Source organism: Virgibacillus sp. AGTR (assembly GCF_016919725.2).
Lineage (GTDB): Bacteria > Bacillota > Bacilli > Bacillales > Amphibacillaceae > Virgibacillus > Virgibacillus salarius.
On record NZ_JAJERH010000004.1, the window covers coordinates 115,343 to 157,889 of the forward strand.

The window sequence follows — 42,547 nt, forward strand, 5'->3', positions numbered from 1 at the left end:
ACATCTTCATACGATGTTTAACCTCCTCTTCTTTTTGCTCACCAATTTTACTGTTGCTTGCATTCGCATTCTGAAGTAGTTCGCGAAGGTTTTCGTTTTCTCGATGTTCCCGTTCGATACGACGTTCATAATCCTCTATGACACGATCGATTTGTTCTTTGAGTTTAGATTCTACCTGGCGTAAGTTTTCCCTTGCCTGTTTATTATCCTCTTCTATCTGACGAGTTTTCGTCAGAAGCATCTGCTCATACTCGGCGCGTACACGTTCTGCTTCATGAGACTGTTTTAATTTCTCTGCTTCCGCTTTTGCTCTTAATACTTCATCCGCAAAGTGTTTACGTAGGTAAGAATCCATGTTTTTACGGAACGCATCATACATCTGCAACTCTTTTTGAGAGATTGCTTGATATTCTTCTTGTAATTGTTGCAAAAGTCCTGTCATTGCTTTGTCGAATAGGCGTTTTGCCACGGTGCGTCGATCTTTATATAACTCGCCAAGTTCCGTATCTCGATTCGTTTTCAAATCGGACTGAACATGGTCTCTAACGTTATCAATTTTTTGATTGCGTTCATCACGATAACGACTGTCATACACCGCATAGGCTTCACGTTTCGCATTCTCTGCATATTCTTCCCGGGCGTCATTGTATTCCTTATTAATCCGAGCGATTTCTCCTGCAACCTGCCGCTCCAAATCATCCATCGCTTCTTCGAATTCTGATTCAATCTCATCATGGCGACGACCGTAAGGGGTCTGCTTATCTTTGTGATCCAACGACTCAACCAATTTATTATGAATATCTCGCATGCTTGTTGTAAATTTGTTACGAAGCGACTGTATATTATCTTGATGAAAACGTTGCAGTTCAACATTTGCATCTTCACGTAATTTCGAAAGAACGTTTTGCAATTCGCTACCATCTGTACGAGATGTATCGAATCGAGCGATAGATACGGAATCAAAATAATCATCGAACTTGGACATATCAATGTTAAGATCCAATTCCGTATTGTTAAATCCATGAAAGACCAATCGATTAATCGATTCCTTAGATTCCTCAGCTGTCATGCCGTCATCCTCTGTGAAATCAGTGGCAACCGCCACATCCTCCATGTCTTCCATATCAGAATCGTAACCCTCATACATGTCGCTTTCATCAAATGTATCGTCATAACCGTTATCCAAATTCGCATCAAGCATGTCATCCAGTTCCGCATCCATATCCGTATTATCGAAATCGGTATCCGGTTCTTCATCGAATAAGTCTTCGGAATCCTCCAGCTCATTCAGGTCATTGGTACCTAACTCATCCGCTCTGTCAACAAGGGAATTATCTTCATCAAAATCCATACCATTGTCTTCCTCGAAATTATCGCCTTCGTCCAGACCATCTGTCACTGGTGCGTATGTCTCCGCGTTTGTTTCTCCGTATCCCTCATCCACTTCAGCTTCCACAATCTCACCGTTTTTAATATCGAGCTGTATGTTCGGATCGTTAGCCATTTCTACCAACCGCTCAATGTGTACGGTCGATTCCAAAACTGTCAATCGATCGTCGTCACTCAGATCAAATGGAACGAGCGCCCAACAAAACGCTAGATCATGAACAAAATCAAATTCATCCAGGGAAATCAGCGTTTCCTGTGATGGAATAATACCAATCACACCAGTGGCTAAATCGTCTGCAAGCGTAATCGATTCAATCGTCTCTGAACGCAACGCCTGGGCGAAAGAACCAAATTCCTCGCCGGTATGGTCCAGACCTGCTTCTTCGAGCATCTCGTTTGTGACCGCGACAATCAAAAGACCGTCATCCAACTCCCTAACCGCCGAATTACCTATCTCCGCTAATTCCTGAACGACATCCAAGGACGCTGCAGCAACGGATTCTTCGAGCTGCATACGCTCTAATAATGTCAATTCTTTCTTCTTACCAGAAAATAGGGATTTCTTCTCTTTTGACTTCTTATCCTTTTTTGTGGGTTTAACGTCCGACGGTTTGTTTTTTTTGGACTTATTACTGCCATGTTTGGTGAACAATCCCATAAATGGAGCCCTCCCTTTCCTTTACCCTTACACCTGAAATTTATAAATTGTGTTATCTGAATAACCAAAATATTCCAGTTGACTAACGTTATTCTATCACAAAAAAACACCATATACAATATTTAAATAGCTGAGTGTTCAGTGTTTTTATCGTGTTTTAAATTAAATTACGAATAAAATGAGACGATGTATAAAGCACCGACCCTTCTATTTAAAATTCTTATTTCGTAACAAAATTTGTATTACATATTACATAATATTTATGGTATTACTTTCGGCGTGCTCGTTTCGCATCCACCGTTCCCACTTCGATGTGAGCATCGGATTCTCGGATGTTTTTATTTTGGCATGCCATCTCACCTTTAACATGAATCCCAATATGCTTCGCATCTGGATGTTTATTGATATACCGAGACAATGGGGAAATAACCTCAGTATCCATACGGGCAACAAGACCACGCGCACCCCCGGTATTGGTATCAATGTCATTGTCCTCATAGACGAGATATACGACAACCTCTGGCTGAATCAAAACTTGCACACCATGAATCCGGTACACATCCTTCTGTAATTGCTTTAACTTGTTCAGGATGATTCTCTCATAAGTTTTATATCCGAGTGGCTGAAACGGGATAATGGCGTTCATCCGGTTGATAAGTTCCGGAACGAACGCGTCATTTGAAATTAACGAGCGCCGGATGACTTTTTGATACTTAGCCAATCCGTCCGCTCCATCATCATCCTGGGAATAATGCGCGATGCTTTCATAAACTTCCGAGCCTGCATTCGTCGTCAAAACAATGTAGGTATTCAAAAAGCTTACCTCACGCCCCTGGGCGTTAGAAAGACGGCCGTCATCCAACATTTGGAGCATAAGACGAGTGATAACCCGATGTGCCTTCTCAACCTCGTCGAACAACAGGACACAGTGAGATTTGTTCCACACCTTCATCGTCAGTTCCTCACGGAAGCGATCTAGAGAGCTCTCCAGTGCGAATTCGGACATATCGAAACGAATCATCGCACGTTCATCTCCGAATAAGAGCTCAGCTAATCCTTTCACGGTTTCCGTTTTACCTGTCCCAGTTGGTCCGGAGAACAAAAAGCTCGAAATCGGACGGGATTTATCGTGTAAATCCGCCACGGCAATTTGCAGGCGTTGTTCCAGTGTTTTCATGGCGAACGTCTGGGAATACACCCGCTCGTTCATCTTTTGCTCGATGTACCGACCATCGATTTCAAACGTGACTTGCACACCTGTACTGTCATGAATGACTTCGGCAAGTAAATGACGGTTCATCTTGTAATCGGCGGGATACGTGCGATACCAACCGATCATCGAATCAAGCAGCAATATACTTTTGCGTGGCTGGGAATCAGCCGGTACGTAACGGTTGCTATAATCATAAATTAACTCGAACAACTGGGAATCATAGATGTCATCATAAGCACCGTGGGCTTTCGCGATGGATTTTAGAATCGACACCACCGTTGCTTTATCCGGCTCTCTAATGTTAATACGCTGCAAACGCTGCATGAGCGCTTGGTCCTTCTCGACATATTCATGGAACTCAGCAAACGTGGTCGCCGCGATAATCTTGATTCCACGGCGTCCACTCTCTGCTAGGATCGGTTTAATCGATTGCGACGCCGCTTGGGATAACTGAACAAGCAGATGGAATTCATCGATGAACAAAACTAGCTCTGGTGCCGATTCCTGTTTCTTGCGGCACTTAGTCTCCGACTCTAATTCCAAGAGTAACTGCGCATCTTGAGCATCTTTCATGTCCTGTTTGAAACGGAGCACATCCTCGAACAACCCTTTCACGCGGGACGCCATCTGTACAGCTCCGTCCTCTCCGTTCTCACTCGCCGCCATCTTCGCAAGATCCACCTCAACATACACACGACCTTTATCCTTTTCGGACGTGCCCTGTACGAGCATCGTTTTACCTGAACCCGCATCCCCTAAAAGAAATGCATTTGATAATTCCGCGCGGTTCAATGAAGCGAGCAGGCGCCGCATCTCCCGTTCTCTGCCAATAACTGGACGACTCGGAGGGGGCATGAATACAGCGTACTCCGCTAAAAACGGATATTTTTCTTTATCGAATACCCAAGTATCTATTTGCTTCTTTCTAAGTGATTCCGGTCGCTCTATCGTTGTAATACTCATCACCATCGCACTCCTTTTCTATCTCATTTCTCAACATTTTCTTCTGTGACTTTTATTAGCACTTTCGCTATTTTATTGATCTGATAAATTAAACGTCACTTTCCGATAAAACCGTCTCTTTTGCATGCAGCTCTTTGATGTCATCACTGATCAAATTATTTACAACGGACGACTCAGATTGATACATGAAACTGGATACGTCAATATCTGTCCCCTGACGAGCAGTTTCCCCATACCGTTCAACCGCTGTCTCTACTCCAGCAATTTGCGTCGGATCATTATCTACACGAACATTATCAACCGTGTGATCTAAGTAATTATAATCAGTAGCCGAAATTTCTTCATCTGACGATTCATCTTCGTTTTCCTGTTCTCCATTATATATATCGTCAGACGGAAGCACATTTACTGGACTGTCGTCTTCGGGTAAATACGAAGCGATATCCCGCTCCGATGTTTCGTTGTACTCGTCTAAGGCTTGTCCAGCTCGATGTCTTGACATGGCATCATTCACACCCAAGGACAAATCATCAGAGGACTGTGCATATTCGGCTTCCTTATCGGTAAGCCATGTATCATACGTCTCATAGCCTTCGGTTTTCCATGCAGGCTCTTCTGGTTCATCTAATTCATCTGTTTCATCCTGAGTGAATTTATATGTAACGTCTTCCTCACTTTCGTCTACTACCCCAATATCACGCAATACTTCCGTTTCCTCTGCCGATGATCCCTCCGCCGAGTTAATAACATAGCGTGAGAACAATTGCGAAGACGGACTGTCGATGAGGCTTGCAAACAGATCATTCAGTGTATCAACTAATTCGTTGTAGTGACTTACTTTTTTTTCGAACAATGAAAACGAAATTCGATTATTTTCCGCCATCTTATTTAGAATATAATCTTCCCGCGATAAATGATTTTCCAGGCGTCGTACCGCGTTCAACATGGCAAAATGTTTGGACATATGGTATGTCATCCTTTCCCCTTTTTTTTGAGTAAGATAACGGCGATTTTTCTTATAAAACACTCACCGTACAGCGTTATCATAATTTTATTATACCATATTTTTCCATAATAAAGGAATTATTACCAATAATTTTTATCGAACCGTAGCATTCGTGAAAACTGGAAGGACTGGGGTTACTCCAGTTCCTCCTCGATCTGTTCAACCGCTTCGATATGTTCAAGTGTATTTCTCACCTGCTTAGTCATATCCATCGAGTGGTCAACCGGAATTGTATAAAGCTGGCGGCGGTCGCCTTCATGAAGTGGCGTCAAATCGTCGATGGTAACCGTCTGAATAAGTCCTTCTTTCACGGCTTTATCCACGACCATCTCCATAGAGGCAATATCTGCCTCGGAACGATCCAAAGCCGGAAGCCCTTGTCCGGTCGCTGTAACATACATTCGGGCAGCGTCAACCCGTTGCTTGCGTCCTTGCCACGCATTGGCGAACGCTTTTGCGTTGGTAGCATCAATTCTCGCATCGGGGTGATTGTAATAATCAAGCCCCAAATGATGTACATCCCACGCCTTGACCTGACGAAAATGATCGTCCTTCAGGTTTTCCTGCCGGGTTTTCGGACGTACTGGCAGGACGAACCGAGTATTTATCGATCCTAATTCCGTGTCGTAATCTGTGATAGCATCCCATTCTTTAAGTGAGGCAACCCCATGCTCAAAACAATGGAACGTATAAGCACGTAAATCCCGTTTGTACGCATCCCGATCTTCATGGAGCGTGAGCCCTGTTTCAGTCTCGTCACTTTGAATCGTCTGATAACGCTGGGTAAGATCCTCATACATGGGACGTAGGGCTTGCACGTATTCCCGTTCCTTTGGGTGATGGAACGATAAAAACTTTCGGTACTTGTCTGCAAGGCCCATATGATACCGCTGCTCCTCCTCATAATAGAGACGCATGACGTGTGCAGTATCATCAACGAGCCCCTGATCGTTTGCCGTATCGTACTCGCTAGCCATCTCAAAATGGTCTCGGGCACTCTTTGTGTGAAGCTCTTGACGCTTGTTATACCCACGTACCCGAAGCGTGAATGCAGCCGCATCAAATTCCTCTGCATCTTGTGACTTTAAGGCATTAGCCAGTTCTTCATCAGAACTCGATTGAATATCGGTCATCGTCGTCCGAACACGAAGTGCAGACGAGCCAAACTCTTTGAGCGACTTATACAGACCATTCACACTCCTTTCAACAATACGCTCACGTCCTTCATCCACCAATTCTTGCCGTTCTTCCGATGTGAGTTTGTTCTTTACCATCGATTCTTCAGCGTAATCATGCACCGCCTGTATGGCATCGGCATAACCGCTCTGTTCTGGTTCGGTTTCAAATACATGCGCGACAATTCCTTTAGCGATGGTGTTCGGGTGTTTCATCGACGTGCGGTTCGTCCTGTAGCGCCAACTGCTCCGGTCTTTCGGTAGAGCGGCCATGAGCAGTTGTATAGATGTATTTTCACTCAAGGTGTTGTATGCGTAATCTTTGACGAACGCCACAACATTCTGTCTTTCAAGCGACGCCTGCTTGTGAAACGACTTCAAATCTTTCATGTCCTCCAGGCTGAAATGTACCCCTTTACGAAACATCTTCTTTTCACGTTCATTGATTTTACCCCTGTCAGCACCATCGTCCCTCATACGGAATGTCGAGAATTCCTTATCAACAAGCGCAATGTGTGCATGAACATGACTGGTATCAAGCTGAATAGTTCCTACCCATTCAGGATTGGAAAACCGACCGGCTTTTGTCATGTGATCTACTCCATCAGTGATTGCCTGGCGTAGTTTCAACTGGTCAATGTGCCCTTTGTACGAACCGCGACCTTTATGTTTAAATCGTGGGTTCAGCACACCTGTGTCACGCAGGTAATCCTCGGTGAAGCTCACGATAATTTTCTGTACGGAATGTCCAACATCGAATGCATCCTGAATAACTTTAGAGGTGTATTCTAACTCTTTATGTGACAGACTAATTCCACGCGTCCCGAACGCCCGTCCGGACTGTTTATCTATCCTTTTGAACTTGTGCTTCAATACAAACGGGGAACCGTATGCATCAGCATCTTGCAAGTCTTCATCCTGCTTCGATTTCAACTGTTCCGTGGCATCGCTACGCGTGATATAACGCATAAATCCCGCACCGTCATACCCATCACTTGTTTGAGTTGTGGTGATAGGTATTTCCGCACTCGCCACCTGTCTCACCGGAGCCAATACTTCGGTAGCATCTTCCCTCGCCATGTACCGCATGACATACTGCCCCGGGCTTGATCCACGAGATCCCTTACCGGGAGCGCTCCGGGCATTGTTCGTGTATTCGCTTCTGACCACAATGTCCTGTTTCAATCCCATAGACCTCACTCCTTTTATAAAGAAAAACGATAAGGCTAGGAACCCTTATCGCTCTTACTAACATTATAGTTCCGGACCGTCGTCCTCAGTTTCGTATTTGTAATCGTCCAGACCCTTATCAAAAATACCCGAATCTAGCACCTTTGACGCTTCCGTTGTCTTCGAGGACGGCGCTGGTTCTGCCCCCGGTTGTTCATGCAGGTATTCCTCACCGATTTCCGGTTCGCCATTAAGTTCCGCTTCGAACTCCGATTCCGGATCAGAATCATGAGAAGATTCGTAGCGATCACGTTCTTTTAAATCGCGAATACGGTCATCCTCGCTCGTATGGTCAAAGGACAGACTACCTTTCAATTCTTTCGTCACGTCAATTTCCTCATCCAAAAACTCCGAAGAAGCAGTGAACGATTCATCTACAACCTTGGTCTGTTCTTCTTCTTTTTGTGCAACCACGTCACGGAAATTATCCGACAAGAAAACTTCGCGGTCCTGATCGGTGTCCGTTGTGCGTACTAGCTCCTCAGTCTTGACGCCTTCCTTTTGCAATTCCATAGCAAGGCGAGCCGAGCGTTTAACCAGGTTCGCAATCGTCGTCTGCTCAGACGAATCATGATTCTCATGAACGACTGTCACTGGGTCCACCAATAGAACAGGTACGCTCTCTTTTGAGCCTTCCTGTACGGCGTCCAGGTATGTGACCCTCATTTCTGCTTCAGCATCGAATTCTTCATCGGCCATGAGCTTATTCATGAGCGCCTCGAATCGTTCCTCCCTGTAAAAACCAGCGTCAATCAACATCTTGAGTGCATCATCTTCTAACGGCTGCACATACGAAAGGGGTAGCTCCTGGTTATCATGAGTAAAATCTAGCGATGTAATCCCCTCTGCAAAATCCCCCCAAGCCATCTCTACGTCGGAATCAACTCGAATTTGCGGACGTTTCACCCCAGATAAATTGCTTGAAAACAGGAAACTAATTTTGTTCACACGACACTGGGTTACAGACGGAACGCCGTAAGATTCAAATGTCTTAGATCGATTTACGGCATTGATTGACCCTTTGTTAAATTGAGCATCCAACAGTCGGAACAATCGTCGCCCTTCAGTGCTTGTCCGGTTATATGGATAGGTCTTCATAACGCTATCATCCTTTCTAATTTTCTGCGATTCTATGATTTTTGTTTGTCATGCTCTGCTATAAAAATGGAAATTTCTTCCTTGATTATAGCACGTTTGTTTCATGGATAACAAGCAAAAATAAAACAAAAACACTGAACACACAGATGTTTAACACGTATCTATTTAACGGTATAAATTCACATATACAAAAAAGGTGCTGATTTTCAGCACCTTTTCGAATAAAAATCAATTTTTTACGCCTCAAGAACCGCTTCTTGTTGATTTTGCTGTTCCTGACGAGCTGCTTTTTTCGCTTCGCGGGCGGCCACTGTATTTTCACGGTGTTTAGCCGAGTCAAACGGCACTTCCGGTGTTTTAAGGGTATTCGTATTCACAACCAACCCTTTGCCCCGGGTGTTTGGGAACAAATCCGCTTCCAACACCATTGCGTCGCCCTCTTTGTTTGCCGCTTTTTCGATGGCGTCCCACTGCTTCGCCGAATAACTTGCAGTGTAGGTATCCTTTTCATTCCCCTTTTTATCTTTGTACTTATCGTATACAAGCATCGGGTTCGTAATAACGTCCTCAGGCTCGCGAGTATCATTTGAAATACTAAACGCCACGTTCTTCCCTGTCATCCCTGAGCCTTTCTGATCGAAAACCCCGCTCACATGTACACGCTGACCTTTGAAGCTTTGTCCTTTTTTGAATGTAGCCATTCTCATCCATCCCCTTTTCCATATTTTGTTAATCTAGCTTATACTCCCATTATACGGTAAATCGCCTGAACAGCAAGCGTTTCTATGTAACAATGACCGTTTGTTGTTAAACAATCATACACATAAAAAACACGCCCATTACGAGGCGTGTTTCTCTTTTCTTTTGAATGAAAACAAGGTTTTTGGATTCGTGATAAATATGCGCCACAGATATTTCATCCATGCGAGAAATGCGTATACAGCAAGGATCATCATGGTAACACTTGTAAGAAGCCACACCATTGTGTCCATTTCTCCTACCGTGGCGTCCGTCGGTATACCCAAATACGCACCGATAAATACGAACATGAGAGGGATACCCTGGGCAAACACCGACACACTCATGGTCAGGAATATTACACCAAGTATCCGCGTCGCGAGTTTATGTTTAGGCTTGGTCATTGGTAGAGTATTAGTTACAGGTGATTTATGGGCTTGCACTTTCTTCATCTTCATCTTGCAGCCAACTCCTTTATGGGTTATTGTGTCAATCTATTAATTTCAGTCAATTCATTATTTATGGTTCCAGACTCGATTGGAAGCCTGCACGGGCGTTCACTTCCGTCACCCGACGCTCGCCTTTTTCCACATCGCCTGCCGCCGTGAATTCGATGATTGCTTCGCTTTCCTCAAGTGCTTCCGGGTTGACCATGTCACTTTCGTCCTTGTGCATGAAATACTGAACAAAAGCCACGTACCGGATACGATTACCTTCGGCGCTCATTGGTACGATATGTATGTCACCCATCGTCACTTGAAGACCTTTAAAGTCAATATAGGAGAGCGGGCCGTCATCCGTATCAATTTTCGTATCCGGTGGCAGGTAAGTTGCTGTGAATGTATTATCTTTCCCAAGAGACTCGATGTAATCATTTCTGGTCTTGTCATAATCTCCACCGGACTTCCAGTTAAACGCCGGTTTAAAGTACGACTTCGCTGCTGTGGTGTCTGTTTTGATCAGTGACGGATCAATCCCTGTCGCCTCCTTGATCGAAGCGGATTTCTTCGCATCGATCTCCGCCTGGCGTTTCGCGATGTTTTTCTCCACGGTATTCATCTTGCTTATTAAAGAAGCATGTTCATCTTCTAGTGCTTTTTTTTCGGCAATTTGGCTCCACAGGGACACGCCGACGAAGATAAAAAGGACGATTCCACCTATCACCAGGAACAAAAGCGTGCGGTTGTTTTTGATGTGATGCATAACCTACATCCCTCCTACGTCAATTTCATCCTGCAGACCGTGGGTTGTATAATGATGACTAATGTTATTGAGCGAGTGGTCATTCACGTCATAAATGGCATATATCAGACCAGCAGCCTTTCCGTCTTTCGTCTTCATCGAAAACACAACCGGAACATGGTTGGTATCCTGATACGTGACGACGGATTCGAGCGTGAGCGTCCATTCTGGATTTAACTGCCAAGTCTTAATGTGGTCTGACTCTTTCGCACCAGTAAGCTCCGTATTTTTTGCTTTTGCTTCTTCTAATTTCGCAAACAGTGCTTCTTTCTCCTCTTTGTTCTCCGGAAGCGGTTCGTTTGTCTTATAAAAAGCAGTGAGGATGTTATCTACCGCAATGATCTCTTTTCCAACCTCCTTTGCAGACACCGTTCGTTCTTTAATTGCAGTACGATGCGCTTTCGCATCGAATTCCTTATCTAAATCGGATCGTGTCTTCTTGGCATCGGCCACTAATTCGTTGGTTGTTTTGATATCTGCTTCCAGCTCTATTATCGCTTTGTTCTGGTTTGACATATACAAAACCATTCCCATTACTACCGCACCAATTATAACGACAATCCAGTACGTCTTTATCACATGCAATAATCTCGCCAGCATTTTCTCATCCCCTTCTGTTTTAAGACCAGGGCGCAATGGCCATATACTTTTCTTTTTATGGTATGTTTTACTTTATTTACCAATTTTAAATAAAAAAAAGAGGTGTTCCAATTATTTAGTACCACTTCCTTTTTTATTTCAAAGCATGACAACACTCTAAGTTTCTCATATCTTCCATTGAGAATTATCCCCTTCATATCATCCCTTGGGGAGTTCACTTATCGATACTTCCTCCAAGACATCTAATGTTTTCTTAAAAATAGGGACCTTAGCTCTTTTTTGTTTCAACAAAACAAAATTAGGCGTTTCTATTAAATTATTAACCATTAACAAACACTACCTTTCCCTATCATTTTCCTACTAAGAAAGAAGGTACCGCGTGAAGCAATACCATCTCCTTTCACCACCTTTATTATACTGTGTGCACAGCGTTTTATCAAGAAAATTTTTAAACTCTGGGTGTTGTCCATTGGGGTTCAGCGTCTGATGGTTTAAAGAATTCCCAGGACGCTTGTTCGTAGCGATTCTTCTTAATCACACGCCAGCTCCATGAATAATCTAAACCCGCTCCCTCACCGGAAACACCACGTATATTCTGTTCGATAATCAAGATATCACCATTGGCAAACACATGCTGCACGATTCCAGTGTGACCATATTGACTCGTCGTTGCATCACTGAATACCGCACCGGCAGAAGGATAGTCCACCGTACTTTCCCCGTAATGAGCCGCCCATTTGTTAGCCACATCCTTCCCATCCCCAAATGGACGTGTTGTCGCACGCCCGTCCTTGTTCCAACCCGGGTAAAGTTGGATGAAGTAACTATGTGAAAGTGCAGCGCACTGGTCAGGGATGACTCCGTTTGCCCAACCAGAGGCGTCTCCCCAAGCGAGACCTGCATCTTCGGGATTTTTGGCATATTCCTTCAATGATGACGGAAGCGTATCCCTCGACCACGGAACGAGCGTTAAATTTGATGGTACTTCTCCCGTACCATCTACTGCCTGATTGCCGTAATGAGATTTAATCGGGTTCCCGCATCCGTCATCCTGGTAATACGCCCCCGCCGCGCTGTTCCCTTCAGAACGGTTGACGTTAACTCCGCTCAGAATACTATCTGCGTAATCCGTATCTGCTGTCGCACGCTCCAGAATGAACATGTAGTCCGTTGCATTTGACTGACGGTTGTCAAGGGACGGATTTGGAGAGGAAAGACCTATCCATGTGTTCATAAACCGCTCCGTCTCAGCCCCGACATTCCCGGGCTCCGTATTCAAGAAGTCCATCAACTGGTCCTGACGCCCAGGCGAATCCCCGTCAATCATGAAACGTACCTGCGTATCGAATTCATACCAATTCACACCTTTTTCCTTCGCGTAATCAATGAGTAGGCGGTTCCTACCATTCGTCCACTGGGCAAGACCAATACCGACGTAATTAATCGCTGGGAACCGGTCCGCATAGGACGGGTCAATCAATTCAACTTGAAAATCATTTGCTATTGCATCCTGCTTAGAAATACCGATGAAAAACGGTTCGTTGTAAATCGTCTCAATTGCTGTCGGGTCAAGTGAACTTTCCGCTTCCAAGTTTCCAAGCACCGCCGCAGTCTGCGCCTTCGAACCGCCGATCTCGGAGTAGACCGACCAGAGCTTCACGGCATGATCTTCACGGATGGCTCCGATTTCCCCGCTTCCGATGTAGGACTGTGATGAATCAGATACTTTTGTGTGGGTCGGTGTACATGCCACTACTGAGTCGTCTTTTTTGAATTCTTGTACGACACCAAATCCAAGTATGCTCGTTCCAGCAACGAGCAAAGCCATAAAACCTGCGGCAATGGTCTGGCCGACAGCAGTCGCCACGCCGAGAAGACCCGAAAAGAATGAACTCACCGCACTAAATATCGAACCGAAGAACCCGGCGATTTTCCCGAGAACAGCGAACATCATTCCTTTGAGCATCATAAGCGTCTTCATAAACAATAGACCGGCCATACCAATCATACCCACACCATTCGCTACCCCCGCACCCGCAGCGACCTTCACACCTTTGATTCCTTTATCGACGGCATCGTCCATCTTTTCCTCGGCTTTATCCGTAATCCCGTCATCCCCGCCACCCGCACTTTTTTTGGTTTTGTTAAAATTTTTGAGTGCTTTGCGGGCACTGTTAAACTGACTAAGCCCCGGTGTGGTATCCATCGCTACATCCGCAGCCTGATGTTCAAGCTGGTCTTTCGTACTCTTTTTGCCGTAATCGCCCCCCGTGGTATTAGATGAAGCGTCTTTCACCTTTTTTGCAGGGTTTCCCACCGCTTCATTTGATTGTCCTGTATCATCGCTCTGATTATTACCAGAAGCGTATGTATCCTTTTGGGGATTCGATTGTTTACTCTTTCTATCTTCCATACCGTCTTTGCCTTTTCTATTTCTTTTTTCTCCAGCATCCGATGAACCGGAAATCTGGTTCGTATTCGAAGGTTTCGATGTCGCCCCAGTTTTTCCGGTTGATCCAGACGGTGTATTCGGTTTTGGTGTATGTGATGAATTCGACGATCTGAAACGATTCCGCACCCCATCAGCCAAACGGGATTTCGCTCCGTTATCTCCCGCGACACCACCAGACGGATCACCCAGCTTTTGCGCTCTTGTCGAACGTCTAGGTCTGCCGTATTGTTCGTCGTTCATTTGCATACCCTCCTTCGCTATGTGGTTGTGTAGATTAAATGTATAAATCTGTGAAAGATGAAAGGGTCCCGTCACAGTATATGTAAGGGACACCTTACATCACTAGATTAATAGAATGTCACTGCATCTTTATTCGATTGTACGGAATAAGAGGATCTCTGAGATTGCACGTCGGCATCCAAAATGAGTAATTCTCGCATCAAATTCCGCTGTAATTCCGATTTGATGTTAAGATACGAGCGCCAAGTCGCCTGCAGGGACTCTACGGAATCCTTCGCCGCTACCTGAGCAGAAGGGCTCGAACCTGTCACGACGGTATTTAAATCTAGCACCTCTCCGCTTTTACTCTTGATCGTTTCAACAAGCTCCACCTGTTCCTGTCTGGACGAATCTCTATCATTTGTCGTATCGTGTTCGGAATGTTTCCTCATGTATTCGTCAAACGAGGACAGGTTATCCATGACCTGAATAATATAACCGTCCCTGATTGTTTTAGTGGAATAATCGAAGGCGAATGCTCCCTCCAAATTCTGCGCTGCTACAAACACTCCGTCATCATTAACGTAATCCCCTTTTACAAACCACGGCGTCTCCGGAGGTTCGTACCCGGCGGAAACAAGACGGTTCGTATATTCCTTCTCACGGTTCAAGAGTATGTCGAGCTCATCGGTCTGTTCCTGAATTTTAGTGTGAATTTCCTCATCCAGTGTATCGGCGACTAAAGCAGTATACAGCTTCGTAGGATCTTTCTCCCCTGTGTTCAGCCAATCAAGCGTTTCAACATCATCCGCGCCAGGATTTACGTAGAAACGTCCTTGGTCGTACTTCTCGAAAGACCCATCCGAACTTTCATCATCCCCGGAAGAACCAGAACCCTCTTGTTGAGATAAATCGGCCTTTGCACGAATCGTAATGGACACAACTTCCTTCGGTATTGGTTCGTCATCCTGGAAGCGGATGGTGCCATATCCCGTGGCACCGAACAACGATAACGACACATCTGGTTCATACGACAGGCTTTCCTTCTCACTCGTAATGAACAGCTCATAGTTGCTCGCATCAGTACTCATGGTTTCTGGGTTCTGCAATCGAAGCAAGATCATCACATCCGTCTTGTCCTTGTTTCCATAAACTCCTTCGACATACATCTTTTGATCCGACAACGAAAAATTGAAATCCTCGGTATAGACGGCCTTAGCGGATACGCTCTGAGCAACACCGTCCCTGTAGGCTACAAAGGAAAAAACTGAGAGTAGTAACAGAATGGACAGCGTTGCCCCGAGCATGATCGTAAAACGCTCCATCTTGTAATGAGAACCAAGTTTTAGTTTGTCACGCAGGGTTTCGAGCCATTTGAAAAACGATGATTTCTCCTGCTCATCCGTTCCCTTGTCCTCCTCTGCGACTTTATGATTTTTGAGACCCTTCATGTCATGTTTTGTCATATTTTGTCTCCCCTCTCTTCCTGTGAAAAATTATGTTTATAACGCTGTATGTACAGTGTTTTGTCGTATAACTATATTTAATTATAGCATAGGGTAATTGGAAAAAATAGTAAATTATACGAAGTTGCTCGACGATTAAAGCTTCGAAAGCGACACATTTGTGCACAAAAAAGAAGACGCGTTGGCGTCTTCTTTTTCTTCTCTTTTCTCAGACACTGCGATTACGGCAGGAATGTCTTTGCAAAATGGAACATCGTAATGGTTTGTCCACCTAGGTCCTCGATCGTCTTACGACCACCGCTTGCAATGTTCTGTACAAACTGGAAACCTGTCGTCATGGCCAATGTACCCCCAACAAGAAGCAAAATGATTGCTACAGCCCAGTTGGTCTGCTTTTTCCCATGGGACATCAACCCAGAGACGATTTGCCAAATGGCGTACGCCACAGCTACTATTCCCAAAATCATGACAGCTAGTGAGAACCAGTCTCCTAGTGTATTAAATGAGTTTTGTAAGAAGGTACGTAAATCCCACCCGCCTGCGCCTGCGAGTAACTCAACTTTACCGAAACCTAACATACGTTTCTCCCCCTTTACCTATGAGCAAGGTCGGTCAAAATATTCCCAAAGAACTGACCGATCAACATTTTAATGACTACAAGCATTATATCACACACTATATGTCAAAACAATACAAATATACCAAATATTGGTAAACAATTTTTAAAGATACAGAAGCCCCGAAGGGCACATGGGTTATTCGTCATTGTTTTCTATGCTTGTACCATTGACGAATGATTCCCATGATTGTTGCATATGTTTCGTGCTTTGAACAATGCTAGTCTTATCCTTGATGGAATCTTCACGAATACCGGAGCGAATCAAATCACGTTTCATGTGACTCAAACGGCCACCCAACGATTTCATCTGCTTTCGTCCCGCTTTCGTGATGGTACCAGTCTGTTCCTGTTGAGAAAGCTTGTCGTACATCGATTGCGAATGGCTCAAGTGAACCATCTGATTGATAATCGCCGAACCATTCTTACGAATTGGTCTGCTTGCCACAACCGGTTGGAAATCGCCGTTTTTAAGCAAGCCTTGGGCGTTATCTTTTAGTCTCTTCACATTCGACTGTGACGCATTCACACTGTTCTGCAACGTTGCCACTTGATTTTCCGCCTGATCAATGATTTGCGGCGGTCGATTGCTCGAACGGAGCGTTACCAGGCGCTGTTGTGCCTGTTTCAATTTTGACTGATTCGTCTTCAAATCGGTCGTATGCTTTTTCACCTGCTTGCGGTAATCATCGTAATTGCTGACACCAGAAGCGGTCAATTCCGCGTAACTCTTGCTCGCTGAACGTGTCGGAACGGACTTGACCTGCGGAACATCCGACGAATTCTTACTCCAACCCGGCGGGTTCAGAAAGCGCTGTTTAATACTTTGCGCCTTATCCATCCGGCGTTTTGCCTGTACTTGTTCCGAACGGTTTGTTGCCTGGGAATGCTGTGCTTTCGCCTGTTCATACCGGGCCGTTGCGTGATCAATCTGTTCTGGCGTACCGCTCGGTTTTTGAGACACGCGAGATAAGTTCGCCTGAGCCGCCGACACCGCATTCAACGCTTGATTCATTTTCCTCTCTCGCTTCTGGATAACCTCTTTCGGTTGACCACTATTAACTGCTTCAGTGTGAGCGTTCTGCGCTTTTACATACAATTGTTCTGCGCTTTCCACACGGGAACGGGCACTATGAACTTCATTGTAGGAACGACCTGCAGCTTTCGCCGTACGCAAATCCTGCTCCACACCTGCTGCTTGATGAACGGCATGACGCTGACCGTCTACTTTCCGTTCCTGTCTTGCGATCATCTTTTGCGGAGCTCCTTTCGCCTTCATCTGTTCTAATTTATCGATGTTTTCGTCAAGAGCCATCTTTTCAGCATTTGCATGACGAGCAGCGCTTTGTACAAATTCATCTGTAACAGGCTGACGTGCAAACCCTGTTGTTGGTTTCCCATTCGCCTGCATCGCTTGATTGAACGATTGCTGGGACACTCGTGCGTTTTTATTCGCCTTATCGGCATAACGCTGCGCCTGCATGGAGGCGTAAGGTGAAGCACCATTCGCTTTCAGTTGCTTGACCCGTTCATTCGCCCGTTTCGCCAAGGCATTAGCCCGATTCGACTGTTTCGCAAGGGACGTTAGGTTCTGACTTTCCGTCTTACCCTTCCCCGGAACCGCCACATGTTTCATAGCTGCGTCGCCTTTGTGTTTCAAGTACGTATTTCCATCATCGCCTTCTACTTTGTCAAACCCACGTGCATCTACTGAGCCATGAATGTCAGATGCAGATACACGGTTACCATCAGCATCTGTTACAAAGCCTTGCTCGTCTAATCGGACAGGTTGAGAACCATTTGATCCGTTTACTTGGAGCGCTTCGCCGTTTGTTCCAATCGCGTTGCCGTCTTTATCCAAACCATAATGTGTGGCATCTTTTTCGTTTGTCATCGCATCGTAGCTGTCAGCATCGAAACGCATACTGTCAAGTTTCTTTGCCTCTTTTGAAGCAGATACCGCTTTTCCATTGTGTCCCGGAATTTCTGTCACTGGCTGGAGCGTTCCGTCTTTGTCGAGTGCAACGAAGTTGCCGACTTTATCAACCAGTTGACCTTTCTCATTCTGATAGAACGCGTTGCCCATCTCATCGGTGTAGGTGTTACCGTCTGTATCCATGAGCGCTCCGTCCTCTGCGGTCATCGCTGTCGTACCAGCCATCGCAACAGGGGAGCTCGGACTAACCGAGTTACCGTTAGTATCCAGAGCATTGCCGTTTGAATCAGTCAGGATTTCACCGTTTTCGTCGATGGCTTGCCCCATACTTGTTGCACCCGCAACATTGCCATCTTGTGCGTCTTTTCTGTATGGCATCGAATTAATTTTTCTTTCTTTTGCTTGCATTTCACGCTCAAGGGATTTCCCTTCAACTCCGGCTAGACCTTTCATGGTATCTTTTCCTTTTGCGCCCATTAAGTCAGACGCTGTACCCAAACGATTTTTAATCTTAACACCCAGACCTGGTTTATCATGACCAAGTTCTTCACCCATTTGCTCGCGGCGGGATTCTAAATCATGCGCAGCACCGAGCATCCTACCAACATTTGTCATTGGTTCTCTTGCCTTATCCGTCAATTTTCCATCGCCGCCAACGCGTCCACCTGATGATTTCGAAACGTCAAGACCTTGACCGCCCGTGCTCGTATCAAGTGCGCCCATCACACGGTTGATTGCGTTCGTCACTACCTCTTCCATGAGCTCTTTAAAGACTTTCATATTTTTAATCATAAAGAAGGTCACTGCTGCCGTAATCACCGTAATCAAGAAGCTACCAAGGAAATCAAAGATAAGCCCCGATCCAAAGTATTCGCCGCCCGTATCAACCAACTCATTAAAGTTTAAAAGCATGGACATAATGATGTTTTCACTTAATGTATAGAGAAAAATCATCCCGATAATCTGAATGATTAATACGGCAGTCGAAATCAATAACTTGGTCGTAAAAGCAATTGAGCCGAGAGCTGTGCCGAACACCCCTGTTAAGATACGCGGGATATTCTTAATTGCTACACTGATCATCATCACACCATAGGCAATTGACAGTACAGCCAAACTCAACATAACGGTTAGATTTTCAATCCAACGTGTTACAGAAGACATTCCTGATCCACCGAATGTAACGGCTGCGTATGCATCTCGCGAAAGGTCGCTCGATGTTTTCTCCGGTGAATAAACAGTGAGTCCCGTGTTTGAAAACGTAGTGTTCAAGAAATTATATAACGCAATTGGAGATAAACCACCGACTGTACCTTCTCGGTCTTCCCCGATAGGAGCTGTTTTTCCATTGACTACATCAGGCATTGCTGGTGATACGTAACCTTTGAATCTATCGTATCGTAGGTCGCCTGAATTATATATATTCATGTGAAATCTCCCAAATTGGAACAATGGATTTAGCGCATCGCCTTCTGTGAACAACCCTTTCGCACTACTATCCACGTTATTACCTTTCCCGTTCCAACGTATCGGCTTCATCCAGTCTTTTTCTTGATTGAATGGGTTAAGTTTTTCACCCCAAGTTCTAGAATCGCTAGAGGAAAGTGTAAACATCTTCATAATATTTTCCTCATCCGCTTCATTGTTACTATTCGCCAATATTTTCTGGACTTGACCAGAGACTTCTCCGCTATAATCAGAACTGGTGTATCGTGCACTAGTCATGTGACGAGACAAAATGTTAAACACCTCGGAGAATGACGATATCTCCTGACCACTTCTATCTTCCGTATCTACATTCTTTTGGTTGCCACCTTCTTCGAATATAGCTCCGATGTTCGAAGTGGATGAATAGCGATCTTGTAGTGCATACGCTCGATCATTATTCGCTCGTTTACCATTAATATCCAAAATCAATTCGCGGTTGCTAATCGTTCGTGTTTCGTCATCTCCATAGCGAGGATTGCGAATACCACTATCTTTCGGTGGAGCTAATCGTGAATATTTCACCCATCCCTCAAAATCCACATACGAAGATAACACCAAGTAATCCGCATACTCTGTACCAACGGCCACTTGTGACTCCAAATCCTCAACTAGTCCTGTATATGTCGCCCCTATTAACGGAATTCCCGCAAACAACATGAATACGCGAACACCGTATCGTCCAAAACCTTTTACAACGGAGGTTTTTCGGAATACCAATATTCCAAACACAGTAGTAACAAGAAATATCGGCAGTAAAAACATTACGGAAAAATCCTGTACGGTTTGATAAATAGAACCAACATACTCCGCAACTCCTGAAATAATTCCCAAATCTGCACTCGCCGTACCATTAATTACCGTTTCAAATAATTTAAACGGGTTTAATGTGGTAAGTATCATTAAAGCTCCTCTAAACAAAAACGGAGCCGCATTCGCTAATAGGTAGACCATTAAAACAATTCCTGTCGCAAGCATTCGACCTATTGAACCGATACCCGGACGAATCGTTGAAATTAAACCCATCTCTGTAAGCATTTCTCCGTACCCCGCATAAATGAAAAATGGGTTGCTTGTATACGCACTGCCTTCTACGTCAATAACGTTTTTTAGTTGGTCGTACGTTATTGTTGCGCTTGCTGAAGTATAGCTACTCATCAGCCATCCGACAATACCAGTATCATCCGATAAAATCTCCGCATACCCTAGAAAGGCCCCAGCGTTCCCTGCTACCAAGAGACCATCATCGGTAGTCTTCTCAAGCATATACAGGCGTTCCGCTTCACTTCCAGGTGCGATAGCCGTCGCAAATTCCCGAGTAAGTTCACTTGCGCGCTGATAAAGCGACAGGTCCACGACGCCACCATCGCCTTCTTCCGCAAGCACCTTACCAATTGGTATAAGTACCAATAACACAGCGATAATAGCCAAACAATTCATAAAAATGGCGCGCGGTATCATTTTTTGTAAAAATCGCATGGTATCTCAATTCTCCTTTACTCTAATTTATTGTGTGGACGAAAACACTCGTCGGTTTCAATCATTAGATAAATCGACTTCGAACAGATGATGACATACCTACCATCGCGGTCGTTCAACTATTCGAGTGCTGAACGGCACAGGTAGACTTTTTGTGTTAAAAATGGAAATATATGTAATTTAAATTGTACTACTAAAACGTTGAGCATACAAGATTTTATTCTTTTTTAAATAAATTACTATGCAACAAAAAAGCAAGCACTAAAAACGGGAACCAACTGGCAATTCTATACCCGGCAAGCCGGGCGATAAAAGGATCAAAAGCGATTAAAAACCTGAAAGTGAAGGATTTCTACACACAAATGCTTGACACAATTTACCAATAAATATAGTAAAGGGGTACAAGCCCGTGATATACTTTAAGTAAATTGAGAATAAAAAGGAGAAGAAAATCATGCGAGAATTACGCAAGGTAAACAAAAAACGATTGTGGATCACAGGTATGCTAGTAGCTGTATTCATGATTGCTGGGTGTGGCAAATCTGAGATTAGCAAGTCCGATTCGCAGGCTGAGGCTGAACCCAGACCCGAAACGGATTCAACTAAAAATAACGAAAATAAAGAGCAAACCCCTCTCGATAAATTAAAAGAAATAACGGAGGAAGTCACCGTAAGCCGCGTCGTTGACGGTGACACGATTGTGGTTGAGAACAAAGACGGCGAGGAAGAAACCGTGGAACTGTTATTAATTGATACGCCAGAAAATGGTCCTGATGATATGGAATCCAGTCAACAATTTGGATTGCAGGCAACTAAAATCGCAAAGAATAATTTAGAAGGTTACACTGTAAATTTAGAAAGAGGAAATCCTGGAAAAGATGATCAAGGTCACACACTTGGTTATATATGGCTCTTTGACAACGGGGGACCTTTTAATTACGCGGAGTTACCCCTATCAAAAGGTTTGGCAAAAGTGAAAAACGATGCTCCATCTGATGCGAAGTATTTGGATAAGTTTCGGGAATACGAACAAAGAGCGAAAGACGAAGCTCAAGAAAAGAAGGAAGAAGTTGGAGATTTTCCGCATAATATTTGGTCCGTAGAAGGATACGTAACGGACGAGGGATTCAATCAATCGCTTGACTTCTAAATGATGAAAGAAAGTGCCGCTTGGTACTTTCTTTTTTTTAGGCTCTAAAATATATGTTGGGGTACTGAGAAAATTCAGCTAAATAAAAACACGCAAACTCCAAATTTTGTTAGACTTGTTTTACCCACTTTCATTTTGCAAGGTGGAAAAATTACCGTGCGGTAAATTTTGCTGTTCGGTTTTTTCCGTACTGTAATTTTTACCGTGTGGTTGTTTTTCTTCTATTGGTGATGGAATTGCTTCTATAAAATAGAGATTTTTTTCGAATTTGCCTTTATCTTTCCTCTTTTCTATAGTTATGTAACCTTTGTTAATTAGTTGTTTGCGGTGTTTGTAGTAGGTTTTTTCTAATTTGAACCCTAATTCTTTCATCATTAATTCAACGCCAGGGAAAGCTGTTCTTTCTCCGTCCTTACCTACTTCTGCAAACGAGCAAATGTATGAATATATCGATTTAGCTTGTGGTGATAAATCTAAATCCCTCATAACTTTTTGAGCAACTAGTCCATATCCGTTTTCGTATATAGTTCCTCTGAATTGTATTGCTGTATCCATTTCTATCTCCCCTTATTAATAAAAAATCATCTTTTTTTAAGGCTTAAATACATAGTATCTATTGGGCTCTTTCAAACCGGGTCTTTTTTCTTTTATCAGACCGTTTTCTATCAAAATCCTTTTTATTTTTCTCACTTTGTCACCACTGCAGTTTAAGTCTCTTTCTAATTCCTCTAATCGATAGTGTACAAATTTATTTCCTTCCTCATCCTCCATAGGGAAGAAAGCTAGTTTGTTAGATATAAGGGCATAAGCTATTTTTGCATCATTTGTTAATGTCATATAGTCATTGCCGAATAAGCCAACAGGAATTAAAAGGTACTCCAAAAAATCACCTCATATAATGTGCTTAACGTGTTTTTTAATTTTTTAATGGTATAAGTATGAGAAGCTACCAAAAGACCCTCATAACGGATTATTATCGTTTTTAAGGTTTTCTCTATGTTCTGGATTAATCAAGTCTGCAAAAATAAAAGGTCCACTTTTTTTATAATTCACTACTAAAGAATTAGCCGCTAACCGAATTAAATGATTTACGGACATCCCTGTTTCGTCTGCCATGTTCTTTAAATCACCTTTAAGCGTTTTCGGTATTGCTAGAGTTGTGTTAGACATTTTTTTATCCATGAAAAATATCCCCCTTTTTCTATAAATTGGTATACCTACATAATATACATCAAAATAACGTAAGTAAACACAATTATTAATGTAAAGGGGGTGTCGCCCATTGTCTATAGTCAAAAAATGATATATACTACAAATGCACTAGGGGGCTGTTCTGAAAACCTGCCGGTTTTGGATGGGTTTGATCAATCCATTTTTCCAGATCGTCCCTGGTGCACCCGTATTTTTTAAAATTATCGGGTAATTTATTAATATCGTTATTCCATTCCACAAAGTTCTTCCTGGCTTCTTCTAATCTACCGAATGCGTATAGAGTGCGTTTTTTAGAGCCGTATAATATGCTGCCGTCATACTCTTTTAGATAAAGATAATAGTTCCCTTTCGATTGGATTTTTTCAAGATACAATAAGATCACTCCTTATAGATTGAAATCGTCTAGCGCCTCGTCTATTTCATCTTGGTTAATACCTATATAACGCTTAGTTATTGAAGGTGAAGAATGATTGAAAATTTCCTGTAATAAAGCAACGTCTTTCGTTTTCTTGTAAAAGTGATACCCAAATGTTTTTCTTAGCGTATGCGTTCCTATTTCTTCTTTTATTCCGCATTGCCTTGCAGCTTCATTCAAAATTTTATAGGCTTGTATACGTTTAATCGGCGTGTAACTACGTTTGGATTGGAAAAGGTAATCATTATCATTCATTCCATTTGTATACGACTCTATTAAATCTTGCATTTCATGATTAACACGAAACCTCTTAGATTTACCTGTTTTCTTTTCTTCGATTCTTATGTACTGTTTCCCCCTTACATCAGAAACTTTCAAGGGTAACATATCGCTAATTCGCAAACCAATATTAATACCAAAAGTGAACAGAAACTCGTTCCTACTTCCTTTCTTCAATAATTCTCTTTTCATTGATTTAATCAATTCTATATCCCGAATAGGTTGAACTTCTTTCACTATAATTTTCCTCCTTAGTTTGCTACAATACGTTTCCTTGATATATATATTATCGGTCAATATGTTTCCAATTCAACAGAACGATTGTTCTGTTTTTATAACTTTCCTTATTGTACTAGGTGTTGGCGCATTTTACAAATGGAAACATAATATACACTGTGTTTACTATCATATCGTCCTTAGCTTGATGGCTATGTGATGGTACCCCATATTCTATTTTTCTACCTAAAAATAGTTGACCAATCCATTAAACTATGAAAACCTTATCATAGAAACAAAATATTATTTAAAGGAGGAGAGGTTAAGATGAAAAGGATTTTGATTAGTTGTTTAACTTTGATGACTGTTTTCGCCATTCTTACAACTTATTTTGCTCCAGTTGCGCAAGCCCAAACTACAGAAGTGAAGGAAGTAAATGAACTTGCTGAAATATTAAAGTTCATTCATGAAGAGGCCACAGTAAAAGGCTCAAATGGAGAAATTGTATCTATTGACGTTGAAATGATAGAAGAGAAATATGGTGAGGATCCAGTTCTTGAGGATTTAAAATTAGAGATACAAAAAAAGAATAACTTACAAACAAATAAAGATCAGACAAACATTTCACCTAGAGCAATTATTCCACCACATGATGTGAAGTGTATACAAAAAGAAATGAGTGAATGGGCAGGCGGTTTCGTACCTACTACCGTAATTAGTTCTGTCTGGTCATATGTGATTGATGGCAAGTATTACAAAGCGGCTAAAAAATTGATTAGAGCCGGTGTTAAAGGGAGTGTGGTTGGATTAGCTACCCAACTTACAATGGTATGGTGGAAATGTAAATAAAATTAAACCTATAAACCTAGCATAATGTTACTTTTTCTGATTTGGAAAAAATTCGATAACAAACCATGCAATTATAGTTCCAACTACAGCTTTTAAAATGTTCAACTTCCATTCAATTGTGTTAGTAAAAATATAATCAAATATACAAAGTAACAAATACAGAGCTATACTTAAGATGACTCTTGTTTTATTATTCATAAAGAGCTCCTTTCAGCATTTTATCCAACATTATACATTAAGTGAGTGTGAAATTAAATCAATATATATACTCAACCAAAAACCGACACTAAGTATCGGTTTTTGGTTTGCTGAAAAGTTGTTTGAAACCCTTCAATCATTTTTCTTTGGCTCTATTTGGGATATCGCCAGCATAACGCGGTGAACGTACGTTAAGAGTTTTGTTGCATTAGCTTTCTTGTGATTCAGGTAAATTGTGTTGCGTAAAAGCGATAAATAACGCTTTTTCAGTTATATAATACAACAGTGGTTCCTATTCTGCTGCGGCATATTTATTAGGTGTTACTGGTCCGGCTGCTTTCGTCGTTCCGGTTCTTGTTTCAGCGGCATATGGATTAGCTGGAATGGTTTGTGACTAATATCAATGATTTTATCAATAATAGGAAGTGTTAATTATGGCGGTAACACTTAAAGATTACCGATATTCTTATGTTTTTCTTATAATTACGATTATCCTATTTCCAATTTCTTTTGCAGATTATGAAAACGCGGTACTTGTGACAACTATATTTTTATTAATTGTTAACATAACTTGTTTTTCTAACGAATATTTAGTTATTAAATATTATCAAAAAAGATCGCAAAAAAAACAGCCGAACAAGGGATACGCACTATTTGTTATGATTCAAGTGGTATTTACTTTGTTGCTATTTACATTTTTCAAAATTTATTTTTAACTACCAAAAAAAGACGGGTAATACCGTCTTTTTTAAAGCGATGAAAAATATCACGCTATCACCAAGCGATTCCCCCCTGTTCATGGTGGACACCCCCTATTAAACGACTTTTTTGTTACTTACACAAAATCAATGGGGTACCGCTAGCAAACGCGGAAAACGTACGCTAAGCAAAATTTGACATGAAAAAAGTCCAACTTCCCGTACGTTAAAAAATGACACTCACAAAGAGTGCCTGGTGAAAAGTATGCAATATCTTTTAAAACTCATTTTTTGTTATCAATTGAAATTTTCAATAAAGCGACTAAAAGAAAAAAAACGGTTAAATTAAAGAAACCTTGTAGATTTTCCATAATAAATATATTTGCTATAAAAGGCATAGTGTATATTAAAAAAATTGATGCAAAGATACTAAGTGCAACTATAATAAAAACTTCTTTCATGATTTTAACTCCTTTGTTTCTATTAATTACTATTTTCTTAGCATATCAATAATGAAATATAATAACCATATATTATAAATTATTTAAATCATTTAGATGATTTAAACCATTCTATTAATTGCGTAATTATGTTAATATTGTTATATATTTACTTTTGTGGTAGGATCCCAAATAGAGTGCAGATCCTTACTCTGGAATTGCGCTCTTTTAAGGAGGAATAAGCTTAATCTCTATAAGATCTACTATCCTTGATTATCACTAATAATTGGAAGAAACCGATATGCCCAATGCGTTCGACATTCGTTCAGTTTATAATACCCTTCTTGTTCATCTTTTGACATATAGCTACATTGCTGACGCGTATTAAATACGTCTTGTACTTCATTTTCCGACGCACTATAATAACTTAAATCTGGAATTACCCCAATCCAACTCTGATCAGCATTTTTATCATATCTTGATTTTAAATCATAAATCAACACACCATTTGCCCCCTCATCCTTCACTACTCTAATTTCACTTTCATTGTTTTCGCCGTTTTCTCCAGCGACGTTCATAAACTCTTCAAGTATATCTCTATTTTTTAATTCATTATTTTTCAATACAACATCGTCTTCATCTGGATGAAATTCTTCCCCATTTGTTTCGCCCTGTGCATTGTTATCAGATGACTCCCGTATACCTTCCCGTTCTTTTAATTGTGATACAGCAATGAATACAGCTGATTGAAGACCGAATGCAATCGCATAGTTCTTACTCTGTTCCCCGTCACTTGTATCACTTGTATCAATTTTATCGATCGCTTCAAGTGCTTCGTCAATTTGTTCCTGGTCTGTTGAATCTTTTATCTTACTTGATTTTCCCTCTTTGACTGCTTCCACATTTTCTATCTCAAACAAATCTCTCACCTTTTTGGCTGCTACATTGACGTTTTTTGCATTCCCGCTTTCGGTATTGCAGCCCTGCAATACCAACACTACGCTTAAAACAATAAATAAACTGATAGCAAAAACCTTCTTTTTGGGTTTTACAGCAGATTCATTATTCGACTTCACGAATTCGTTGTCTCTGTTCAAATTACCACTCCTGAAATTTTTATTAGAAATGTAGCTTATGGATGGAACGGAAGCCAAGTCTTATTACGGGTGCGTCCTTTACTCAATTCAACTGCTCTGTAAATAATACTTAGGTGCAGTTTCTAAATTTATTAGAACACTACTGAGTTTCTTATATTGCGTTTTATCAATTTCAATCATAAAATCCACCACCTATCGACTATGCCACAATATGATCCTTTAATGATCGCTGACCCTTATTCCGGAAAAGCGCCCTATAACGGAACATTCTCGCTTTTTCAATAGTTAGCCACAATATGATTTTCTTTGTGGATAACCATTGCACTAAAAAAGAATAACTGACTTGAAAATTTTATATATAGCTCTAATACGTAATAAGGGCGCGGTTCTTGTTCGGGAATTGCGTGCTTTAACCTAAGTTAGAAAATTCGCAATCAATTGAATTTAATCTCACTACTAGGATAAACATCTGCAAACCAATTTAAGGCTCTGTTATGGTGGTTTATAATTTGTTGTGCAGTAATTTCACTAGAAGCCCAGGTACTATGTGTATCTGAAACTAAAGTCACCTTATATCCCATACTAAAAGCTCTCCTACATGTTGTATCTACACAAAGTTCCGTTTGAATCCCTGCAATGTATATATGTTCAATCCCCTGCTTTTTCAACTTTTCATCCAAAGGTGTATTAAAAAATGAATCTGGTGTTGCTTTTTGTATTACTATATCTTCATTTTCTGGAGCTATCTCAGAATGAATTTCCCACTCCTTTGTTCCAAATTCTAAAGGTTTTCCAACAGGTGCATTATGCTGAATATAAAAAACTGGTGTCTTTGTTAATCGTGCTTTTTTTAATAAATCATTTAAGTTTTTGATTAACCTATCACCATTAAAGACAACATTTTCTTCTTGAAACATTCCATTTTGAACATCAATAATTAGTAATACCTTTTTTGTCATATCCTTACCTCCCTTTAGGAATCTATGTTCCAAATTCATCATAAACCTCCCAATATCTTATTCCACAAAATGGCCAATTCTAGCACAACTTTGTTCCGTTATTGTGCCCTTTTTCGGAGCAACTCTTTTATTTAAAGTTCAACATCTTTCTAATAATTCGTATTTGACCTCTGTGATTAATTTCATCTTCAAATACGTGAAACCATATAAAATAGTTATTAGATGGATTGCTATCCCATAATCTATTTTCGTACAACCAATCATCATTCCGTTTAGAAAATTCTTTTAAAGTTATTTTTCGTACCTCAGTAAGTTTATCAATGTAGAAATCTAAACGATTCCCTTTTATATTCTTTCTTCCTTTTTCACCTAGACTATATGCGTCTCCCCACTCAGCCATCTCTTGCTCATTTGGACTCCTACCATCAAAAATCTCAATTTGAAATCCCTTTTCAACAGCTGCAATATGTAATAATAGAGCTCCTATGCTATTGGCATCACCAATCGGCAGAAAATCTAATTCTGAGGTCGTTAATCCTTTTACAGCCTCTAAAGTTGTTTTTCTAGCGTAATCCATCTGTGAGACCAAGTGTCCGATTTGAGGAGTATAGCCTTTTACTTCTGATATCTTAAATTCCATTGAATAAAACTCCTTCTTATTTGTGGTGAATAAGAGACAAAAACTTTATTTGTTAAACGTAAGAAAGCGATCACTTTATTAAGCAATTAGTTACTGTCTCAATGATTTTCCAGAGACTATATGCCAATGTAAATGTTTTGAGTCCTGATAATCTCCTATGTTGGTAATAACTCTGCAAGCTCCGCCTTTTTCTGTAACCATAGTAGCAACCTTTTTTAATTACCCCCAGTAGTTCAAGTAATAATCCATTATCACTTTCTTCTAATGTAATTAGAAAAGGTATGTGTTTTTTAGCAATTGCAACAATATGTATTGGGTAAAAAGGTTTTGTATGATAATAGGCTAATACATTTTCTGTCTAAAACACCTTATTTACTTGGGTTTTACCACTTAATACTTCATCACAATAAAAATCCTTAGTCATAATAACCTAACCTCCTATACTGCTGTTCATTTAACTTTTCTAACTCCTTCTTTGACAATTCTACCCTTTAACTTAAAATTAATTATCTCAAAATTCCATAATTTCCAATAAGTTATTCCTGAATATGTGCCTTTTCATGCAAAAAGGCACATATCCTTGCTCCGGAAAAGCGCCCGATTCAGGAATAAGAAGCTGAATTTAATCGGTTGATGATTTGAGGTATTTCACCTAAATCATTAATAATAAAATCAGCTTTTACATTGTTACTCCATTGATAGTCCTTTTTCCAAATGGTTTTCATCCCAATACATTGAGCAGCTTTTACATCTTTTTTAGGGTGATCCCCCACAAAAATGCTTTGCTCGGCAGATACATCAAGCCTTCTTAGTGCTTTTTTAAATATCTCGGGATTAGGCTTCTTTACACCTTCCCACTCGGATATAAGAATGGTATCAGTATATTTATCTATACCCAATGCCTGAATATTGTCCATTTGAAACTGCCCTTTTCCATTCGTAATTATCCCTATCAAACCTCCATTTCTCTTTATTTTTTCCAACGCACTAATAAGATTTGGAAAAGGTATACAACTTTCTTTAAAGTAAGTGAGATAATCTTGAAGTAACTCTTCCCACGTAATCCCTACTATGCCATACTCATTAATTAGCTGTTGATATACCTTGTCTTTCCAAACATATCCACGATTATCAAGTTCAATAAACCTTTTTATGTATTTATCTTTGGGCATATGAAATAACCATTCATTAAATCGCTCATACTGTTTTTCAATAAATAATTCTAATGACTCATCTCGATTTAATAAAGTACCGTCCAAATCAAATACAACCGTCTTAATAATGATAAATACTCCCCCAATAGTTTCTCCCTAAGTTATTCCCTAAGTTATTCCGTTAAATGGCCCAATTCTTGAATAAACACATCAATGCTTTTAAACAACTTTATTGTAACGTAAACGACGTTATTTGTAATTAATTATATTGTTGCTCAACAACACACATATAAACTATACAAAGAAAGTGCCGTTCGGTACTTTTTTTTTCAATGAAAGAAACTTTTTAAACCCGGCGAGCCGGGCGATAAAAAGACTAGAGCATAATAAAAAATACTAAAAACGGAGGTGAAACCTATGGCAAGAAGCCAGAAACCGTCTTATACTATCAAATTCGCCTTGCACATTCCCGTTTGGCAACAACACCGTTTAGAAAAAAGATTTAAAATCGCGAGAGTAATCTATAATTCTTGTCTGGGTGAAGCACTGAAGCGACATAGAGCTGTCAAAAATGATAAAGAATATCGTAAATTATTGAGAGAGCCTAAGTCAGGTGAACGGAGCAAACAACTCTCCGAAATTCGCATCGCTTATGGTTTTTCTGAATATAGTCTAAATAAACTATAAAAGGAAAGTGCCGTTCGGTACTTTTTTCACGAACAAAACAATGGGCTGTTCAGGCAAATGGCTATCGAGCACCCTAAAACCTCACGACTTTAGCTGTGAGAGTTGTCAGGATTATAATATTCAAAAATAGGAATAATTAACCGCACAAAGGGAATAGTATAGTATAACCTTTATTTTATGAAAGTATGACTGACAACTTGCAAATTCTCCATGTAGCAACACCTAAGAACAGTCTTGTTGACAGATAGTTAACTTTGAATTAAAATAAAGGTGTAAATAATTGACGTCGACTCAAGAAGAGTGCGGAAAAGGGTTAGGTGGCTCCTAACCCTTTTTTATTATTAAAAAACCCCTCCAAAAGGAAGGGTGAAAAAACTACGAGAACCAGTTGAACAAGTTAGATATAACTTTGCTGAGGTTGGCTAGACCTTTCGTTATATCTAAGCAAAACTGAAAACGTTCTCGTCTTTTTTCTTTCTTGCTCTGACGTCGACCCATGAAAGAGTACACCTCCTTTCCAGGAGGATTTCGTATGAAAGACAACTTGCCTGTCTCATACTTTTTCATTGTACCATAAAAGCCATATTCATTAAAAAACGGGTCTAATAGTAATAGAGGGAGATGATAAGTGTGTCAATAGGAAAATTATTAGAAAAGAAAATAAAAACCACCAATGCTTTTAAAGAAAAACAAGAAAATCACAATATCTACCTCAAACAGTTCAAACGAAATAATAGTATAGAAGCGTATAGAAGAGATCGAGAAAAATTAGAAGAAATTAAGAGATCTAGAAAAGTTACTGTGATAAATTAAGATCAAAAAAATCGTTCCCTGTCAGCTCATTATAAGCCCATGTTGTCAGTATATTAAAAACAAAAATGGATGGTTCTTTATAACCATCCATTCGTGATATTGTGGCTGGTCTCATGCCAAAGGCTGCCCTTTCCACCCATATGTGTATAGTATATGCAATAAATTTTAAAATAAAACAAAAAAGGAAAAGAACATCTTTTCCCATTCATAAAATTGTGGCTGGTTTTACGCGTTTATAAAGCAACCCTTCCACACACATCGTTATTGTTGAGGCTGGTTTTACGTTCAATGAACAACCCTTCCTACACCAGTATTATACAAATATAATCAACTAAAGTCAAGATATCTCATGAATATTTATAGATATTATCCCTTTTGAGAATTGAATCTCAACATTATGGGAAGTATAAAACTGCTGCGATATATCGATTAGGTCATCAAATGAAAGCCAATGTACTGCTTTCCTTTTGCATTCAATGCAGATATATTCCTTGTCTTTTTGTTGATTGAACATATTTTCTTCTATAGCCTTTCCTTCATATAAATCTTTAAAATCTTTGAAGGTCTTATCATATTGGTCAATGTATTTATTGTATTCTTTCTCGGTTTTCCCAGAAGAAAGAGCTATATAATTATTAACCTTAACGTTAACATTTTCTAATTCATGTTTTTTAATTTTCAAATTTACATTATTGTCTTTCCATCTATTTTTGATATTCCGCTTATGAACAATCTGCATTTTATCAATTCTGGCAATAGAATTAGTAGATTTAATATGATGCGGAAATCCTTTTCTTTTTGCTTTCTCCATTTTTTCTTTAGTATAAGTTGTAAGCGGTACTACTAAGTATATATCGTCTTCTTTAAGAGTTCTAATTACCAAAGTTGGATGGTCACCTGTAAATTCTGCTGGACTACTACCATTCAGGTTTACTCTATAGATACCTCCATTGATTTTGTTCTGCAAATTTATCACACCCATAAAGATTAATAGAATTACTAAATAAATTATACCAAATGAAAAGAGGACCAGACGCATCCAGTCCCCTTAAGTGCAAGCCGAAACGATACACTACACTGCAATTGATTATATATTATAATACTACAGTTTCTTCGTAAAATCCACCTGTTCTACTATTGGTTCATCGATCAAATCCCATCTGAATATCGCTTGCGAAAACAATATTGTCAAACCCCCGTCGTAAATAGTAACGGTATCGCTCTTTGTGTTCGAGCAACCTCTTTAGCGCAATTGGAACCTCTTGCTTTAAGGACATCTCGTATTCCTCTATTGTGCCCTTCGTCATCCCGCCAAGGAGCGTATAATCAGCACCTTCAAATTGGTTGAACGCACGATCCGCAAGCATCCGCTCCACGCTGTTGTAAATGTATACGACGCGCACTCCGTTATCATTTAACTGGTCAAACTGATCCCGGACGTACCGCTTAATACCAGGGGCCAGTTGTTCTGCGCCATGCAATATCACCACGTCCCCTTGCGACAGATTACCAACGGCAAACCCTAGGGCGTTGATAAATTGCGCCATCATGACACCCCGACTCCGCTTGATTAGCGAGCTGAAATCGTAAATCACACGACTTGAAACGGCCGCTCGGTCGATTTTCGAAGAGGTTGTAGTGTTAAACAAATCCCCGTTCGAATCCATCATATCCCGAAATGCCGTCTTGAGGAAACCATAAGCATTCATCACTTCAGGGTCCTTATTACGTGCCTGCACCTGAGCGTGATATTCCATGTCGAGGTACGCTTGAAACTCCGGAAGGCGTGGAACCTGCTTGTGCGGAATCCCGACTAGTCGTAAAGCATTACGGTTTTCTTTCGCGTTCCTCGCCCACATGCGTTTATCAACGTAGAAGTCGTTCAAAACCTCCTGAAGCGCCCCTTTAATGCGAGCCCGTTTCTCCTCAGTCATCGGTTGTAACTGTTCGACCATGAGAGTCATCTTCTCCAAGTGTGCTGGGAAAATACTGAGTTCATATTCCTTATCGCCAAAAAGTTCAAACGGATTGATATCCCCTTTCGTCATGTCCACATTCGATGTGACATCGGATAAATCCACTCCGATTCCCGCAACACGCGCACGGTTCAAAACCAAATGCACGACGCGTCGGTTGCGAAGAAGGGCGTTCATACCAAGCTTCGCTCCCCACACGTCCACACCACGCTGTCCCTTGAAATCCCAATTAGAAAGCGTCTGGGCCTCGGCTTTACCTGCAATCACGACGTGGGATTCATAATCATCGATGTCCATGAGTACCGCAGAGTTATTCACATCGCCTTCCATCTGCCCTATGTACTCACCCTTCGGGTCCTCGATTCCTCTTGTGACTAAACTGTAATTACCGGCAAATTCCGCCGAGGTGAACATGAAGTTGCGACCCATCTTGCTTTCGACTTTATTCAAGAGGTTTGCAAGTTCCCGTTTCTGCTCTCCGGTATACGGAGCGGCAAACACTGTATCAAACCGGTCCTTGTATTGACGGTTGATTTTGTTCACCGCGTCATCAAGCCGTTTCAAAGTCGGTGCTTTAACGAGTAGTCGTATCGCCACACGAAGGTAACTCGACCCGTTCATCAAATCATTCGCGATATCCACAAGCTGTTGCTGTTTTTTATTTAACTTCTGGCGGGCTGTTAGTGAGCCATTTCGCTCCGTTTCGCTCGCTTGGTTATTGAAAAGTCCTTCAGCTCGACCTTGGTGCTGGTTAATCCACGACTCACTCATGCGCCCGACGTGTTCAATACGGCGGACGCTCACATCGTTGCCGATGTTTCTCGGAATGAGATTAATGCCCCAAAAATAACCGAGGTTATCATCCGCCCCATTCTGATGCATAACCGTCAAAATCGTCGCATACGATTCGTCCACCTGAAAATAATCCGAACGGAACAAAAATTTTGATTTTGGCTTGATCGCCCGAAAAAACGAATTATCACGAATCCTCGCCTGGTCATTTTGCTTCACATCAGCTTCTTTTTCCTGGCGCTTATTCTTATTCATCAGGTTGTTCAATCCCCTTGCTGGTGAAACACCCATATCCTTACTCCTTTCCCGTTACCTACTCGTAATGCGCTTTTCGAATATATTGTGTGGTCCCAAAAACGATTTAAAATATCGTTCCATTTCTTTGTGATTTAAAGTCTTCGCCAAGCGAAACATTAGACCATCCCCTTCCACATCACCAATCAAGAGATTTTCAAATTCGACAAGAGTCGATTCTGACGGTGCCCTCACCACAAGATACTGGTGTAAGGATGTCAATCCCTGATTATTGTTGATGGCATATTTCAATATGTCGTGTTGCTCTTTGAGCAAGGTGTTTAAACCCTTCGACTTAACGTTCAAATCCTGTTTCGTCTGCTTCACCGCTTGTAGTTGATCTTCGACGGAATGCCCTTCATAGACGGCATCGTAAATGACTTCCACACCCACAGGTAGTTTGCGATAGAATGCATCGACCTTATCGAGGATAGTCTGTTTATCCTGTTCAAACATAAGTTCAGACGCTGATCCTACGATGTGGTAGCAGTGTCCGATTTGTCCGTCCAAAAAGTGAATACGCCCATCTTCGGGGTCAACTGTGTCTACATTTAGCAAGTATTTAAACGGATGAACGGAATCGGACATTCGAACTGGAACATATCGTCCTGTCTTTGGTAGGTAGTTAATCATGGAAAACATGAGTTCAAGACCTGTACGATTTGTCTTATCAGCCTTAGCAAGCAGGACTGAAAGAACAGTCCATGTTATCGTAAACCCGATGACGACAGGAATACCACCCTTACCGATAAACGTCTGGAAAACCAGATAAAACCAGCAGAACGCGGCAAGAAGCGTAAACAGGATAGTCTTCGCCAACACTGGTCGATTCAGCCCTACGCCGTTCTTCGACTTGACATTAAATTCCATATCAAAATAAGAAACATCGAGTGTCGTCGGTATTTTAAATCTTTGCTTCGCCATAACGGGTTCCCCTTTCTCACACTAAATAAATTAAAAGGTTTTTAAATACATAAATACCATATTATGGTAATAGTATATCATAGATAAAACACTGAGTATACAGTGTTTTAATTAACAATTTGCATCAATATGAAGGCGTTGCGTTTGAGAAATGCGGGACAAGATGCCATCGATTTTTCAACACGTCAATCCTCGCGTCGCAACAGCGTCTGTTCTTCTTCCGTGAAAACATGACCGTTCCACACGCGTTTGAAGCGTACTGATTCTCCATTTTTGCCATCGAATGACAGTAATAGGTCTACGACTGTCCTTATGAACCGTTTGCCATCGATAGAAAGCGCCGAGATGTCTAGTTGGTAGACACCTACTCGAAAGAGTAGGTGTCTCTTTTTGCGCGACCTGGAAAAATAGGTAGGCCGATTAACCGAAATCGGCTTCAAGCCCCCAGAACTTCTTACCTTTAAATTCTTTTAACTCAAGAGATACATTACAAGTGAAGTTTTTACCTTTCTTACTTTTCGCTGTGATCATCACCTTCCCGCCGGCACGCAGATCCTGTATCTCTTGTTTGGTGAGTTTATAACCCGAGAATTCCGGTTTGAACGGTGCATTTTCACGCGTGTATTCGTTTGGGTCCTTACGTGGTTCGAAATGTGGCTCAATTCCCCAGCTCTTGTTACCCTTATATTCCCTCATCTCGAACGTGACACCCACTTCAAACGGTTTCTTCGTCTTCTTGCTTGTGGCTTTGATTTTTATCTTTTCTCCAGCACGTAACTTTTTCTCATCTTCTTTTGTGAATGTGTATCCGGACCACATTTTCGGGAATGGTGCATTCTCACGGGTATAACTCTCCGCTTTTTTGCGCTGGAAACCCCAAAACGGTTTGCCGTTATACACGCCTTGTCCAAGCGAACCCTCGACATGGTGCGTTTTTCCGGTTTTTTGGCTTTTCACCTGAATCATAATCGTCTCGCCATTTAATAGTTTTTCGATTTCTTCGGATGTGAACGCATGGTCTCCCCACACTTTATTAAAACGGATTTTCTCCCCTGTCGGTTTATAGACACCTTCTGTCTTCGGTTTCGGCTGTGCCTTCTGCATCGATGCGTCCGGTGCGCCGACTTTCTGTTTCAACCTCTCGGCATTACGATAAAACACCTCTTTATCATGCTTGATGACCTTCGTTGCAGTATCAAGCACCGCATGAGGTTTCACTTTGAAATCACCAACATCTTTCATCGCCTTGAACAGTTTCTCTGTAACACCCGGATCGCCAATATGTGAACCTTCGAGTAAGGCTGCCGCAATCTCCCCAGTTTTTGTCAGGTCGAGTTTCCCTTTTTTATCCGTCAAGAGAGCTGTTTTTCCATTAGTAACTTCACTTAGTGTACTAACACGCGTCGCACCGGTTCCCACTTCGTATTTGCTCAACTGTTTTTCCAACCACTTGTGAGACGGGTGCGGTGGTTTTTTGTTCACCCCTTCCGCTACAATCGGTGAACCATTCTGTCCCAGCCCGGAGCTTGTATCATCGTCTTTGTCCTCATCGGCCGTCTCTTTATCCGCATCGAAAATTGCTTTAAATCCCTGGTCGATTGGCACGCTCACAGTCGTCGTAAATGCTGGATGTTTCGCTATGTGCCCTTTAATACTGTCATAGACGTAATTTTCCCCAAACATGGCTAAGAAGTTTTTTGCAAGTGTCTCATAGATGGCTTTTGCGCTCGTCCCGTATTTTGAAAGATCATCCAACGATTTCGGGATAACTGTTCCCGGCCGGTTTGCCCCGTGCGCCCCGCCTTCTTTGACGTGCGTTTTTCTCGGTTTTCGGTGAGTGAGTAATGACGTATCCGCCCCAACAACACTTGCAATCTTATCGACAAGCGGAAGCATTTCGTTGAATTGTTCCGTCGAGATAAACTTATCCTCGGTACGCGGATAACTCACGATTTTTGCTTCATACAATTTCTGATAGGTCGCAAGCACCTCTTTAGATTTATAGCCCTTGGCACCTAAGATAGAAGCGAGTCCCCCGAGGTCAAGTAATTTACCTGGCGCTGTCTCTTTTTTTGTTTTCGAGTCCTGCACAACGACAGACGGACCGTAATTCATTTTATCTTTCTCTGCATCTGCTTTGGTTTCAAAACGCCAACTATCCTTATCTTCATCAAATTTCCGAGCGAAGACGTTGCCATTTTCGTCTTTGTATTTCACTTCAAAATACGGCTTTTTCTTGTAGGCTTTGACCAATGCCAACTGATCGGCAACGAGCTTCGTCATAACAGATTTCAGACGACCCTGTCGGACGACCGCGTTGTACCCCTTTGAGCGGGCAGCATGTGTGGCTAAACGTGTCAACTGCATCGAAACGAAATCCCATCGACTCCTAACGTCAGCCTTCACGTACTCCCCGTCTTTGTCGTAAGCCGGCAAATCTTGAATATTTTTAAAACCTTTCTGGAGTTCTTTTTCGCTTTCGTCAATAAAGTACATACGTTTAACGGGACCGCTCCAGCCAATCGCCTGAATAACCTCCCACCCGATGAGTTGTCCCTCTCCCGATGGGTCCTTATCCGTCGCGATGACGATGGCGCTCACGTTCTTCGCTGCCTTCTTCACATCCTGAATGGCACCGGCTTTCGAGGTCACTTTCCCTGTCTTCATGTTTTTCGACTTTTGCGCCTGCTTCTTCCAATTAAGCTGAGAGACATCCCACGGCATCGTTCCCGGCTCCCATGATTGGAAGTCCTTTTTCTCACTCTCTCCAACCATTTCATGAGGTTCTACGAACTCTAACATGTGGCCAAACAAAGTCTGTACTTTATAGGCTTGTCCATTATACATGCCGGTCATTCCGCCTAGCGCTTTCGCAAAATTCTTCGCGGCACTTGGTTTCTCTGCTAATAGTAAGTACGTCATAAGTATCTAACCTCTCCTCTATTATTCTAGTTATTGTAACTTGCATGCTTTCCCGCACTTCTTACAATAAGGTTTATATCCCGCCATCTTAGGCGACCGTGAAACAGGAGCATGACAGCATAAAGAACGCTGGGTAGTCTTATCATCATGACGCATACCTCTTACCCCTTTCGCTGCTGCATTTGTCTCATGCGCTCCTGTCTCGCGAGCGTCTTTTGGCGTTTTTTCTCTGCGTGAATATAGTCAGTAATGATCACGTCTGTTTCAGCGAGCGCTCCCCGGTTTTCTTCGAGGACCCGAACAAACTCCCTGACATCTCTCGGTAATCCACCATTCAAGAGACCCATACGGTCAAGCAGGATTACGGTCTGCATGATGGCATTACGCTCGGCATGCGCTCGAAACATCTGTTCCTGCTCGTTTAATTTATCGAGAACCCGACCCATGTTCATATTGAGCATACCAATCCGTTCAGCAGTCTGATAGTCCCGTTCAGACTCGGACGATTTCCCCGAAGCGTACTCCTCGGACGTGTAAGCGACGAATAGAAGTACGTAGATGTCCAGTTCATCATTTGCTGGTCCCAAATGCGTCTCGGGGTCAAATCCCTTATCAAATACAGGGTGATGTAAGGCAACCCATTGCTTGGCAAACTGAACGTGCGTCCCCTCGACATCTCGGAGCGAATCATACAAAAGGTATCGGAACAGGGATGATTTAGTCGTAAATACCCGATTGTTCTCCGTGATTTTATACTCACCCCACGGAAACGAAACAACGGCCCCGATATGCTTTTCTTTCAAACGCTTCTGTACAGCCCATAACAACGGTTCTGGAATCCCTGCTACCTGAGTTTTTTTGATATTCTTACTCAACCCCACTGGACGCTCCCCTCCGACATGCTCGAAAATACCGGGCATCGTCTTGAATCGCTTCCAGTCAATCGATGATACCGTTCCGCTTTCCGCCACGGCTGTTGTGACGGGAGAAGATGCATCTTCTTCGCCATGATAATGTGAAAGCAACGATTCCTCTTGCTCCGATACGCTACCAGATGGCTTCGGTTTATTGGAAGATGATCCGCCGCTGTGTTTCGAGTTTTCGGAATATGCTTTCTGCGCGGGTTTTGACGGCTCCGCCTCTTTTGATTTGTCTGTTTTTTCTTTGTAACCGCGAATGCCGGCCAATTCTGCCTCGATGTCTAAATCAAATTCGAAATCTGACATATATTTTTTCACCTCTCTTTCGCTCTATCAACTAATGCGAGCTACGACAGCTCACCATCTTCCTTTTCTACTAAATAGTTGTCACCACGAATGATACCGAGCATCGCGTCAAATCCATTCACTACGGATTTTTCCAGGTGTTCGTTGCTCACAACTAGGTTCTGAATGGCATCGACCATTTGATTCAGACGCTGAATTTCGGCTGTCGGCAATTCATAATCCTGATTCCGCCATTTGACGTAGTGGTACATTGCCGTAATTAAAAACTCCGTCTGCTCCATCCCAAAACGATCCGACCAATAAACGAGAAAATTGTGATCCTCTGGATACATGCGCATATTGTGACGTCCAGTCTTTTTAGACCGAAGTGTCGCCTGCTTTTTTTGCTTAGACACACTGTCCGAAGGCTTCTTCTGGGTCGGTAATGACACAACCTCTTTTGTTGCACTGGTATTTCCAGCCATAGGTGATCACCTCTTTTTGTTATAAATGGCAATATTTGTAATTATATACTATTTTACAATGAAAACGCTGGATGTACAATATTTTAACTTGATTACATTTAGCTTGTCATGTAACAAAACAACATAAGATCAAGCTTCGACATCAGGAATAAAGACCAGTCCCGGCAAGCCGGGCGATATAAAGACTGAAATAAATTAAAAGAAATGATAAACCTTGCGGTGGCGAGCACCGCCAGGAAAACGGATGAAGAAGAAAAATATAAATTATAGGAGTGGATAAAAATGAAAAAGAATAAAACAGTAGAAACAGTGGAAGTACGTAGTTCTATTAATGATAACGTGGTGGTAAGTTTTGAACATACAAGTGACGACTCTGCGAACATCGTCACTGCAGGATTTGCTAAAATCTGCAACATGTTAAACATTAACCGCGTACAAGCAGAAAGTCATTATTACGTGACAAAAGGTTAATCCGATAGCGATGTATAAATCATACATCGCTATTTTTTTCTGAATTTACGATAAGGAGTGACTATCATGCCGAAAAAGAAAATTCTATACCCACTCATCAAAGAAACAACCTATTATCCGAGCGACAACGAATACTATAAGAGTCAAGGACTCGCCGGCAAGCCCGATAAGGTCAAAAACTCCCTAATGATGTATGACGGATATGTCGATCAAAATGTCAACTATGTCGAGAACCGGGTATTCAACGAAACCCTTACCTATACAGGGTACGGGAGAGGGCGATCGAGCGCTGTCTTCTACTTCAAAGATTCAACCGGAGCGACCTATCAGATGTTCATGACCGATATGGACGCGCTACTATCATCCAAAGACCTGATAGACGGAAAAGTCACAGGGACATGGAAGTACTGCAAGCGTGGCAAAAATTTCGGGATTAAACTCGCTTATTAAACAGAGCGAATCAAGCGGAGCTTACGAGCTCCGTTTTTTTTACTGTGACTTAAAAACATGGCGGTGATAATTCACCGCCCGAGAAAACGGGTGAAGAAGGCTAAACAGCCAAATCATGCAACATTTGCGGTGATCACTAGCGTCAGTAAAAGACATGAAACCAAAACACAACATAGAACGGATGATAAAACATGGACGGATTACAAGCAATGACAAAATTATCAACTATAACAGAAGAAATTAATGCATTGCAAAAAGTCATATCAAGGATGGAACTCGATAGAGATTTTCGAAATGAATGCAGTACCCTCACTCTTTTAAAGGAACGACTCGAAAAAGAAAAAACAAACTTAGAGAGCAAACTGCAGTCCATTACATTTTAAGAACTAAAGCGGTGTTCTAGCACCGCCGGTAAAAGAAGTGAAGATGAAAACAGAAAGGGTGAATTGTATGACCGCAACCGTGTATGACCGACTGATGCATCAAGCCAAAGGTCGTCGTCCTGAATCCCGCCACAACAAGCGCGAGAACAAGCAAACGACCAAACTGCAAAACTTTCTGGAAACCGTCAATAAACAAACTAACCACTCAAACCACGCAGTGTAACCACTGCCGGTAAATCAAATGAAGATGAAGGTCTTCGAATCTATCAAAGTATTAAAGTATTAAACCATGCGGTGAGCACTACCGCCAGTAAAAAATATGAATTCAACTAAAACTAAGGGAGAGATTTATCATGGCAAAGAAAAAATTTAACGAATTAACTGAAAAAGGTCAAAAACAACGTTTAGAAAAATACCAAAAGGAACGCGAAGCTCGCGGGACACAAGAAACCCTAGCCCGTCTAGTAAGACCAGCAAGCATTAAAGACATTAAGGGTGATAACAAATTAGCTGTCTTCCGTTTTGCCGCTTACGACAAAGAAACAGAAGAAACAAACTTCTTTACAGCCAGCGCGTTCATCGCTAAAGGTAAAGAAAAATTAGAGAAATTCTACGCAGGTCTTACAACAGGACAACTGGTTGCTGTAGAATACAAACAGAACAAAGGCTATACAAACATCTATAACCTAATGGATCGCTCTTACGCGGACAACCGTAACAATTCCGGTGCGAGTAAATCCAAGCAGGAAGAACCGGAAGCAGAACTAGAAGTATAAACAACTAAAAAACCGACTCTTAACTGGAGGCCACTGAAAATCTTATGATTTTTCAGTGAAACTTGAAGTTTGTTATAAAAAAGACGACTCAAATTCT

The 42,547-nt window shown here is 41.7% G+C and carries 38 protein-coding genes and 1 pseudogene (1 of these 39 only partly in view); 9 read left to right on the forward strand and 30 right to left on the reverse strand.

All coding sequences use genetic code 11. The features are described 5' to 3' along the window. From JUJ52_RS03265 to JUJ52_RS03325, 13 genes are all read right to left on the reverse strand, one after another. Nucleotides 1–2,047 carry the 5' portion of a hypothetical protein gene (locus JUJ52_RS03265; RefSeq protein WP_228088752.1) on the reverse strand. The gene continues 269 nt to the left of window position 1, outside the view, so only the first 2,047 of its 2,316 coding nucleotides appear in the window; its start codon is at nt 2,045–2,047; its stop codon lies off the left edge, out of view. A 268-nt stretch (nt 2,048–2,315) separates the two neighbouring features. Beyond that, nucleotides 2,316–4,223, reverse strand: a complete 1,908-nt coding sequence (locus JUJ52_RS03270) for an AAA family ATPase (protein ID WP_228088753.1) — start codon at nt 4,221–4,223, stop codon at nt 2,316–2,318. A gap of 88 nt (nt 4,224–4,311) precedes the next feature. Next, nucleotides 4,312–5,187 carry a hypothetical protein gene (locus JUJ52_RS03275; RefSeq protein ID WP_228088754.1) on the reverse strand — a complete coding sequence of 292 codons (876 nt, stop codon included), beginning with the start codon at nt 5,185–5,187 and terminating at the stop codon, nt 4,312–4,314. A 176-nt stretch (nt 5,188–5,363) separates the two neighbouring features. Beyond that, nucleotides 5,364–7,595 (reverse strand): relaxase MobL, encoded by a 2,232-nt coding sequence (gene mobL / locus JUJ52_RS03280; protein ID WP_228088755.1) that lies wholly within the window; start codon nt 7,593–7,595, stop codon nt 5,364–5,366. A gap of 63 nt (nt 7,596–7,658) precedes the next feature. Continuing rightward, on the reverse strand, nt 7,659–8,732 hold the full coding sequence (locus tag JUJ52_RS03285; RefSeq protein ID WP_228088756.1) for a hypothetical protein: 1,074 nt from the start codon (nt 8,730–8,732) through the stop codon (nt 7,659–7,661). A gap of 236 nt (nt 8,733–8,968) precedes the next feature. Continuing rightward, nucleotides 8,969–9,433, reverse strand: coding sequence for a hypothetical protein (locus JUJ52_RS03290; RefSeq protein ID WP_228088757.1), 465 nt, complete (start codon nt 9,431–9,433; stop codon nt 8,969–8,971). Between the two features lie 138 nt (nt 9,434–9,571). Further along, nucleotides 9,572–9,928 (reverse strand): hypothetical protein, encoded by a 357-nt coding sequence (locus tag JUJ52_RS03295; RefSeq protein ID WP_228088758.1) that lies wholly within the window; start codon nt 9,926–9,928, stop codon nt 9,572–9,574. A 61-nt stretch (nt 9,929–9,989) separates the two neighbouring features. Then, nucleotides 9,990–10,673, reverse strand: coding sequence for a hypothetical protein (locus JUJ52_RS03300; protein WP_228088759.1), 684 nt, complete (start codon nt 10,671–10,673; stop codon nt 9,990–9,992). A gap of 3 nt (nt 10,674–10,676) precedes the next feature. Further along, the gene (locus JUJ52_RS03305) at nt 10,677–11,312 is read right to left on the reverse strand and encodes a hypothetical protein (protein ID WP_228088760.1); all 636 of its coding nucleotides are present in this window, start codon (nt 11,310–11,312) and stop codon (nt 10,677–10,679) included. A 448-nt stretch (nt 11,313–11,760) separates the two neighbouring features. Then, a complete protein-coding gene (locus JUJ52_RS03310; RefSeq protein ID WP_228088761.1) occupies nt 11,761–14,004 on the reverse strand; it encodes a phage tail tip lysozyme in 2,244 nt (747 codons plus the stop codon). A gap of 107 nt (nt 14,005–14,111) precedes the next feature. Next, nucleotides 14,112–15,449: a hypothetical protein gene (locus JUJ52_RS03315; protein ID WP_228088762.1), complete on the reverse strand. Its 1,338-nt coding sequence runs from the start codon at nt 15,447–15,449 to the stop codon at nt 14,112–14,114. 221 nt (nt 15,450–15,670) lie between these two features. Continuing rightward, nucleotides 15,671–16,027: a hypothetical protein gene (locus JUJ52_RS03320; protein ID WP_228088763.1), complete on the reverse strand. Its 357-nt coding sequence runs from the start codon at nt 16,025–16,027 to the stop codon at nt 15,671–15,673. A 177-nt stretch (nt 16,028–16,204) separates the two neighbouring features. Further along, complete coding sequence (locus JUJ52_RS03325) at nt 16,205–20,965, reverse strand: HlyD family secretion protein (protein WP_228088764.1); 4,761 nt, start codon at nt 20,963–20,965, stop codon at nt 16,205–16,207. A 454-nt stretch (nt 20,966–21,419) separates the two neighbouring features. On the opposite strand from JUJ52_RS03325, the gene JUJ52_RS03330 reads away from it, so the two are divergent. Continuing rightward, nucleotides 21,420–22,115 (forward strand): thermonuclease family protein, encoded by a 696-nt coding sequence (locus JUJ52_RS03330; RefSeq protein WP_228088765.1) that lies wholly within the window; start codon nt 21,420–21,422, stop codon nt 22,113–22,115. 120 nt (nt 22,116–22,235) lie between these two features. Here the strand turns inward: JUJ52_RS03330 and JUJ52_RS03335 are convergent, their stop codons facing one another. From JUJ52_RS03335 to JUJ52_RS03355, 5 genes are all read right to left on the reverse strand, one after another. Then, a complete protein-coding gene (locus JUJ52_RS03335; RefSeq protein ID WP_228088766.1) occupies nt 22,236–22,670 on the reverse strand; it encodes a helix-turn-helix domain-containing protein in 435 nt (144 codons plus the stop codon). Nucleotides 22,671–22,706: 36 nt separating this feature from the next. Further along, nucleotides 22,707–22,997 carry a replication initiator protein A gene (locus tag JUJ52_RS03340; protein ID WP_228088767.1) on the reverse strand — a complete coding sequence of 97 codons (291 nt, stop codon included), beginning with the start codon at nt 22,995–22,997 and terminating at the stop codon, nt 22,707–22,709. Between the two features lie 78 nt (nt 22,998–23,075). After that, nucleotides 23,076–23,297 carry a hypothetical protein gene (locus tag JUJ52_RS03345; protein WP_228088768.1) on the reverse strand — a complete coding sequence of 74 codons (222 nt, stop codon included), beginning with the start codon at nt 23,295–23,297 and terminating at the stop codon, nt 23,076–23,078. Between the two features lie 127 nt (nt 23,298–23,424). Then, a complete protein-coding gene (locus JUJ52_RS03350; protein ID WP_228088769.1) occupies nt 23,425–23,700 on the reverse strand; it encodes a hypothetical protein in 276 nt (91 codons plus the stop codon). A gap of 12 nt (nt 23,701–23,712) precedes the next feature. Further along, on the reverse strand, nt 23,713–24,258 hold the full coding sequence (locus JUJ52_RS03355; RefSeq protein ID WP_228088770.1) for a site-specific integrase: 546 nt from the start codon (nt 24,256–24,258) through the stop codon (nt 23,713–23,715). Between the two features lie 306 nt (nt 24,259–24,564). Here JUJ52_RS03355 and JUJ52_RS03360 point away from each other — a divergent pair, with 306 nt between their 5' ends. After that, on the forward strand, nt 24,565–25,086 hold the full coding sequence (locus JUJ52_RS03360) for a hypothetical protein (RefSeq protein WP_228088771.1): 522 nt from the start codon (nt 24,565–24,567) through the stop codon (nt 25,084–25,086). Nucleotides 25,087–26,266: 1,180 nt separating this feature from the next. Here JUJ52_RS03360 and JUJ52_RS03365 read toward each other — a convergent pair. From JUJ52_RS03365 to JUJ52_RS03390, 6 genes and pseudogenes are all read right to left on the reverse strand, one after another. Next, entirely contained in the window at nt 26,267–26,443 is a 177-nt protein-coding gene (locus JUJ52_RS03365; RefSeq protein WP_228088772.1) for a hypothetical protein, read from the reverse strand. Between the two features lie 242 nt (nt 26,444–26,685). Then, nucleotides 26,686–27,519 carry a hypothetical protein gene (locus JUJ52_RS03370; protein ID WP_228088773.1) on the reverse strand — a complete coding sequence of 278 codons (834 nt, stop codon included), beginning with the start codon at nt 27,517–27,519 and terminating at the stop codon, nt 26,686–26,688. A 434-nt stretch (nt 27,520–27,953) separates the two neighbouring features. Continuing rightward, on the reverse strand, nt 27,954–28,478 hold the full coding sequence (locus tag JUJ52_RS03375) for a cysteine hydrolase family protein (RefSeq protein WP_205389067.1): 525 nt from the start codon (nt 28,476–28,478) through the stop codon (nt 27,954–27,956). Nucleotides 28,479–28,605: 127 nt separating this feature from the next. Further along, entirely contained in the window at nt 28,606–29,118 is a 513-nt protein-coding gene (locus tag JUJ52_RS03380; protein WP_205389069.1) for a DinB family protein, read from the reverse strand. Between the two features lie 90 nt (nt 29,119–29,208). After that, nucleotides 29,209–29,542: pseudogene (locus JUJ52_RS03385) on the reverse strand (HIT domain-containing protein). 178 nt (nt 29,543–29,720) lie between these two features. Further along, a complete protein-coding gene (locus tag JUJ52_RS03390; RefSeq protein WP_228088788.1) occupies nt 29,721–30,401 on the reverse strand; it encodes an HAD family hydrolase in 681 nt (226 codons plus the stop codon). 288 nt (nt 30,402–30,689) lie between these two features. Here JUJ52_RS03390 and JUJ52_RS03395 point away from each other — a divergent pair, with 288 nt between their 5' ends. Further along, entirely contained in the window at nt 30,690–30,959 is a 270-nt protein-coding gene (locus JUJ52_RS03395; protein WP_228088774.1) for a hypothetical protein, read from the forward strand. Between the two features lie 630 nt (nt 30,960–31,589). Then, nucleotides 31,590–31,772 carry a hypothetical protein gene (locus JUJ52_RS03400; RefSeq protein WP_228088775.1) on the forward strand — a complete coding sequence of 61 codons (183 nt, stop codon included), beginning with the start codon at nt 31,590–31,592 and terminating at the stop codon, nt 31,770–31,772. A 337-nt stretch (nt 31,773–32,109) separates the two neighbouring features. Here JUJ52_RS03400 and JUJ52_RS03405 read toward each other — a convergent pair whose 3' ends face one another. The 6 genes from JUJ52_RS03405 to JUJ52_RS03430 form a co-directional block, all read right to left on the reverse strand. After that, nucleotides 32,110–32,739, reverse strand: coding sequence for a type II toxin-antitoxin system PemK/MazF family toxin (locus JUJ52_RS03405; protein ID WP_228088776.1), 630 nt, complete (start codon nt 32,737–32,739; stop codon nt 32,110–32,112). Between the two features lie 175 nt (nt 32,740–32,914). Further along, entirely contained in the window at nt 32,915–34,831 is a 1,917-nt protein-coding gene (locus JUJ52_RS03410; protein WP_228088777.1) for a hypothetical protein, read from the reverse strand. A gap of 18 nt (nt 34,832–34,849) precedes the next feature. Continuing rightward, nucleotides 34,850–35,758 carry a hypothetical protein gene (locus JUJ52_RS03415; protein ID WP_228088778.1) on the reverse strand — a complete coding sequence of 303 codons (909 nt, stop codon included), beginning with the start codon at nt 35,756–35,758 and terminating at the stop codon, nt 34,850–34,852. A gap of 420 nt (nt 35,759–36,178) precedes the next feature. Then, nucleotides 36,179–38,680 carry a DNA topoisomerase gene (locus JUJ52_RS03420; RefSeq protein WP_228088779.1) on the reverse strand — a complete coding sequence of 834 codons (2,502 nt, stop codon included), beginning with the start codon at nt 38,678–38,680 and terminating at the stop codon, nt 36,179–36,181. 161 nt (nt 38,681–38,841) lie between these two features. After that, nucleotides 38,842–39,906 (reverse strand): hypothetical protein, encoded by a 1,065-nt coding sequence (locus JUJ52_RS03425; RefSeq protein WP_228088780.1) that lies wholly within the window; start codon nt 39,904–39,906, stop codon nt 38,842–38,844. A 41-nt stretch (nt 39,907–39,947) separates the two neighbouring features. Continuing rightward, nucleotides 39,948–40,370: a hypothetical protein gene (locus JUJ52_RS03430; protein WP_228088781.1), complete on the reverse strand. Its 423-nt coding sequence runs from the start codon at nt 40,368–40,370 to the stop codon at nt 39,948–39,950. Nucleotides 40,371–40,652: 282 nt separating this feature from the next. Here JUJ52_RS03430 and JUJ52_RS03435 point away from each other — a divergent pair, with 282 nt between their 5' ends. The 5 genes from JUJ52_RS03435 to JUJ52_RS03455 all read left to right on the forward strand — a co-directional run bounded on the left by JUJ52_RS03435 (nt 40,653) and on the right by JUJ52_RS03455 (nt 42,450). Continuing rightward, the gene (locus JUJ52_RS03435) at nt 40,653–40,841 is read left to right on the forward strand and encodes a hypothetical protein (protein ID WP_228088782.1); all 189 of its coding nucleotides are present in this window, start codon (nt 40,653–40,655) and stop codon (nt 40,839–40,841) included. 66 nt (nt 40,842–40,907) lie between these two features. After that, nucleotides 40,908–41,291, forward strand: coding sequence for a hypothetical protein (locus tag JUJ52_RS03440; protein WP_228088783.1), 384 nt, complete (start codon nt 40,908–40,910; stop codon nt 41,289–41,291). A 191-nt stretch (nt 41,292–41,482) separates the two neighbouring features. Beyond that, on the forward strand, nt 41,483–41,674 hold the full coding sequence (locus tag JUJ52_RS03445) for a hypothetical protein (protein ID WP_228088784.1): 192 nt from the start codon (nt 41,483–41,485) through the stop codon (nt 41,672–41,674). Nucleotides 41,675–41,741: 67 nt separating this feature from the next. Then, on the forward strand, nt 41,742–41,897 hold the full coding sequence (locus tag JUJ52_RS03450) for a hypothetical protein (protein ID WP_228088785.1): 156 nt from the start codon (nt 41,742–41,744) through the stop codon (nt 41,895–41,897). Nucleotides 41,898–42,027: 130 nt separating this feature from the next. Beyond that, entirely contained in the window at nt 42,028–42,450 is a 423-nt protein-coding gene (locus tag JUJ52_RS03455) for a hypothetical protein (RefSeq protein ID WP_228088786.1), read from the forward strand. Nucleotides 42,451–42,547: the final 97 nt, after the last annotated feature.

Excerpts from the sequence above, each read along its gene's own strand:
- JUJ52_RS03300 (WP_228088759.1), bottom strand. The coding sequence starts at position 10,673 with ATGCATCACATCAAAAACAACCGCACGCTTTTGTTCCTGGTGATAGGT.
- JUJ52_RS03345 (WP_228088768.1), bottom strand. The coding sequence starts at position 23,297 with ATGGATAAAAAAATGTCTAACACAACTCTAGCAATACCGAAAACGCTT.
- JUJ52_RS03380 (WP_205389069.1), bottom strand. The coding sequence starts at position 29,118 with ATGGAATTTAAGATATCAGAAGTAAAAGGCTATACTCCTCAAATCGGA.
- JUJ52_RS03440 (WP_228088783.1), top strand. The coding sequence starts at position 40,908 with ATGCCGAAAAAGAAAATTCTATACCCACTCATCAAAGAAACAACCTAT.
- JUJ52_RS03430 (WP_228088781.1), bottom strand. The coding sequence starts at position 40,370 with ATGGCTGGAAATACCAGTGCAACAAAAGAGGTTGTGTCATTACCGACC.
- JUJ52_RS03295 (WP_228088758.1), bottom strand. The coding sequence starts at position 9,928 with ATGAAGATGAAGAAAGTGCAAGCCCATAAATCACCTGTAACTAATACT.
- JUJ52_RS03365 (WP_228088772.1), bottom strand. The coding sequence starts at position 26,443 with ATGAAAGAAGTTTTTATTATAGTTGCACTTAGTATCTTTGCATCAATT.
- JUJ52_RS03395 (WP_228088774.1), top strand. The coding sequence starts at position 30,690 with ATGGCAAGAAGCCAGAAACCGTCTTATACTATCAAATTCGCCTTGCAC.
- JUJ52_RS03375 (WP_205389067.1), bottom strand. The coding sequence starts at position 28,478 with ATGACAAAAAAGGTATTACTAATTATTGATGTTCAAAATGGAATGTTT.
- JUJ52_RS03450 (WP_228088785.1), top strand. The coding sequence starts at position 41,742 with ATGACCGCAACCGTGTATGACCGACTGATGCATCAAGCCAAAGGTCGT.
- JUJ52_RS03335 (WP_228088766.1), bottom strand. The coding sequence starts at position 22,670 with ATGGATACAGCAATACAATTCAGAGGAACTATATACGAAAACGGATAT.
- JUJ52_RS03425 (WP_228088780.1), bottom strand. The coding sequence starts at position 39,906 with ATGTCAGATTTCGAATTTGATTTAGACATCGAGGCAGAATTGGCCGGC.
- JUJ52_RS03330 (WP_228088765.1), top strand. The coding sequence starts at position 21,420 with ATGCGAGAATTACGCAAGGTAAACAAAAAACGATTGTGGATCACAGGT.
- JUJ52_RS03320 (WP_228088763.1), bottom strand. The coding sequence starts at position 16,027 with ATGTTAGGTTTCGGTAAAGTTGAGTTACTCGCAGGCGCAGGCGGGTGG.
- JUJ52_RS03435 (WP_228088782.1), top strand. The coding sequence starts at position 40,653 with ATGAAAAAGAATAAAACAGTAGAAACAGTGGAAGTACGTAGTTCTATT.
- JUJ52_RS03410 (WP_228088777.1), bottom strand. The coding sequence starts at position 34,831 with ATGGGTGTTTCACCAGCAAGGGGATTGAACAACCTGATGAATAAGAAT.
- JUJ52_RS03315 (WP_228088762.1), bottom strand. The coding sequence starts at position 15,449 with ATGACAAAACATGACATGAAGGGTCTCAAAAATCATAAAGTCGCAGAG.
- JUJ52_RS03285 (WP_228088756.1), bottom strand. The coding sequence starts at position 8,732 with ATGAAGACCTATCCATATAACCGGACAAGCACTGAAGGGCGACGATTG.
- JUJ52_RS03415 (WP_228088778.1), bottom strand. The coding sequence starts at position 35,758 with ATGGCGAAGCAAAGATTTAAAATACCGACGACACTCGATGTTTCTTAT.
- JUJ52_RS03455 (WP_228088786.1), top strand. The coding sequence starts at position 42,028 with ATGGCAAAGAAAAAATTTAACGAATTAACTGAAAAAGGTCAAAAACAA.
- JUJ52_RS03275 (WP_228088754.1), bottom strand. The coding sequence starts at position 5,187 with ATGTCCAAACATTTTGCCATGTTGAACGCGGTACGACGCCTGGAAAAT.
- JUJ52_RS03445 (WP_228088784.1), top strand. The coding sequence starts at position 41,483 with ATGGACGGATTACAAGCAATGACAAAATTATCAACTATAACAGAAGAA.
- mobL (WP_228088755.1), bottom strand. The coding sequence starts at position 7,595 with ATGGGATTGAAACAGGACATTGTGGTCAGAAGCGAATACACGAACAAT.
- JUJ52_RS03270 (WP_228088753.1), bottom strand. The coding sequence starts at position 4,223 with ATGAGTATTACAACGATAGAGCGACCGGAATCACTTAGAAAGAAGCAA.
- JUJ52_RS03305 (WP_228088760.1), bottom strand. The coding sequence starts at position 11,312 with ATGCTGGCGAGATTATTGCATGTGATAAAGACGTACTGGATTGTCGTT.
- JUJ52_RS03360 (WP_228088771.1), top strand. The coding sequence starts at position 24,565 with ATGAAAAGGATTTTGATTAGTTGTTTAACTTTGATGACTGTTTTCGCC.
- JUJ52_RS03310 (WP_228088761.1), bottom strand. The coding sequence starts at position 14,004 with ATGAACGACGAACAATACGGCAGACCTAGACGTTCGACAAGAGCGCAA.
- JUJ52_RS03290 (WP_228088757.1), bottom strand. The coding sequence starts at position 9,433 with ATGGCTACATTCAAAAAAGGACAAAGCTTCAAAGGTCAGCGTGTACAT.
- JUJ52_RS03420 (WP_228088779.1), bottom strand. The coding sequence starts at position 38,680 with ATGACGTACTTACTATTAGCAGAGAAACCAAGTGCCGCGAAGAATTTT.
- JUJ52_RS03325 (WP_228088764.1), bottom strand. The coding sequence starts at position 20,965 with ATGCGATTTTTACAAAAAATGATACCGCGCGCCATTTTTATGAATTGT.